The 42,387-nt window shown below is 72.3% G+C and carries 31 protein-coding genes and 1 tRNA gene; 16 read left to right on the top strand and 16 right to left on the bottom strand.

Going from position 1 to position 42,387, the window contains the following annotated elements:
* Positions 1–35: 35 nt before the first annotated feature.
* The 8 genes from ACFVXE_RS31085 to ACFVXE_RS31050 all read left to right on the top strand — a co-directional run bounded on the left by ACFVXE_RS31085 (position 36) and on the right by ACFVXE_RS31050 (position 11,998).
* Positions 36–1,019, top strand: a complete 984-nt coding sequence (locus tag ACFVXE_RS31085) for an N-acetylglucosamine kinase (RefSeq protein WP_389676192.1) — start codon at positions 36–38, stop codon at positions 1,017–1,019.
* A 309-nt stretch (positions 1,020–1,328) separates the two neighbouring features.
* Positions 1,329–2,711, top strand: coding sequence for a hypothetical protein (locus tag ACFVXE_RS31080; protein WP_389676191.1), 1,383 nt, complete (start codon positions 1,329–1,331; stop codon positions 2,709–2,711).
* Between the two features lie 11 nt (positions 2,712–2,722).
* Positions 2,723–3,748 carry a glutamate ABC transporter substrate-binding protein gene (locus tag ACFVXE_RS31075; RefSeq protein WP_389676189.1) on the top strand — a complete coding sequence of 342 codons (1,026 nt, stop codon included), beginning with the start codon at positions 2,723–2,725 and terminating at the stop codon, positions 3,746–3,748.
* Positions 3,749–3,796: 48 nt separating this feature from the next.
* Positions 3,797–5,122 carry a hypothetical protein gene (locus ACFVXE_RS31070; protein WP_389676187.1) on the top strand — a complete coding sequence of 442 codons (1,326 nt, stop codon included), beginning with the start codon at positions 3,797–3,799 and terminating at the stop codon, positions 5,120–5,122.
* 61 nt (positions 5,123–5,183) lie between these two features.
* Entirely contained in the window at positions 5,184–7,928 is a 2,745-nt protein-coding gene (locus ACFVXE_RS31065; protein WP_389676186.1) for a tetratricopeptide repeat protein, read from the top strand.
* Positions 7,925–9,271 (top strand): protein phosphatase 2C domain-containing protein, encoded by a 1,347-nt coding sequence (locus ACFVXE_RS31060; RefSeq protein ID WP_389676184.1) that lies wholly within the window; start codon positions 7,925–7,927, stop codon positions 9,269–9,271. Before ACFVXE_RS31065 ends, ACFVXE_RS31060 begins: the two co-directional genes overlap by 4 nt.
* A gap of 78 nt (positions 9,272–9,349) precedes the next feature.
* Positions 9,350–10,711, top strand: a complete 1,362-nt coding sequence (locus ACFVXE_RS31055) for a VWA domain-containing protein (RefSeq protein ID WP_389676183.1) — start codon at positions 9,350–9,352, stop codon at positions 10,709–10,711.
* Positions 10,712–10,798: 87 nt separating this feature from the next.
* Positions 10,799–11,998, top strand: a complete 1,200-nt coding sequence (locus ACFVXE_RS31050) for an FHA domain-containing protein (RefSeq protein WP_389676181.1) — start codon at positions 10,799–10,801, stop codon at positions 11,996–11,998.
* A 9-nt stretch (positions 11,999–12,007) separates the two neighbouring features.
* On the opposite strand, the gene ACFVXE_RS31045 is transcribed toward ACFVXE_RS31050, so the two are convergent.
* Entirely contained in the window at positions 12,008–12,994 is a 987-nt protein-coding gene (locus ACFVXE_RS31045) for a methyltransferase domain-containing protein (RefSeq protein WP_389676179.1), read from the bottom strand.
* Positions 12,995–13,103: 109 nt separating this feature from the next.
* Here ACFVXE_RS31045 and ACFVXE_RS31040 point away from each other — a divergent pair, with 109 nt between their 5' ends.
* The 4 genes from ACFVXE_RS31040 to ACFVXE_RS31025 all read left to right on the top strand — a co-directional run bounded on the left by ACFVXE_RS31040 (position 13,104) and on the right by ACFVXE_RS31025 (position 20,896).
* A complete protein-coding gene (locus ACFVXE_RS31040) occupies positions 13,104–13,508 on the top strand; it encodes a globin (RefSeq protein ID WP_389676177.1) in 405 nt (134 codons plus the stop codon).
* A gap of 203 nt (positions 13,509–13,711) precedes the next feature.
* Complete coding sequence (locus ACFVXE_RS31035; protein WP_389676175.1) at positions 13,712–17,065, top strand: FtsX-like permease family protein; 3,354 nt, start codon at positions 13,712–13,714, stop codon at positions 17,063–17,065.
* Between the two features lies 1 nt (position 17,066).
* Positions 17,067–19,940 (top strand): ABC transporter permease, encoded by a 2,874-nt coding sequence (locus ACFVXE_RS31030; protein WP_389676173.1) that lies wholly within the window; start codon positions 17,067–17,069, stop codon positions 19,938–19,940.
* Complete coding sequence (locus ACFVXE_RS31025) at positions 19,937–20,896, top strand: ABC transporter ATP-binding protein (RefSeq protein WP_389676171.1); 960 nt, start codon at positions 19,937–19,939, stop codon at positions 20,894–20,896. Before ACFVXE_RS31030 ends, ACFVXE_RS31025 begins: the two co-directional genes overlap by 4 nt.
* Positions 20,897–20,969: 73 nt before the next feature.
* Here ACFVXE_RS31025 and ACFVXE_RS31020 read toward each other — a convergent pair whose 3' ends face one another.
* The 4 genes from ACFVXE_RS31020 to ACFVXE_RS31005 all read right to left on the bottom strand — a co-directional run bounded on the left by ACFVXE_RS31020 (position 20,970) and on the right by ACFVXE_RS31005 (position 24,821).
* A complete protein-coding gene (locus ACFVXE_RS31020; RefSeq protein ID WP_389676170.1) occupies positions 20,970–21,656 on the bottom strand; it encodes a hypothetical protein in 687 nt (228 codons plus the stop codon).
* The gene (locus ACFVXE_RS31015) at positions 21,653–22,075 is read right to left on the bottom strand and encodes an acyl-CoA thioesterase (protein WP_389676168.1); all 423 of its coding nucleotides are present in this window, start codon (positions 22,073–22,075) and stop codon (positions 21,653–21,655) included. Before ACFVXE_RS31015 ends, ACFVXE_RS31020 begins: the two co-directional genes overlap by 4 nt.
* 5 nt (positions 22,076–22,080) lie before the next feature.
* On the bottom strand, positions 22,081–23,745 hold the full coding sequence (ettA, locus tag ACFVXE_RS31010) for an energy-dependent translational throttle protein EttA (protein WP_389676167.1): 1,665 nt from the start codon (positions 23,743–23,745) through the stop codon (positions 22,081–22,083).
* A gap of 437 nt (positions 23,746–24,182) precedes the next feature.
* Complete coding sequence (locus tag ACFVXE_RS31005; protein WP_389676165.1) at positions 24,183–24,821, bottom strand: HD domain-containing protein; 639 nt, start codon at positions 24,819–24,821, stop codon at positions 24,183–24,185.
* A 137-nt stretch (positions 24,822–24,958) separates the two neighbouring features.
* Here ACFVXE_RS31005 and ACFVXE_RS31000 point away from each other — a divergent pair, with 137 nt between their 5' ends.
* Positions 24,959–25,936 carry a GlxA family transcriptional regulator gene (locus tag ACFVXE_RS31000; protein WP_389676164.1) on the top strand — a complete coding sequence of 326 codons (978 nt, stop codon included), beginning with the start codon at positions 24,959–24,961 and terminating at the stop codon, positions 25,934–25,936.
* A gap of 533 nt (positions 25,937–26,469) precedes the next feature.
* On the opposite strand, the gene ACFVXE_RS30995 is transcribed toward ACFVXE_RS31000, so the two are convergent.
* The 5 genes from ACFVXE_RS30995 to ACFVXE_RS30975 all read right to left on the bottom strand — a co-directional run bounded on the left by ACFVXE_RS30995 (position 26,470) and on the right by ACFVXE_RS30975 (position 32,695).
* Complete coding sequence (locus ACFVXE_RS30995) at positions 26,470–26,607, bottom strand: hypothetical protein (protein WP_389676163.1); 138 nt, start codon at positions 26,605–26,607, stop codon at positions 26,470–26,472.
* 202 nt (positions 26,608–26,809) lie between these two features.
* The gene (locus ACFVXE_RS30990; RefSeq protein WP_389676161.1) at positions 26,810–28,261 is read right to left on the bottom strand and encodes an LAETG motif-containing sortase-dependent surface protein; all 1,452 of its coding nucleotides are present in this window, start codon (positions 28,259–28,261) and stop codon (positions 26,810–26,812) included.
* 215 nt (positions 28,262–28,476) lie between these two features.
* Positions 28,477–28,998, bottom strand: coding sequence for a single-stranded DNA-binding protein (locus ACFVXE_RS30985; RefSeq protein WP_389676160.1), 522 nt, complete (start codon positions 28,996–28,998; stop codon positions 28,477–28,479).
* A gap of 92 nt (positions 28,999–29,090) precedes the next feature.
* Positions 29,091–31,046, bottom strand: a complete 1,956-nt coding sequence (locus ACFVXE_RS30980; RefSeq protein WP_389676158.1) for a YfjP family GTPase — start codon at positions 31,044–31,046, stop codon at positions 29,091–29,093.
* A complete protein-coding gene (locus ACFVXE_RS30975; RefSeq protein WP_389676156.1) occupies positions 31,043–32,695 on the bottom strand; it encodes a dynamin family protein in 1,653 nt (550 codons plus the stop codon). Before ACFVXE_RS30975 ends, ACFVXE_RS30980 begins: the two co-directional genes overlap by 4 nt.
* Before the next feature lie 319 nt (positions 32,696–33,014).
* Here ACFVXE_RS30975 and ACFVXE_RS30970 point away from each other — a divergent pair.
* Together ACFVXE_RS30970 and ACFVXE_RS30965 are read left to right on the top strand one after the other, a co-directional pair.
* A tRNA-Arg gene (locus ACFVXE_RS30970) sits at positions 33,015–33,087 on the top strand.
* Between the two features lie 360 nt (positions 33,088–33,447).
* On the top strand, positions 33,448–33,723 hold the full coding sequence (locus ACFVXE_RS30965; RefSeq protein WP_389676155.1) for a hypothetical protein: 276 nt from the start codon (positions 33,448–33,450) through the stop codon (positions 33,721–33,723).
* A gap of 100 nt (positions 33,724–33,823) precedes the next feature.
* On the opposite strand, the gene ACFVXE_RS30960 is transcribed toward ACFVXE_RS30965, so the two are convergent.
* The 5 genes from ACFVXE_RS30960 to ACFVXE_RS30940 all read right to left on the bottom strand — a co-directional run bounded on the left by ACFVXE_RS30960 (position 33,824) and on the right by ACFVXE_RS30940 (position 41,546).
* A complete protein-coding gene (locus tag ACFVXE_RS30960) occupies positions 33,824–34,570 on the bottom strand; it encodes a DUF4118 domain-containing protein (RefSeq protein WP_389676154.1) in 747 nt (248 codons plus the stop codon).
* Positions 34,571–34,715: 145 nt separating this feature from the next.
* The gene (locus ACFVXE_RS30955; protein ID WP_389676153.1) at positions 34,716–37,787 is read right to left on the bottom strand and encodes a SpoIIE family protein phosphatase; all 3,072 of its coding nucleotides are present in this window, start codon (positions 37,785–37,787) and stop codon (positions 34,716–34,718) included.
* A gap of 234 nt (positions 37,788–38,021) precedes the next feature.
* On the bottom strand, positions 38,022–38,681 hold the full coding sequence (locus ACFVXE_RS30950; protein ID WP_389676151.1) for a response regulator: 660 nt from the start codon (positions 38,679–38,681) through the stop codon (positions 38,022–38,024).
* A complete protein-coding gene (locus ACFVXE_RS30945) occupies positions 38,654–39,943 on the bottom strand; it encodes a sensor histidine kinase (RefSeq protein ID WP_389676149.1) in 1,290 nt (429 codons plus the stop codon). The genes ACFVXE_RS30950 and ACFVXE_RS30945 overlap by 28 nt, the downstream gene beginning before the upstream one ends.
* A gap of 94 nt (positions 39,944–40,037) precedes the next feature.
* Positions 40,038–41,546: an FG-GAP-like repeat-containing protein gene (locus tag ACFVXE_RS30940; RefSeq protein ID WP_389676148.1), complete on the bottom strand. Its 1,509-nt coding sequence runs from the start codon at positions 41,544–41,546 to the stop codon at positions 40,038–40,040.
* Between the two features lie 269 nt (positions 41,547–41,815).
* Between ACFVXE_RS30940 and ACFVXE_RS30935 the strand changes: the two genes are divergently transcribed.
* Complete coding sequence (locus ACFVXE_RS30935) at positions 41,816–42,130, top strand: L-rhamnose mutarotase (protein ID WP_389676147.1); 315 nt, start codon at positions 41,816–41,818, stop codon at positions 42,128–42,130.
* 3 nt (positions 42,131–42,133) lie between these two features.
* Here ACFVXE_RS30935 and ACFVXE_RS30930 read toward each other — a convergent pair.
* Positions 42,134–42,387 (bottom strand): anthrone oxygenase family protein (locus tag ACFVXE_RS30930; RefSeq protein ID WP_389676145.1); only part of this gene is annotated, 254 nt, incomplete at its 5' end.

Below are 42,387 nucleotides of genomic sequence, written 5' to 3'. Positions count from 1 at the left end.
GACAAACTGATCGCACACAACCGGGAGCACCTCGCGTGGGCGTGAACGCCACCGTCCTCGCCATCGACGCCGGCAACAGCAAAACCGACGTCGCCCTGATCGGACCGGACGGGACACTGCTCAGCTCGGTCCGCGGCGGCGGCTTCCAGCCGGCGACGGCCGGCATCGGAACGGCGGTGGGCGTCCTCGCCTCCGCCGTCGGCGCGGCACTGTCGCAAGCACGAGCGTCCGGGCAGCCGGTGGACTCCGTCGAGCACGTGTCGGCGTGTCTGGCCAACGCGGATCTCCCGGTCGAGGAGCGGGCGCTGGCCGAGGCGTTGCGGGACCGGGCCTGGGGCCGGACGGTGGAGGTGCGCAACGACACCTTCGCGCTGCTGCGCGCCGGGGTCGACGAGCCCCGGGGGGTGGCCGTCGTGTGCGGCGCCGGCATCAACTGTGTCGGCATGGTGCCGGACGGGCGGACCGCGCGCTTCCCGGCCATCGGGCGCATCTCCGGTGACTGGGGTGGCGGTTCGGGGCTCGCGGAGGAGGCCATGTGGTTCGCCTCGCGGGCCGAGGACGGGCGTGGCGAGCCGACCGAGCTGGCCCGCACGCTGCCCGCGCACTTCGGGCTCGATTCGATGTACGCACTGATCGAGGCGGTGCATCTGGGGCACATCGACTTCGAGCGGCGGCACGAGCTGACCCCGGTGCTGTTCGCGACCGGCGCCGCCGGGGACCCGGTGGCACGCGGCCTGGTGCACCGGCTGGCGGACGAGGTCGTCGCGATGGCATCGGTCGCGCTGACCCGGCTCGGGCTGCTGGACGAGGCTGCACCGGTGGTGCTGGGTGGCAGTGTGCTGGCCGCGCGTCACCCGGAGTTGGACGGCCGGATAGCCGAACTCCTCGCCGAACGCGCCCCGGAGGCGGTGATCAGCGTGGTGCGGGAACCACCGGTGCTGGGCGCCGGGCTGCTGGGCCTGGACCGCACGGGCGCCGCCCCGGAGGTGCACGACAGGCTGCGCGCACAGTACGGCTGACGTGTCGACAGGGGTGGAACGGCCGGGGGCGCCCCATGGCCGCCGGAACGCCCCATGCGCACGGGAACCGATCAGTTGTCCCGAACGTGTTCATGGATGGGGGGATCGGTCCGCTTCGGGGATTGCTCCGCCGATCGTCTTGATCGGCGGAGCCGCTCTTGATCGAATGCATGGTGCATCCGTGGACCGGTGCGCCATCCAGACGTTCCTGGTGTGGATGCCGGTCCCTGCGGCCATACTTCTGGCCGGGTGCCCGTCCCCCGATCGGCCGGGGGGAGGGCGAACGTCAGCGACCGAGGGGGAGGTCACGTGACATACCCGCCGAATGTGCGCACGGCACCGCAACACGTGCCGGCCCAGCCGCCTGCCCCCGTACCCGCGCCGCGGCGCAGCCCCTGGTCCGGGTCGGCGGCGCGGCTGCGCGCCGCGGCGACGACCGAACCGGGCAGGCTCCAGATCCTCGGGGCCCTGCTGGCGTTGCTCGTCCTCGCGTTCGGGGCCGTGACGTCGGTCGAGATCTCCGACCGGACGGCCGCCGCCGACGACGTGGTGAGCCGCAGCCAGCCGCTGAGCGCCGAGGCGGCGAACATCTACCGCTCCCTCGCCGATGCCGACACCGCCGCGGCCAGCGGGTTCCTGGCGGGCGCCGAGGAACCGGATGATGTCCGCGCGCGGTACGAGAAGGACATCAAGGACGCGTCACGGCTGCTGGTGAAGGCGGCGTCCACCACCGACGCCTCGTCACCGTCCGGCCAGGAGATCGCCACGCTCAACCAGGGTCTCCCCCGGTACACCGGCCTGATCGAACGGGCCCGCGCCAACAACCGGCAGGGGCTGCCGCTGGGCGGGGCCTATCTCCGGTACGCCAACCAGGAGATGTCCGGGGAGCTGCTGCCGGCCGCCGAGCGGCTCTACACGGCGGAGACCGGCCGGCTCGACCGGGACTACGACTCCGCGAGAGCGTGGCCGTTCTTCTCGCTGGGGCTCGGTGCCGTCGCACTGGGCGGGCTGTTCTGGGCGCAGCGGCGCAACTACCGCAGGACGAACCGGGTCTTCAACCATGGGCTGCTCGTCGCGACCGCGGCGTCCACCGTGCTGCTGCTGTGGCTCGCGGTGGGGCACACCGTGGCACGGGCCGAGCTGCAGGACGCCGATGTGCGCGGGCAGCAGTCACTCGATGTGCTCAATCAGGCGCGGATCAACTCGCTGAAGGCGCGGGCCAATGAGCTCCTGACCGTGGTCGCCCGCGGCGCGGTGCTCACCGCGGACGGCAGGAACGACAAGTACGAGACCGACTACAGCACTGGTATGAAGGCGCTCGGCGAGGAACTGGGGACCGCCAGGAGACTCGCCGACGACTCGCAGGGGGGCGCTCCGGTGACGAGCGCCATCAACGGTGTATCCGAGTGGCAGGGCCGCCACCGGACCGCCCGCAAGACCGACGACAACGGCGACTACGAGGGCACACTGAAGCAGATCATCGGGGCGAAGGACTCCACGGGGGAGTCCTTCAACCGGGTGGACGGGGCGCTGGAGAAGGCGCTCGCCCATGAACAGGGCGAGTTCACCCGGGCCGCGGAGGACGGGCGCGGGGCGCTGGGCGGGCTGCCGGTCGGGGCGGCCGCTCTCGCCGTCCTGGCCGCGGTCGCCGCGATCGTCGGCGTCAACCGAAGGCTGTCGGAGTACCGGTGAGAGGGGGAACGATGACCAGGACCAGTTCCGCCCGGACCGGGCTGCGCGGCTGGGGCGGGGTGACGGGGATGGCCGTGGCCTGCGCGGTGACGGCCTCGCTCACCCTGCTGCCGCTCTCGCACGGCGGCGCCCGTACGCTCGGGCTCACCGGTCCGGGCACGACCGCGGCGGTGCCCGCCAGGGCCGACGACTGCACGGACCCGGAGGCGAGCCTGCAGCCTTCGGCGGCCGACGGGCCGAGCATCGAGAAGATCAAGGAACGCGGGAAGCTGATCGCCGGTGTCGACCAGAACAGCTTCCGCTGGGGCTACCGCAATCCGGATACCGGAAAGCTCGAAGGGTTCGACATCGACCTGGTGCACGCCATCGCTCGGGACATCCTCGGCGACCCCGACAAGGTGATCTTCCGGGCGATCCCCACCAACCAGCGCATCGCCGCCCTGGAGAACGACAAGGTCGACGTCGTCGTGCGGACGATGACGATCAACTGCAGTCGGCTCGACCAGGTCTCGTTCTCCACCGCCTACTTCCAGGCCGGGCAGCAGGTACTCGCGCCGAAGACCTCACCGATCACGGGGTACGACAAGTCGCTGGCCGGCAAGCGGGTGTGCACCGCGGAGGGCTCCACGGCGTACGAGGCGCTGGAGAAGCAGTCGTTCGGCGCGTCCTTCAGGGACCCGCACGACGGCACCGAGGCGGACGAGGACCAGCTCACCGTGCCCAACCAGCTGGACTGCCTGGTCCGGCTGCAACTGGGCGAGGTCGACGCGGTGGTGACGGACAACGCGCTCGCGGCGGGGCAGGCCGCCCAGGACCCGGCCGTCGTGCTCAAGGGCGACAAGCCGTTCACCACCGAGTATTACGGCGTGGCCGCGAAACACGGCGCGGACGACCTGGTGGCCCGGGTCAACCACGTACTGGTCGACTACCGCAAGGGCGGCGCGGACAGCCCCTGGATGGTGTCGTACCGCAAGTGGCTGGCGACCGGACTGCCCGGGATATCAGGGCCGCCCGCACCCAAGTACCGGAGCAACTAGTCCTGACCCTGCCGGGCCCGCCCGGCAGGAGGAGCGGAGAGGTGATCGATGGGCGTCGCGGGCCCTTTCCCCGGCTACGCGGGGAGGCCCCCCGGCCCGGTCATGGACCGGGACGAGGCGGACCGTGCACTGACCCGGCTCGGTGCGGAGCACGAGGCGATCGAGACCTCGCTCCTCGCCCTGCAGGACCATGCCGGCCGCCGGCTCCTGGAGGGCGCCGATCTGACCGGTGTCACCAAGGAGCGCTGGGCCGTCACCGAGCAGCGGATCACACTGCTCTGGGGGTATTTCGACGCCTATGCGGGAGCGATCGACCGGGCACGTGAGATACGGGCCAGAAGGCGCTACCCCAACCGTGACGACCTGCTCGCCCTGACCGACCTGCTGCGCGGCCAGGGCGTCACGGTGGCGTCCGGCGCCGGCCCGTCGGTCACGGGTCCGGCCAGACTCGCCGAGCGGTTCACGCTGGAGGAGCTGGTCGCCCGGATGAACGAGCTGTACGCGCGTTCGCTGGACATGGTCGTCGCCTCCGACTCCGTATGGTCCGCGCTGCCCGCCCGGATAGATCTGCTCGCCGCCGAGCTGCGCCGCACCCGTTCGCTGGCGCACTCCGTCGGCGTACGGCCCGGGGAGCACCCGGCGGGTGACGACCTGGAGTCGATCACCCATGAGCTGACCACTCTGCGGGCTCAGGTGATCTCCGATCCGCTGGCGTTCTGGCTGCCGGGTCCGGGCAGCGCGGCACCCGGCGGCGGGCGTCCCGACACGGCGCGCTACGACCGGGCGGCCCGCGCCCTGGACGACGTACGACGGGAGATCGAGGCGGTGCTGGCGGTCCGTCAGGACGCCGAACAGCGCCTGGTCCACCTACGGGACGTGCTCTCCCGCGCGGACCGCACGCTGGCCGAGGCCCGGTCGGCGCGCGGCGAGGTGCTGGCGAAGATCGCCGCGTCCGAGGTGCCCGCGGTCAGCGGCCCGCCGACCGTGCTCCAGGAGCGGCTGGCCGCCGCGTCGGAGTACCGCAGGCACGCCCAGTGGCACCGGCTCTCGCCGCTCCTGGAGTCGCTGGAGCGGGAGGCGGAGGACGAACTGCTGCGGGCCCGCGAGTCGTTGACGGCGGTCACCGCGCCGCTGGCGGTCCGTGCGGAGCTGCGCGGCCGGCTCGACGCGTACAAGGCGAAGGTCGCCCGGCACGGCCTGGCGGAGGACCCGGTGCTGATCGAGCGGTACGACGCGGCGCGGCGCATGCTGTGGAGCGCGCCGTGCGATCTGCGGGTCGCCGCGCAGGCGGTGCTGCGCTACCAGGAGGCGGTGGCGGAACTGCTGCACGCCCATCGGCCGTCCCCGCCCGAGGACCGGCAGGGACGGCCATGAGTGTGCGCAGACGCAAGGTGAACGGGCCGCAGCGGCGGCGGGGCGGAGAGGGGGACCGACCATGAATACGCAGTGCCAGCGTCCCGCGTGCGAGGGCAATTACGAGGACATGGGCGGCGGTGAGCTGTACTGCGACACCTGCGGTCTGGCACCGGTCGTCTCACCGAACGGAATGGTGAGCTCGCCCCCCACCGGTATCGCGGGCGGCAAGGGCGGCGGCAGCAGTTCGTCGCGGAGCAGCTCACGGGCGTCGTCCCGGGCGTCCTCGCGCGCCTCGTCCCGGTCGTCGACGTCGCGGCGCTCGGTCTCGGGACGGCTCTCCCGCTCGCTGTCGGGGACCGCCACGTCCCGCTCGGTGTCGGTGCGTTCGTCCGGTGCGTCGACGGGCGCGTCCGGGCGGGGCCGGCTGGGCGCGGGCCTGGTGCAGGTACCGGACGTGCCACGCCCCGACCCGCGCTCCGCCGTGATGGAGAATCCGGAGGTGCCGGAGCGGAAGCGTTTCTGTTCGCGCTCGGACTGCGGCGCCCCGGTGGGCCGCTCCCGCGGCGAACGGCCGGGCCGTACCGAGGGGTTCTGCACCAAGTGCGGTCACCCGTACTCCTTCGTTCCGAAGCTGCACAGCGGCGACATCGTGCACGGCCAGTACGAGGTGGCGGGCTGTCTGGCGCACGGCGGGCTCGGCTGGGTCTATCTCGCGGTCGACCGGGCGGTCTCGGACCGATGGGTGGTCCTCAAGGGCCTGCTGGACACCGGTGACCAGGACGCGATGGCGGCGGCGATCTCCGAGCGCCGGTTCCTCGCCGAGATCGAGCATTCCAACATCGTCCGGATCTACAACTTCGTCGAGCACCTCGACCAGCGGACCGGCTCGCTCGACGGCTACATCGTGATGGAGTACGTCGGCGGCAAGGCGCTCAAGGAGATCGCGAACGAGCGGCGCACCCCGGCCGGGAAGCGGGATCCGCTGCCGGTCGAGCAGGCGTGCGCGTACGGCATCGAGGCGTTGGAGGCGCTCGGCCATCTGCACAGCCGCAACCTGCTGTACTGCGACTTCAAGGTCGACAACGCGATCCAGACCGAGGACCAGCTCAAGCTGATCGACATGGGCGCGGTGCGCAGGATGGACGACGAGGAGTCGGCCATCTACGGCACGGTGGGCTACCAGGCGCCGGAGGTCGCGGAGGTCGGCCCGTCGGTCGCCTCCGACCTGTACACGGTGGCGCGGACGCTCGCGGTGCTCACCTTCGACTTCCAGGGGTACACCAACGTCTTCGTGGACTCGCTGCCGGACCCGGACAACATCGAGGTGTTCCGGACGTACGAGTCCTTCTACCGGCTGCTGGTGCGGGCCACGGACCCGGACCCGGCACGGCGGTTCGCCTCGGCCCCGGAGATGGCGGAGCAGCTGACCGGGGTGTTGCGGGAGGTCGTGGCGCTGCAGACGGGGCGTCCCCGGCCGGCGCTGTCGACGCTGTTCGGCACGGAACTGCGGGTCACCGACACCCAGCTGTTCGCCGAGCTGACGGGCGATGTGTCGCGGCTCGGAGCACGGGCGGAGCCGGCCGGGCGGCGAAGGGCGAAGGGCGCGGGGGCAGGCGCCTCCCGGGCCTCGGTCGCCGGCCCCGCCGCGGCCCCGACCGCACCGGGCGTGACGGGCGGCGCGGCACCGGGGCAGCGGAGCGCGGGGGCCGCCCCGCTGTCGGCGCCCGCCACGCATGTCCGGGGCGGCGGTGGGGGCGCCGCCCTCGCGTACGCACAGACCCCGGCGGCCGTGCCGGCGCCCCGCGCCGCTCCCGCCGGCCCGGGCGCACCCCGGGTGGCGTTCGCGCCGGCGGTGCCCGGGCTGGCCGGGCTCGACGCGCGGGCCACCTCGCTCGCGCTGCCCGTCCCCCGGGTCGACGCGGACGACCCCAACGCGGGCTTCCTCACCGGAGTGATGACGTCGGCACCCTCCGAACTGATCGCCGCATTGCAGGCGGTACCCGCCCCCTCGCTGGAGACCCGGCTGCGCGAACTGCGCGCCCGCCTGGAGCTGAACGAACCCGCCGCCGCCGGACAGACGCTGGCGGCTCTGGAGGCGCAGTACGCGGACGACTGGCGGGTGGTCTGGTACCGCGGGATCACCTCGCTGGTGACCGGGGACGACGAGAGCGCCGCCCTGTCGTTCGACGCGGTCTACGACGCGTTCCCCGGCGAACCCGCGCCCAAGCTCGCCCTGGGCGTCTGCGCGGAGGTCCTGGGCCAGCTGGACAACGCCGCCGAGTACTACCGCCTGGTGTGGGCGACCGATCCGAGCTTCGTCAGCGCCGCGTTCGGCCTGGCCCGGGTACAGATCGCCGCCGGTGACCGGGCCGGAGCCGTCCGGACGCTGGAGTCCGTGCCCGAGGCGTCGATCCACTACACGGCGGCCAGGGTCGCCGCCGTGCGGGCCCGGCTGCGCGAACGCGCCCCGCACGAGCCGCTGATCGCCGACCTGACGGCCGCCGCCGACCAGGTGTCCGGGCTGCGGAGCTTCGGACTCGACGCGGTGCGACGCGAGCAGTTGTCGACGGAAGTACTGGGGACGGCGCTGGACTGGGTACTCTCCGGGAGTCCCACGGCCCAGCCGCACTCCCCGCAGTCGCCGTCGCAGCAGCACGGACCTGCCGGACCGAGAACGCTGCTCGGCAGTGAGTTGGACGAACGCGGCCTGCGTTTCGGACTTGAGCGTTCGTACCGGATGCTCGCCCGGCTCGCGCAGCGCGGCGACGAGAGGATCGAACTGGTGGAGCGGGCCAACCGCTTCCGCCCCCGGACGTGGGTGTGAAGATGTCGCAGAAGCACCAGGAACCCACCTTGCCGAGGTGTCCCGACTGCGAGGAGCCGCTGGAGTCGGGCGACCTGTTCTGCGGTGCGTGCGGATACGACCTGTCGGTCGTACCGCCGCCGCAGGACCGCCCGACCATGGCCATCACCGTGCCGACGGGAACCGGTGCGCCCGGTGCCGGTGCGCCGGTGGCCGGTCCGGGCGGGCCGGCCCCGGATGCTTCCGGTCCGGTGGAACGGCCGGCCGCGGCCGACGGGGCGGTGACGGCCGGCGCACCCGCCGGTACCCGTTTCGACGCGCCGGGCGGGTCGGGCGACTTCGAGCTGGCCGCGCCCGCGGCACCGACCGCTCCCGACCCCCGTACCGCCGCCGCTGCCGTCCCGGAGCGGCCCCTCGCACCGCCGGCGGGCACCGGACTGTGCGTCGCCTGCCGCGCCGGCCATGTCGACCCCGACGGGTACTGCGAGAACTGCGGGCACGCCCAGCCCCGCGAGCGCGACCACATGGAGCAGGAGCTCGGTTCGGTGGCCGCGGTCAGCGACCGGGGACTGCGGCATCACCGCAACGAGGACTCGTTCGCGGTGTCGACGACCGCCCTGCCGGACGGCTCGCCGGCCGTCGTCGCGATCGTCTGCGACGGCGTCTCCTCCGCGAGCCGGCCCGACGAGGCCTCGGCGGCCGCCGCGACCGCGGCCAATGAGTCGCTGCTGGAGTCGCTGCCGCGCGGTACCCACCCGCAGCAGGCGATGCACGACGCGATCGTGGCGGCCTCCGAGTCGGTCAACTCGCTGGCCGGCGACGCCGGGCGGACCAAGGAGCAGGAACCGCACCACCACACGAACGCACCGGCGTGCACCCTGGTGGGCACGGTCGTGGCGGGCGGACTGCTGGTGGTCGGCTGGGTCGGCGACAGCCGCGTCTACTGGGTGCCGGACGACCGCGCCCAGCCGCCCGCCCGGCTCACCGAGGACGACTCCTGGGCCGCGCAGATGGTGGCGGCAGGGCTGATGAACGAGGCGGAGGCGTACGCGGACGAGCGCGCCCACGCCATCACGGGCTGGCTCGGCGCGGACGCGTACGAACTGGAGCCGCACACCGCGTCGTTCAAACCGGACCGGCCGGGTCTGGTGGTGGTGTGCACGGACGGACTGTGGAACTACGCGGAGTCGGCGGCCGACATGGCCGCCGCGGTACCCGCCGACGCCCATGAACGGCCGCTGCACGGCGCCCAGGTGCTGGTGGGCCACGCGCTCGACGGCGGGGGCCACGACAACGTAACAGTGGCTCTGCTGCCGTTCGGCGTGGAGTCACCAGGGGCAGGATCGCCGTACAGCACCGCTTGAGCGCCGTCCCGTCCGCACGTCCGTCCGTCTGCCGCTGCGTCCTTTCCAGCTCTGCCACCTTCGCCAGGAGCCGATCAGATGGCCAACTTCTCCAAGTCCCACGTGCCGCAGTTCTCCGTCGAGGTGTACCAGAACGCATACCTGCCTGAGGGCGGCCGCGAGGTCAACGCCATAGTCACGGTCACCTCGACAGGTGGCGGCACCACCGGGGGCGTCCCGCTGACCGGGGCGGCTCGTCCGAGCACGCCGACGCCGGGCCGGGGGCCGGCCGCCGCCGTGGTGATCATGGTGGACTGTTCCGGCTCGATGGACTACCCGCCGACGAAGATGCGCAATGCCCGTGACGCGACGGCCGCGGCCATCGACACCCTGCGCGACGGAACCTCGTTCGCCGTGGTCGGCGGTACGCACATCGCCAAGGAGGTCTACCCGGGCAACGGCCGCCTCGCCGTCGCGGACCCGCAGACCAGGGCCCAGGCGAAGGAGGCGCTGCGCCGGCTCGGCGCGGGCGGCGGTACGGCGATCGGCACCTGGTTGCGGCTGGCCGACCGGCTGCTCGGCGCGGCCGATGTGGAGATCCGGCACGGCATCCTCCTCACCGACGGCCGCAACGAGCACGAGTCGCCGGACGACCTGCGGGCCGCGCTCGACGCGTGTGCGGGCCGTTTCACCTGCGACGCCCGCGGTGTCGGCACCGACTGGGAGGTGAAGGAGGTCACGGCCATCTCCTCCGCGCTGCTCGGCACGGCCGACATAGTCGCCGACCCGGCGGGGCTCGCGGCGGACTTCACGCGGATGATGGAGGACGCGATGGGCAAGGAGGTCGCGGACGTGGCGCTGCGCCTGTGGACGCCCGTCGGGGTCGAGATCAAGTTCGTCAAGCAGGTCGCGCCGACGGTCGCCGAGCTGACCGACCGCCGCACCGGGGCGGGCCCGCGCGCCGGGGACTACCCGACCGGTTCCTGGGGTGACGAGTCCCGGGACTACCACGTGTGCGTACAGGTGCCGGAGGCCGGGATCGGGCAGGAGATGCTCGCCGCCCGTGTCTCGCTGATCCTCCCCGACCCGTCGGGAGCGGCGGCGCCGCAGACTCTTTCGCAGGGGCTGGTACGGGCGGTGTGGACGGACGACATGGCGGCCTCCACCTCGATCAATCCGCAGGTCGCGCACTACACGGGCCAGGCGGAACTGGCACAGGTCATCCAGCAGGGACTCGATGCGCGCAAATCGGGAGACTTCGACGGAGCGACGGCGAAACTCGGCCGCGCGGTGCAGCTCGCGTCGGCCTCGGGGAACGAGGACACTGCGAAACTGCTTTCGAAGGTGGTAGATGTCGTCGATGCGGCGACGGGTACTGTGCGACTGAAGGCGAAGGTCGCGGAAGCCGACGAGATGACCCTCGAAACGCGTTCCACCAAGACCGTGCGCGTCAAGAAATAGTCCGACGGCCACGCCGCTCGGCGACCTGGCGAAGTGACAGGAAACGACGGCCCCCGCGGCCGGACGAGGAGAGGGGGAAGCGCCGACATGCCGACCTGCCCGAACGGACACCAGTCGGGTTCCGAGGACTGGTGCGAGGTCTGCGGCCATCGCATGGCCGGGGCCGGCGCGCCTGCGGGTGCGGTCCCCCCGCCGCCTCCCCCGCCCCCCGCGCCCGGTTACGGATACCCGCAGGGCCCCGGTCCCGACGCCACCCAGCAGGCGGAGCTCTGTCCGCAGTGCCGCACCCCGCGTGAGTCGATGGCGCCGTTCTGCGAGGAGTGCCGCTGGAACTTCCTCACGAACACGGCGACGTCGTACACGCCGTTGGCCCCGCAGCACAGCGGCCCGGTGCCCGGCCTGAACCTCCCGCCCGGCTTCCAGGCGCAGCAGGGCCCGCCTCCGCAGCAGCGCGATCCGTACGAGTACCAGAGCTCGCGGCCCTCGCAGGTGAACCGGCCGGCCGAGCCGCTCACCCCCGGCCCCCCGGCGCCCGGTCCGCAGCAGCCGCCGCGTCCGTTCCAGCAGCAGGGCCCGCCGCCTCCGCCTTCCTTCCAGCAGCAGAGCCCGCCACCTCCGCCTTCCTTCCAGCAGCAGGGGCCGCCGCCCTTCCAGCAGCAGTCCGCGGCGCCCGCCTTCCCGCAGCCGGGCCCGCCCGCGCCGCCGCAGCCGCAGGCTCCGCAGCCCGCCGGGGACGACTGGATGCTGCCGCCGCCCTCGCAGGCGCAGGGGCCGGTCCAGCAGCAGGCCCCGCACACGCCGATGCAGCAGCCGCCGTTCCAGAACCAGGGCCCGCACCCGGGCCAGGGCCCGAATCAGGGGCCGGCTCAGGGCCGGGCACCCATGGGCTGGACTGCGGTCATCGCTCCGGACCGCGAGTACTTCCTGGCGATGATGCAGCGCAGCGGCCCCGAGGCGACCGGGCTCAACCTGCCCGCCTACTCCCCGGAGCAGCGCCTTCCGCTCATCGGCAGTCAGGTCACCATCGGCCGTCGTCGGCACAGCACCGGGGAGTCGCCCGATGTCGACCTGTCGGTGCCGCCGGAGGACCCGGGTGTATCGCACCAGCACGCGGTGCTGGTGCAGCAGCCCGACGGCAGCTGGGCGGTGGTCGACCAGAACTCCACCAACGGCACCACGCTGAACGGCGCCGAGGACCCGATCCAGCCCTACGTCCCGGTACCGCTCCAGGACGGCGACCAGGTGCACGTCGGGGCGTGGACGACGATCACCATCCGCCGCGACTGACCGGATCCCTCAGTCGGCGAGCAGTGGCCAGGCGTACGGCCCCTCCGGGTCGTCCAGCCAGGCCCACTGCCGCCCTTCCCGGACCGTGATGCCGAATCTCTCCCGCTCGGGGCGCTTCTCGCGCTGCCAGAGCGAGAGGGCTTCGCGCGGGTCGAGGGTGGCCTCGGTCAGCGTCAGCAGGAAACGGAACAGCTCGTTCTCGGCCACCCGTCGTGGCACTCCGCCGGTGTGCGGGTGGCGCACCGGCGGCGGCACCGTGCCGCGCAGCGGCACGAAGTACGCGGGCGTGTGCAGGAACCGGCCCTCGGCGTAAGGACCCTGCGGTGAGCTGTGCACCCGCAGCAGGATCAGGCCGGTGGCGAACGGCGCGAGGATCAGCGCCCCGGGCCTGCACTGCGTCAGCCAGGCCTGCGGTACGGCGGGCAGGGTGCAGGTCACGATGATCCGGTCGTACGGGCCCCGCGCGGGGCAGCCCCGCGCCCCGTCCCCGGTGATCACCGAGGGGTGGTGACCGGCCGCCGTCAGATGTCTGCGGGCCGACTCCGTGATCTCCGGGTCGAGGTCCATGGTGGTCACCGCCTCGTCGCCGAGCCGATGGGCGAGCAGCGCGGCGTTGTAGCCGGTCCCCGCGCCGATCTCCAGGACGCTCTGCCCGTCCCGCACATCCAGCTCCTGGAGCATCCGGGCCATCAGCGACGGCTGGCTGCTCGACGAGACGAGCTCGCCGTCCCGGATCCTGGTGGCGAGCGCCCCGTCCTCGTACGCCCCGTACAGCCACTGGGCCCGGCGGAACGGGTCGGTATCGCCGCACCACAGCCGTTCGTTCCCACCGCCACCGGGCACGAAGTAGTACGGAACGAACAGGTGGCGGGGCACCTCCTCGAACGCGGCCCGCCAGGCGGGGTCCCGCAGCGCCCCGCCCGCGACGATTCCCCGCACCATCGTCCGCCGGGCCTCGGCGCCGGCCTCCGCGAACTCGTCCAGGTGTGGGCCCATGCCTCCACTGTCCCGCTCGCGCTCCCCGGAAGCGACGAGGCACGGCGGCCGTCCGGAACGAGGTCCTAGGACCCGGGACCTCGGCCGGTGCGTCTGCGACCATGGACGGGTGACAGAGAATCCGCACGACACGCTTCAGGAGCAGACCTTCTACGAGCAGGTCGGCGGCGAGGAGACCTTCCGGCGCCTGGTCCACCGCTTCTACCAGGGTGTGGCCGAGGACCCGCTGCTGCGGCCGATGTACCCCGAGGAGGATCTGGGGCCGGCCGAGGAGCGGTTCACGCTGTTCCTGATCCAGTACTGGGGTGGTCCGCGCACATACAGCGAGGAGCGCGGTCACCCCCGGCTGCGGATGCGGCACGTCCCGTTCCGGGTGGACCGGGCGGCGCACGATGCCTGGCTGCACCGGATGCGGGTGGCTCTCGACGAGCTCGGGCTGTCCCCGGAACATGAGCGACAGCTGTGGGACTACCTCACGTACGCCGCCGCCTCAATGGTGAACACCGAGGGCTGACAGCACAGCCCGTCCCCTTACTCCTGCTTTCCTCGCCCTCACCCTCGCATGCCCGCGCCGTGCGGAATTCGGTGCTGCGCGACCGCATAACGGTCACGATCCCATCAAGGTGTACGTGGAAGCGGTTTCCAGCACCAGGTGCGCTCTGAAAGCATCCAGGGAGCGTCGGGGGGCGTGCGCAGCAACAGTACCGAGGGGGCCAGGTGACGGGGTTCGTCTTTCTGCGGGTGAGGGCGCATCGGCTCCTTCTCGCCGCGGCCGTCCTGGCCGTCCTGCTCACCACCTCGGTCCTGGCGGCGCTCACCGCCTTCTCCGGTTCCGTCGGCGACGCGGCGCTGCGCCACACCCTCAGCCACCGCTCCGCCGCGTCCGCGTCGCTCGTCGTCTCCGCGCAGGTGGAGCGCGGGCAGCGGGCGACGGCCGACGCGGCCGTGCGCAAGGCGGCGCATGAGACGTTCGGCGGCCTGCCGGTCACCGTGCGGAGGCTGGAGGCCTCGGGGCCGTACGCGCTGCCGCGCAGCCTGCAGACTCCGGCGGCCCGGCGCGGCTACCCCGACCTCACCCGGTTCGCCTCGCTCGACCGCAGCCGCGTCCGTGTCACCGCGGGCCGCGTGCCCGACAAGGGGAGCGGGAGGAAGGGCGGTCCCGTCGAGGTGGCCCTGCCCACCACCGCCGCCGGCGCCCTGAAGGTGAAGCCGGGGACGCGGCTCACGCTCACCAGCCGGCTCGCCGACGGCGCCAGGCTGCCCGTCCTGGTCACCGGCCTCTACGAGACGGTCGACCAGGCCGACCCCTACTGGCAGTTGGACGAGCTCGGCGGGCGCGGGATCCGCACGGTCGACTTCACCACGTACGGTCCGCTGCTCACCGACCCCGCCGTGTTCGGCTCCGGACGGACCAGTCCCGGCAAGGTGTCATGGCTGGCCGCCGCAGACTTCCGCACCGTCACCACGGACCGCATCGACGCGCTGCGCACCTCCGCGACGAAGGGCCCCAAGGCACTCCTCGCCGTTCCTGGGTTCAAGGACGCCGGCGCGCGGACCTCGCTGCCCACCGTCCTCGCCCAGATCGACCGGGCGCTGCTGGTCTCCCGCTCGACCCTGATGATCGTCGCCGTGCAGCTGGTGCTGCTCGCCGGTTACGCGCTGCTGCTGGTGGCCAGGCTGCTGAGCAGCGAGCGCGGCGGGGAGACGGAACTGCTGCGGGCCCGCGGTGGTTCACGCGGCCGGATCACCTCGCTCGCCGCGATCGAGGCGCTCCTGCTGGCGCTGCCCGCCGCCGTCATCGCCCCGCTGCTGGCCGGGCCGCTGACCCGGCTGCTCGCGGACCGCGGTGAGCTGAGCCGGATCGGGCTGCGGCTCGACGCGGGCACGACCGGCACCGTGTGGCTGGGGGCCGCCGCCGTGGCGCTGGCCTGCGCGCTGGCCGTCGTCGCGCCCGCGCTGGCCGCCAGCGCGGGCGTGCGCGGCCGCGGCCGGACCGCGGCGCTGCCCGGGCCGGTACGCGCGGGCGCCGACGTCGGACTGCTGCTGATCGCGGCGGTGGCGTACTGGCAGCTCGACCGGCAGACCGGCGGGTCCGGCACCGGTGCGCTCAGCGGTGACCGGGAGGGTGAGCTCGGCATCGATCCGCTGCTGGTCGCCGCGCCCGCGCTGGCCCTGCTCGCGGGCACCGTACTCACGTTGCGGCTGCTGCCGCCGGCCGCCCGGCTCGCGGAACGCCGTGCGGCCGGCGGCAACGGGCTGCCCACCGCGCTGGCGGGCTGGCAGTTCAGCCGCCGCCCGCTGCGTGCTGCGGGACCTGTGCTGCTCCTGGTGCTGGCGGTGGCGATGGGGATGCTGGCGATCGGGCAGAGCGCTTCCTGGAACCGTTCACAGCGCGACCAGGCCGACTTCAGGTCCGGTGCAGCCGTGCGCATGCTCGGTGGGATCAGCGGTGATCCGGCGAGGGCCGGTGTGTACGCCGAGCTGCCGGGCGTGCGGAACGCGGCGCCCGCGTACCGCGCGACGGCGGGACTCTCCGATGAACGCACCGCCGATGTGCTCGCCCTCGACACCGCGCACGCCGACGAACACATGCTGCTCCGCACCGACCTGGCCGACGAGTCGCCGCAGCGGCTGCTCGGATCGCTCGCCCCGCCCACGACGCCGCGGACCGGGCTGCCGCTGCCGAAGAACAGCACGCGGTTCACGGCCGATGTGCGGATCACCGGCACCGGGGCCGCCGAGGGCGGCTCGCCGTCCGGCAAGGCGCCTCTTCTGACGCTGCTGATGGAGGACCGTTACGCCATGCCGTACCGCGTTCTCGCCGGCTCCGTGCCCGCCGACGGCAGGAAGCACACCGTCTCCGCCGCAGTGTCCGCAGCGGGCGAGCTGGCCGTGACCGGCTTCGAGCTGGACGGCGAGCAGCCGGTCGGCCGGGCCACGCCGCTCGCCGTCTCCGTGACCGGGCTGCGGGCCGTCTCGGGCAGCGGGCACGGCGCCGAGCGGCCCGTGCCCGTCCCGGACGGATTCCGCTGGCAGGCCGACATGACCATCAGCGGCGCCGGCGAGGAGTGGCCGGGCCCCACGCTGCGGCCGGCCACCTCCGCCGGCGCCGCGCTGTCCGTCGCGTACGACCCCGGTGTCGCCGACGAGAGCGACATGCGCTTCGGCGGTCCGCCCCCGGCGACCACGGTCCGTATCGCCGCACCCCGTGCCAAGGCCCCGGCGCTGAAGGCGGTGGCCACGGACGCGTACCTGAAGGCCGCCGGTGCGAAGAAGGGCCAGAGCGTCGACGTGCGACTGGCCGGCCAGCCGGTCCGGTTGAAGATCGTGGACACCGTCCGGCAGCTGCCGACCACGGGGCCGGGTGCGGTCGACACGGCCGGCGGCTCCGGCACCGCGGGCACCGCGTCCGGCACCTCGCGCGACCGCGACGGCGGGGCGCTGCTGCTGGACCTCCGCGCACTCGCCGAGGTCCTCGCGGGACAGCCCGGCACCTCACTCGCCCCCACCGAATGGTGGCTGAGCACCGCACCGGGCAGAGCGGATCAGGTCGCCGCCGCACTGCGCGCGCAGCCCGCCACCGACCCGGCGCAGGTGCAGGTCCGCGAGGAGACCGCGCAGGAGCTGATCAGCGATCCGCTGGGCGCGGGACCGCAGTCCGCCCTGCCGGCCGTGGCCGTGGTCGCCGCCGCGCTGGCCGCCGTCGGCTTCGCGGTGAGCACCGTCGGCTCCCGGCGCGAACGCTCCACCGAGTTCGCCGTCCTGCGGGCCCTGGGGGCGCCGCGCCGCCAGCTGGCCCGGATGATCGCCGCCGAACAGGGTGTGCTGATCACCATCGCGCTCCTGGTCGGGGCCGCGCTCGGAACCGTACTGACCAGGGCCGTCGTGCCACTCATCGTGCTGACCGGGCAGGCCGCGCAGCCGGTGCCCTCCGTGTCGGTGCAACTGCCGGCCGGCCAGGTCGCGTTGCTGCTGGCCGGAGTCGCCGCACTGCCGCTGCTGATCGTCGCGGCCCTGACGCTGCGTCGCGCCGACCCGGCGATCTCGCTGCGCCACCAGGGGGACAACTGACATGACGACCGACCAGCGGCGTCCGGCCGACGACACGGGGGCGGGACCCGCGGCCGACGCCGGAACGGGCTCCCGCACCGTCCGTGTCGGCTCCGCATGTGCCCCCTGGGTGCGTACGCGACTGCGTACCGCCCCCGGGTCCGCCACCGCGCTCGCCGTACTCGTGCTGCTCACCGCGTTCCTGGCCGCGGTGTTCCCCCGCGCCGTGGACGCGTACGAGACAGAGGGACTGCATCACGACATCTCCGCCACCGCGCCGCAGCACAGCCTCCTCGAGGTGACGAGTCTGCCGCTCGGCCTGGAGTATCCCCCCGCATTGCGGGAGGAGCCGCTGCGCAAGGCCACCACGGGCCGCATCCACCGCGAACTCCTGAGCCGGCTCTCCGATCCCTTCCACCCCGACGCCGCCCGGTCCTCCTACGGCGTCCACACCACGAAGGCGCTGCCTGCCGCCGAGCCCTGGCTGCCCCGCCCGAACACCCTGCCGCCCCGCTTCACCTACAGCGCACCCTCCGCGCTCCCCGCGCACAGCACGCTGCGGTCCGGTCACTGGCCGGCCGTTCGGGGCGACGTCCACACCGACACCCGTCAGGTGGAGGCCGTGGTCACCGCCGAGACGGCGGCCACGCTGCATTTCAAGGTCGGGTCGACCGTCGAGGTGCCCACGCAGGGCGGGAATCCGCTGACCGTGCGCATCAGCGGCATCATCACGCCCCTGCACCCCGAGAACGCCTACTGGGCCGCCGAACCGCTCATGCGGGCGGCGTCGCTCGTCCCCGATCCCGGGGCCCCCACCCCCACGTACTTCTGGACCGCCACCCTGCTGCTCGCCCCCGACGCGGCGCCCGCGCTCCTCGGCACCATCGGCGAGCCGGAGTTGTTCTGGCGGATCGCCCCCGACGCCTCACCGCTCACCGCCCTCGACGTGCCCCGGCTGCGCTCCGCCGTCGCGTCGAGGGAGAACGGCCCCGGACTCCTCGAACTGCGCAAGATCGCCGGGCCGACCGCCACGCTCACCACCGACCTGGACCAGGTCCTTCTCTCGTACGAGGCGATGCGCTCCGCGATCGGCCCGGTGGTCGCCGTCGCCGCCGTCGGGATCGGCGCCGTGGCCGCCGTCGTCCTGCTGATGACGGGCGGCCTGATCGCCACCCGCAGGCACAGCGAGCTCGCCCTGCTGCGTTCCCGCGGCGGCTCGTTGCGCGGGATCGGCGGCCGGCTCCTCGCCGAGATCTCGGTGTGCACGCTGCCCCCGGCGGCACTCGGACTGCTGCTCGCCGTCCTGGCCGTCGGCCAGGCCCGGCTGTGGCCGGCGGTGTACGGCGCCACGGCCGTCGCCACGCTCGTCTGCGTCGTGCTCCCGCTCCGTACGACGCTGCTGCACCGCAGACCTCAACTGCACGGCGCCCGCGACGACATGATGCACGCCCGCCCGTCCCGGCGGCGCACCGTCACCGAACTCACCCTGCTGGTCCTGGCGATCGGTGCGGTGATCGCGCTGCGCCGCCGCGGCACGACGGGCTCCTCCGGCGGCGTCGACCTGCTCGTCAGCTCCGCGCCCGTCCTGGTCGGGCTGATAGCCGCGCTGGTCCTCGTGCGGCTCTATCCGCTGCCGCTACGGCTGGCGGCCCGTCCCGTCGCACGGATGCGCGGCGCGATCGGCTTCCTGTCCCTGGCCCGCGCCGGTCGTTCCTCCACGAGCGGCGCCCTGCCCCTGCTGGCGCTCCTGATCGCACTGACCACGGCCGCGTTCGGCGGCTCGGTGCTCGCGGGGGTCGCGGACGCCCGGGACGATGCCGCGTTCACGGCCATCGGTGCGGACGCGCGGATCAGCACACGAGGCGACGCGACCGCGCTGACGGACCGGTTCATCCGGAAGGTACGGGGAACGCGGGGCGTCGACGAGGTGTCCCCCGTCCAGGTCGAGTACGGCATTCCGCTCCCCGCGGCCGGAGGCGGCTCCGACACCGCCGCCGACTCCGTGGCCACCGACTCCAAGGGCGTGGCCCTCATCGGCGTGGAGCCCCGGTCGTACGCCCACCTGGCCGCTGCCGGCGGCCTCGACCCCATCCCGGCCGACCGGTTGAGTGCCACCGGTCCCCCGGACGACCGGGTGCTGCCCGCCATCGCCTCCCCGTCCATCGCCGAACGGCTCGGTGACCGGCCGTACGAGATCCAGTCGATGGCCGGAGACTTCAAGGTGCGGGTCGTGGGCACGCAGTCCCGCACGTCCGTGATGGACGACACGACCTTCCTGATCGTCGACGCCGCCGCTCTCCCCCACCGGCAGCCCACCACGCTGCTGGTCACCGGCGACACCCTGGACGCCAAGGCCCTCCGGGCGGCGGCGCGGGACGCGGGCCGGTCCATCTCCGTGCGGACACGGTCCGAGGAGCGCGCGGCGTTCGCCGACACCCCCATGCAGTCGGGAGCCGAACGGATCTATGCCGCGGCCGTCGCGGCGGGTGCCGGTTACGCGCTCCTCGCCGTGCTCCTGTCGCTGCTCCAGACCGCGCCTGAGCGCGCCACGCTGCTGGCCCGGCTGCGCACCATGGGCCTCACCACCCGGCAGGGCGGCCGCCTCCTCGGCTTCGAGGCGCTGCCCCAGGCGCTGCTGGCCGCCGTCGGGGGCCTCCTCGTCGGCTGGGCGACGATCGCCCTGCTGGCACCCGGCGTCGACCTGGCCCGGCTGGCGCTCTTCACCGGACCCGGTTCCGGTGTGCCGTACACCGCTCCGCTGCGGGCCGACCTCCGGTCGCTGGCGCTCCCGGCCATCGGCGTGGTGGCGCTCACCGCCGCCATTGCCGCGGTACAGGCCTGGTGGGCGAGCCGACGCGGATCGATCACCGAACTCAGGGCAGGAGACACCCGATGACGTCGACGACCGAGACCACGCTTGCCGAACTCGAACAGCGCGCCACCGCACACCGGGACCGGCCGTCGTACGGACATGACGCGCTGATCGCCTGCGACCGTCTCGTCCGTATCTTCACCACGGACGGGGTGGAGGTGCAGGCACTTCAGGGTCTTGACCTGCTGGTCGCGAAGGGTGAGCTGATGGCCCTGGTCGGGGCGTCCGGCAGCGGCAAGTCGACGTTGATGAACATCCTGGCGGGGCTGGACGTGCCCACCGCCGGCTCGGCGAAGGTCGCGGGGTGCGATCTGCTGTCGATGGGGCAGAAGGAGCGGCTGCGCTACCGCCGGGACATCGTCGGGTTCGTCTGGCAGCAGACCGGCCGCAATCTGCTGCCGTACCTGACCGGCATCCAGAACATCACGCTCCCGATGCAGCTGCGCGGCCGGGGCAAGGGCCGTGAACGGGCGGCGCGCGCCGAGTCGTTGCTCCGGATGCTCGATGTGGCGGACTGCCGCGACCGGCGGCCCCAGCAGATGTCCGGCGGCCAGCAGCAGCGGCTGGCGATCGCGGTCGCGCTCGCCAACAACCCCTCGGTGCTGCTCGCCGACGAACCGACCGGCGAGCTGGACTCGGCGACGGGCGAGCAGATCTTCGCCGCGTTCCGCCGGGCCAACGAGGAGCTGGGGACGACCATCGTGATCGTCACCCACGACCAGGCGGTGGCGAGCGAGGTCCGCCGTACGGTCGCCATCCGCGACGGCCGCACGTCGTCCGAGGTGCTGCGCCGTACGGAGGTGGACGCGGCGACGGGCCAGGAGTCCCAGGTGGCCCGCGAGTACGCGATGCTCGACCGGGCGGGGCGGCTGCAACTGCCCGCCGAGTACACGGAGTCGCTCGGGATGGAGCACCGCGTGATGCTGGAGCTGGAGCAGGACCACATCGGGGTGTGGCCCGACGACCAGCGGCGCGGGTAGCGGGGGCCCCTTCCGGCGGGCACGCCCCGGTGCCGGCGGGCGCCGTTCCGGCGGGTCCGCACGGGCCTCGCCGTCAGCGGGCGCCGACCGTCACCGCGAGGTTGCCGAGTCCGCCGCCCCCGCCGCGTACGGCGATCGAGCCGAACGGGGTGCGCAGCCGCAGCCACGGACCGGAGATGAGCAGGGCGACCGGGAAGTCCGGGGCCGGCCGGAGGAAGCCGAGGGACTGGGCGGCGTGCACGGCGCGCAGCGGGAGCGCCGTGTCGCCCACCGTGCGCGACCAGATCTCGCGGCCGATCAGGTCCCGTTCCGCCCTGGTGCGGCGGTCCGCCGGCAGCGCGTGGTCACGGGAGCGGAACTCGGCCACCGCGGCGGTCAGAGCGGCGCGCAGGGAGACCGGGCCGGGCAGTCCCGGCCGTTCCTGCCAGCCGCCGCGCGGCGGGAGGATGCCCGTCCACGGCGGCCCGGTGACAGACGCGGGCCGGGGGCCGGGGGCGTCCCCGGTACCGACGTCGAGTGATTCGAGGAACTCACCGGCGGAGACGGTGACGTCGAAGTCGGCGGGTTCGGCCAGCCGGGCCGTCCGGATCGCGAGGACCTCGAACGACGGCGGCCTGCCGAACACGGCCAGGGTGCCGCCGCCGGCCTGCAGCCGAACGGCGGCCGCCCGGTCGTAGTGGAGCAGCCGACCGAGGAAGGCGGCGAGATCCGCCGCCTCCCTCGCGTCGGCGAACTGCAGCGACTGCACGGTCACCGTCATGCCGCGGCGGGCTCCTCGGCCATGAACTCCTGGAGGAAGAGCTTCTCCTCCGCGGAGATGCGCCGGGGCCGCTCCTCGGCCAGGTCGTAGGGCACGACGACGGTCGAAGCCCGTACGTACACCTGGTCCGGGTCCTTGATCTCGTACGAGATCGTCAGCGACGCGGCACCTATCTTCGTGACCCACGACTCGACGGTCACCGGTGCGTGCCGGTGGACCAGCGGGCGCACGTAGTCGATCTCGTGCCGGGCCACCACGGACCCGCCCGAGAAGGACGGCGAGCCGTCCCCCGGCGCCAGCCGGAACATGAAGTCGATGCGCGCCTCCTCCAGGTAGCGGAGGAAGACCACGTTGTTGACGTGGCCGAAGGCATCCATGTCCGACCAGCGCAGGGGGCAGCTGTAGATGTGACGAGCCAAGACGATCAGCCTCGCGTGAGCTTCTTGTACGTGGCGCGGTGCGGGCGGGCCGCATCGGCACCGAGGCGCTCGACCTTGTTCTTCTCGTACGACTCGAAGTTGCCCTCGAACCAGTACCACTTGGAGTCGCCCTCGTACGCCAGGATGTGCGTGGCGACCCGGTCCAGGAACCAGCGGTCGTGGGAGATGACCACTGCGGCGCCCGGGAACTCCAGGAGGGCGTTCTCCAGCGAGGACAGGGTCTCGACGTCGAGGTCGTTGGTGGGCTCGTCGAGGAGCAGCAGGTTGCCGCCCTCCTTGAGCGTCAGCGCCAGGTTGAGGCGGTTGCGCTCACCACCGGAGAGCACACCGGCCGGCTTCTGCTGGTCCGGGCCCTTGAAGCCGAACGCGGACACGTACGCCCGGGACGGCATCTCGACCTGGCCGACGTTGATGTAGTCGAGCTCGTCCGACACGACCGCCCAGAGGGTCTTCTTGGGGTCGATGTTGGCGCGGCTCTGGTCGACGTAGGAGATCTTGACCGTGTCACCGATCTTGACCGAACCGGAGTCCGGCGTCTCCAGGCCCTGGATCATCTTGAACAGCGTGGTCTTGCCCGCACCGTTCGGACCGATGACGCCGACGATGCCGTTGCGCGGCAGCGTGAACGACAGGTCGTCGATGAGGACCTTGTCGCCGAAGGCCTTCGAGAGGTTCTCGACCTCGACGACGATGGAACCGAGTCGCGGGCCCGGCGGGATCTGGATCTCCTCGAAGTCCAGCTTCCGCATCTTGTCCGCCTCGGCCGCCATCTCCTCGTACCGGGCGAGACGCGCCTTGGACTTGGTCTGCCGGCCCTTGGCGTTGGAGCGGACCCACTCCAGCTCTTCCTTGAGCCGCTTGGCGCGCTTCTCGTCCTTGCGGCCCTCGACCTTGAGGCGGGAGGCCTTCTTGTCGAGGTACGTGGAGTAGTTGCCCTCGTACGGGATCGCGCGGCCGCGGTCCAGCTCGAGGATCCACTCGGCGACGTTGTTGAGGAAGTACCGGTCGTGCGTGACGGCGACGACGGCGCCCGCGTACTTCGAGAGGTGCTGCTCCAGCCAGTTCACCGACTCGGCGTCGAGGTGGTTGGTGGGCTCGTCGAGGAGGAGCAGGTCCGGGGCCTCGATCAGCAGCTTGCAGAGCGCGACACGGCGCTTCTCGCCACCGGAGAGGTTGACGACCGGCCAGTCGCCGGGCGGGCAGCCCAGCGCGTCCATGGCCTGCTCCAACTGGGCGTCCAGGTCCCAGGCGTTGGCGTGGTCCAGGTCCTCCTGGAGCTTGCCCATCTCGTCCATCAGCGCGTCCGAGTAGTCGGTCGCCATGAGCTCGGCGACCTCGTTGAAGCGCTTGAGCTTGCCCATGATCTCGGCGGCGCCGTCCTGGACGTTCTCCAGCACGGTCTTCGACTCGTCGAGCAGCGGCTCCTGCATGAGGATGCCGACGCTGAACCCGGGCGACAGGAACGCGTCACCGTTGGACGGCTGCTCCAGACCGGCCATGATCTTCAGCACCGTGGACTTACCGGCACCGTTGGGGCCCACCACACCGATCTTGGCGCCGGGCAGGAAGCTCAGCGTGACGTCGTCAAGGATCACCTTGTCGCCGTGCGCCTTGCGCGTCTTGCGCATCGTGTAGATGTACTCAGCCAAGAGAAACCGTCCGGCAATCGATGTGTGGGCAGATACACCCCATCTTGCCTGACGTCCACCCCCGGATGGAAACCCGTCTCATCAGTCCCCTGTGACCTGCCCTTTCTTCATTCGCGCGCGTAGCCGACCTGTCACTGGTTGTCGCCACCGATCACTGCCGAGCACCCTCGCACGGCCCAGGGACGTCCCAGGGACGGCCCAGGGACGATCACTGACGGTCGGTGTTGACCCTCTTTGACGGCCCACGGACGGCCCGGCCACACACAGGGGCGGATCCCTGCGCATCGCGCGCGAGTGGCAGGCGATCCGGCCTGGCCGGACCGATCGGACCACCGCTGAGCTGGAAGAACGCGAGGCCGCAGCCGCCCCGGGCGGCACGGCGACGCCGCCGCTCGGCGCCCGACGGGGAGCTCTCCCCGTTCCTCATGGCTCTCCGATCAGCTCGGCCAGGGCGCACCGACGATGCGCTCGACCGTGGTCGTGCGACGGAAGCCGGGAACAAAGTGCTCCAGCACGTCCGCGTTCACGGTTCCGTTCGTGGTCTCCGGGCGGTACTTGAGTCCGTCCACGAAGGCCTGCAGGAACTCGTTCTTGAAGTCGCCCCGCGGATGGACGGCGATGATCTCTTCCACCTGGGCGCGATCCAGCTCGTCCAGACCCAAGCCGATCACGTCGGTCAGGACGCCGAAATTCGTGATGGCGATCTCCGGGCCCATCCGGCCAGGGACTCCCGGCGTCGTGTGCAGCGCGACAGCCGTCCAGACCACGTCCGCGGCGGTGGTCGGGAAACCGCGGTCGAGCATGAACTTGCGTGCATGGTCAGCTCCATCGACCTCGAAGCGCTGCTCCACATCGGAAAAGGGCGTCAAGAGGCCGGTGTCATGAAACATGGCGGACAGGTAGAGCAGCTCCGGGTCGGGCTGCAGACCGAGCCTGCGGGCATGAATGACGCCGAAGACGAAAACGCGCCGGGAATGATGGTAGATGAGGGGGCTGGTCATCTTCTGAATGAGGCGGGTGGATTCGACGACCGCCTCTGTTTCGGGAATCTCCACCCCTGCGATGGTCTCAGTCATGACCTCTGCGCTTTCCGTCGTCGGCGTGCTACGAATGGACGGTGAGTCCGTCTTCCACATTGCCGACCACCGGGCCGTCGGCGCCACCTCGGTCCCGCCATGAGTCACCTGAATCCGGACGGGCGGGGAGCGGGGGCATGGACACCGCCACGCATCGGGTCGTGATCCTCGTCCATGACGGGGTCACGCTGCTGGACGTCGCCGGCCCCGCGGAGGTGTTCGCGGAAGCGAACCGATGCGGTGCGGACTACCAGATCGTGCTGGCGTCACCGACCGGCGCCGACGTCACCTCGTCCATCGGGATCCGGGTCGCCGTCGACGCCGCCGCCTCGCAGTCCGCTCCCGACACCTTCCTGGTGGCCGGCGCAGACCTCTATCCGCGGAGTCCTGTCCCCCGCGATCTGGTCGAGGCCACGCGGACCCTGGCGCTCCGGGCCGACCGGGTCGCGTCCATCTGCACCGGAGCATTCGTCCTCGGCGCCGCCGGTCTCCTGGAAGGCAAGCATGCGACCACGCACTGGAAGGTCGCGCACGAGCTCGCCGCCCGGTGCCGGACCAGCCGGATCGAACCTGATGCGATATACGTTCGCGACGGCACCACGTACACCTCGGCGGGCGTGACCGCCGGCATCGACCTGGCACTGGCACTCGTCGAGGAGGATCACGGCCCTGATCTGACCCGCGATGTCGCCCGCGCCCTGGTGGTCTATGTGCAGCGTTCAGGCGGCCAGTCACAGTTCTCCGCCCCACTGCAAGGACCGCCACCCCGGTCTCCGGTCATCCGTAGGATCACCGACTTGGTGACGGCTGATCCCGCTGGAAATCACTCACCCGGCGAGCTCGCCAAGTACATGAACTTGAGTTCTCGGCATCTCACGCGGCTCTTTCACGACGAACTGTCCACCACGCCGGCCCGGTACGTGGAGATGATCCGGTTCGACATGGCAAAAGCTCTGCTCGACCAAGGGCACACCGCAACGCGGGCGGCATCCCTTGTCGGATTCCCGAGTTACGAGAGCATGCGGAGAGTTTTCGCGAGAGAAATGTCGATCAGCCCAGCGGCCTATCAGCGCCGTTTCAGCACGACGCACCGCGCCGATCCGGGGTGTCGGTAAGGCGAAGATATCGCTCCACGGACACCGAGGCGTTGCCCCGGACGGGCCGGTTCGGCGCGACGGACCGACGGCAGCACGAGGTGACACGGATCCATTTCCGCCAGCCCGGAGGTCAGATTCCTCCGCTTGCGTGTCGTACGGGATGCGAACAGCATGTTCTCGGGGGCGAGACATCCGGTTGGTTCCATTCTCGGCGACAGTGGCTACGCTCCGTGACGCCCGATGTGCCGGCAGAAGCCGGATGACGCCCCTGTACTCGACCATCCCGACCAACGGAGTCCCGATGGTCGCCCAGGGCAATGGGAGCGACGAGGCATGACGGCAGAGGAAGGCCCGCGGAGCGTTTCCGAAGGTTCCCGCACGAACTCTTCGCCCAGCTCCACGAAGGTGTCCTCGCACAGCCCGCACTCGCCGATCACTCACAGACTCGCCGATCACTCGCAGAAAGGGATCGGCACCGACTCCGCCGGCCAGATCAACGCCCGGGACCCACCAGGGCCCGTACGGGGATCCGGCGCGAGACGGGACAGCGCTCAGGGGGTCGGCAGTCCGAAGAACATGACCGTGACGAACAGCGTCACAGGAATGACGAGGGCGACGGCCAGCCCCGCGAGGCAGCCGAACGTCGTCAGCCTGCTACCGGTTCTCGTATGGTCGTCGCTCTTCTGCACGTGCTCATCCAACCCGCGCGGGCAGCGCCTCCACAACCCGTTCCGCCGCACCGGACAGGGCCGACGGCGTAATCATCCGGCTGAAGGCACCGAGGCCGCCCGGACATGCGGCAGCCCCGGTACGCGGATGCGTACCGGGGCTGCCGTCAGGGCGTCGTGACGGTCTGATCCGGACGTGTCACATGCCGCTCAGGCGCGTCCGTCAGCCGGCGGACGGGCCCGAGGACTGCGTCTTGCGCTTGCGGAGGAAGAAGACCGCGCCGCCGCCGATGACGACCAGGGCGATGGCGACACCGGCGATGACCGGGGTGGCACTGGAGCTGCCGGTCTCGGCGAGGTCGCCACCGGTCCCGGCCGAGCTGCCGCCGGCCGTGGCCGGTGCGGGCTGGTCGACGGTCTGGGTGTCGGTTCCGCCGGTGGTGGTGCCACTGGTCTTGCAGTCCAGGACGCCCTTGAACGTCTTGGTGAACCCGCCGGGACCGGTGATCGTGAAGTTGTACGCCTGGTCCTCGCCGACCGGGACGGTGACCGTCTCGGTGGCGCCGGCCTCGACGGTGTGCTTCACGCCGGCCAGCTCGAAGGTGAACGCCTCGTCGCCCTCGTTGCCGGCGGTGACGTCGACGCCGCCCTTGGCGCAGTCCTTCTTCGCGGTGATCGCGGGGATGGCGCCCTTCTTGGCCCAGGTGGCGGTGGCGGCCGCGGAGACCGTGGTCTCGCTGGAGCCGGCCAGGATCTGCGTCTGGCTCTTGGTCACTCCGGCGAAGGCCCGGCCGACCGGCACGGAGGTGGTGGCCTGGACGGTCAGCGCGGCGCTGCCGTCGGCGGCGCCCGCCGGAATGTCGAAGTAGAGCTCGCTGCCGTCGGCGGCGGTGGTGACGGGCTTGCCGCTCTTGTCGGTGACCTTGACGCCACTGGCGGAGTCGGCGGGCGGGGCCACGGAGACCTGGCCGGCGTTGGTACGGACGGTGACCGGTCCGAGCCGCTCACCGGACCGGCCGGAGACCGCGGCCGGGTCCAGGGCGAGGGAGGCCTTGGGCTCGGCGACGTCCTGGGCGTTGTCCTTCAGCCAGTCGGCGAGCTTCTCGGCCTGCGGGTCGTTGGCCTTGACATCGGCGTTGTCCGAGTAGCGCCAGATGGCGACCTGGGTGCCTGCCGCCGCGGTCCGCTCGGTGAGCGGGCCGGTGCCGGCCTGGTCGGCGAGCGCCGCGAGGTCGTCGACCTGCGGGTAGGAGTGCTCCAGGATCCAGCGGATCTTGCCCGCGTCCTTGTTCGTGCCGAGCGAGGTCTGGTTCCAGGGGGTCTCCAGGTACTTCGCCTGGTCCTGGGTGGGGTTGTGGATGTCGATGCAGTACGTCTTGAGCTTGCCGCCGCCTTCGACGGTCATCTCGAAGAGCCCGGCGGCCAGATTCTGCTTCTTGCCGTCCGTGGTGAGCACGGCGCCGTCGTAGGTCTTCAACCCGTCCAGAACGGCGGACGCGCCGCCCTGGTGCTGGGGCGCCTCGTCGGCAACCGCCGTGCCGGTGCCGACGAGGGCGCCCGCTATGACCAGTCCGGATGCCGCCACCGATGCGGCCAGCCGGGCAAAGCCCCGGCTACGCGGGCGAACGGTCCCCGCAGTGGACGATGAAGCAATCGCTGAAGAAGCAGAAAACACAGATGTCCCCTCCGGGCGGGATCCTCGCGCCTGATGCGCGTGTGGGGCTTGTCCCGCCAGTCGACTCAAGTGCCCTGTGAGTACTGGGGAATCCTAAGGAAACGGCGAAGCACAATCCCCCGTCATACCCTCGTACAACCATTCCGACTCATAATCGTTATCGCCGGTGGGTCATCGGCCTCCGCGCCGCGTCCGGCCCGTTCGCTCATTTCCGGTCACGGCGCCGATGCCATTTCCGGAAGCTGCTCCTGACACCCCGTCGCATCCGCTGCGGCAGTCACCTTCCCTGCCTCCCGACGCCTGCCCCGCCCGGCGGGCGGCGGCTTTTCCGCCTCCGGAGCGTTCCTCCTGCTCACGCGGGCCGTGAGCATCGGCTCCCCCTTCAGCACCCGCCGGAAGGCCGCCGTTCCCCGCGTCAGGTCGTGCCCGACCGCCACCGCCTCGATGTCCACGAACGTGCGGTGCTGTCCGTCCCGTTGCTCCTCGCGCACCTTCAACCGGCCGTGCACCACGAGTGGTTCGCCGACGGCGACGGATCCCGCGAGATTGGCCGCCAGCGTGCGCCACGCCCACACGGTGTAGAAGCTGGTGTGCCCGTCCGTCCACAACTGCTGCTCCCGGTCCCAGCGGCGCGCTGTGACGGCGAACCTGAATCGCGCCATTCCGCCGGTCGCCGTCTCCCGGAATTCCACCCCGGTCGCCGCATTGCCCACCAGTGTCACCACGGTCTCGTTCATACTTCCGCCTCCCCTTCGGCTCGGTGCCCGCTGCCACGCGGTCACTGATCCCATGCTGAAGGGGAGGCGGAAATCCTGCTGAGAGCTGTGGACTACCGGACAGTTGTGGAAAACTCCGTCACCGCCACGTACCGCTCGCGCACTTCCCGGTACCGCACCAGTTCGGCCGCCACCGGATCGAGCACCCTCGCCCGGCCGCAGGCCGCCGCCGCCTCGCGCAGGCGCCGCTCGGCCTCCTGCCCGTACCGCCGCGCGGGGCCCCGGGCGGCGGCCGCACACGACCATTCGACCAGCGGGCCACCGATGACCCCGGTCAGCATCACCAGTGCGGGTGTGAGCAGGCCCGGCTCGAGCACGCCGACGATCTGGCCCAACAGCCAGAGACCGCCGAAGATCTGCAGCAGGGTCATCGATGCCTGTGCCAGCACGGCGGCGGGCCACCATGCGGGCCGCGGCGGCTTTCCGCCCGTCCGTCCGCCCTGCGCCGCGGCCGGTCCACCGGCCACGCCGGTGGCCATGGGAGCCCCGCCGTCGGCGCCGTCGGCCGCCGCCACCGGTTCGGCTCCCGTGTCCCCGGCCGCTGCTCCGACCCTCCCCCCGCCCGCGGCCCGCTCCGCGAGCTCGTCCAGGGCTTCCGGCAGTCCGTCCGCCCCGTGCACCGCGGCCTCACGGACCGCTTGCGCCCAGGGGCCGGGCAGCCCGTCCGCGGCGGCATCGGCCACCGTCCGTACCGCCTGCTCGACACACTGCCGCGCGGTGAGCTGCTCCTCCGGCGGTGCGGGCAGCGCTGCCGCCCGGTCCAGGCTTCCGGGGCGCCGGGTGGACTCGTACCAGCGCCACAGCCGCAGCCACGGCGTGCCGCAGGCCCGCCCGGCGTTCCTGCGCCACTCGCGTTCCGCGGCCTGGCCGGCGGCTGCCGCCCCGACCGCCTCGCCCAGCCGTTCGGCGAACTCCTCGCGGGCCTGCTCGCCGAGTCCCGGCCGCCCCTCGGCGACGTAGACGTGTCGCAGTTTCGCCGCCGCGACGTCCACGTCTGCGGAGAGCCGGCGCGCGGCCGCCGTGCGTTCCTGGACGAACCGGCCCAGCAGTTCGCGCAGTTCGCCGACGCCCTCGCCGGTGAGGGCGGACAGGGACAGGACGGTGGCGCCCGGTTCGCCGTGTTCACCGAGTGCCATGCCGTCGTCGTCGAGGAGCCTTCGCAGATCGTCGAGGACCTGGTCGGCGGCGTCGCCGGGCAGCCGGTCCACCTGGTTGAGGACCACGAACGTCACCTCCGCGTGGCCGGCCAGCGGCCGCAGGTAGCGCTCGTGCAGGGCCGCGTCCGCGTACTTCTCCGGATCGACGACCCAGATCACCGCGTCGACCAGCGCCAGCACCCGGTCCACCTGCTCGCGGTGCCCGGTGGCCGCCGAGTCGTGGTCGGGCAGGTCGACGAGTACGAGGCCCTGGAGCGCCTCGTCCGCCTCCGTACCGGCCTGCTGCGGCCTGCGCCTGAGCCGGCCGGGAATGGCGAGCCGGTCCAGCAGTCCGGCGGCGCCGTCGGTCCAGGAGCAGGCGAGGGGCGCCGCGGTGGTCGGCCGGCGCAGCCCGGCGTCGGAGATCTGCGCGCCCGCCAAGGCGTTGAAGAGGGTCGACTTGCCGCTGCCGGACGCCCCGGCGATCGCGACGACGGTGTGCCGCGAGGAGAGCCGCTGCCGGGTGGCGGCTTCGTCGAGCACGCGCCCCGCCTCGGCGAGCGTGGTCCGGTCGAGCCGGGCCCTGGACAGCCCGACGAGTTCGCGCAGCGCGTCGAGCCGTGGCCGGAGCGGGGTGTCGGAGGGGACGTATGCCTCGACCCGCCGACGTACGTCGTCGTCGGGGGCGGTCTCGGGACCGGGTTCCTCGGGGGCGGCCACGGCCCGCCGGGCGATGAGCCCGTCGTCCCAGCGGCCGGCGGGCCCGGGGATGCTCCGGGGACCGTCGAGGGGCATCCGGCCGTGGGGCCCTTCGGTCCGGTTCCTGTCCTGGTCCTGGTCCTGGCCGTGATCCTGGTCAGTGACGGCAGTCAACGCTGCCACCTCTCCTTCTGCAGTACGGACAGCGCGGCGATCAGTTCGGCCTGCGACTCCGGGGCCACGTCCAGTGCGTCGAGCGGCGCCAGCCGCCGGTCACGTTCACTGCCCAGCACCCGGTCGAGACAGGTGGTCAGCAGCGCCCCGCCGCTGTCGCACAGCCGCAGCGCGCCCTGGGCACTGATGCGTTCGGCGAGCTGCTCCCCGGCGCTGCGGGCGCGGCGGCCGCCGAGCAGCGCGGCGGCCAGCAGCGCGGCCACCGTCTCGGCGTCGGGTGCGGCGTTTCGTTCCAGCCGGCGCACCTCCTCCTCGGCCAGCTCCTCCAGGACCCGCCGCCACCGCCGTACGGCCATGGCGATCCGGCCCCGGATGTCCTCGGCGGGACCCCACCCGCCGGCTTCCCGGCCGGTGTTCTCGAACCCGAACACGGCGGCTGCGGGCTCGCGCCGCCACGTCGTGCGGATCTGTTCGTCGGCCGCGGCCACGGCGCACTGCAGCAACACGGCGAGGCTCTCCACCAGTGCGTCGAGCAGTTCCTCGGACGAGCTGTAGAGCGGGTATCCGCGCCACAGCGTGCGGGCGTCCCCGGAGAGCACGCCGCCCTTCTGCAGCCGCCGCCGGACCCGGGCGCCCTCCCTCCGGTAGGCGTCCTCGACCACGCCGGTGAGGCGCACCGCTGCCGCGTACTGGGCGGCGACGGCCCCGGCCAGCTCCGGCATCCGTACGTCCAGCGAGTCGATGACCCCGGCCGCCGTACGCCCCACCGCCTGCTGACGGGCGGCCGGATCCTGCGCGCGGTGGCTGAGCCAGGCCCGCAACGGCGCGACCGCGGTGGTGGGCAGCAGTCCACTGCCGCCGCCCGCCGATTCGGGCAGCTCCGGAATGGTGAAGCGGGGCACCTCCCCGAGGCCTGCCTTGGTCAGCAGCGCCCCGTACTGCCGCGACACCTCGGAGATCACCTGGTGCGGTACCCGGTCGAGGACGGTGACGAGGGAGGCGTCGTACTCCTTGGCCGTACGCAGCAGATGCCACGGCACCGCGTCGGCGTACCGGGAGGCGGTGGTCACCATGACCCAGACGTCGGCGGCGGAGATGAGTTGAGCGGCCAGCACCCGGTTGCGTACGACGAGGGAGTCGATGTCGGGGGCGTCGAGCAGCGCGAGCCCGCGCGGCAGGCTCGCAGCGGTCTCGATCCGCAGCGCGGTCGTGTCCTCCCCCGCGTGCTCGTCGAGTCCGTCGAGCTCGTCGCGGAGGCCGGGATCCGCGGACTCCCCCGGCGGCAGCCAGACCCGGGTCAGCTGCGGCAGTACCCGGGAACCGGCAAACCAGTGATGATCATCCGGATGGCAGACAAGGACGGGCGTCCGGGTGGTCGGCCGCAGCACTCCGGCCTCGCTGACCCGCCGTCCGACGAGCGAATTGACGAGTGTCGACTTCCCGGCGCCGGTGGATCCGCCGATGACCGCGAGCAGCGGTGATTCGGGATCCTTGAGCCGGGGAAGCAGGTAGTCGTCGAGCTGGGCGAGCAGCTCGACCCTGGTCTGCCGGGCGCGCGTCGCCCCGGGGAGCGGCAGTGGGAGACGCACGGCAGCGACACGGTCGCGCAGGGCGGAAAGTGCGTCGATGAGCTGAGGCCGTACGTCCATGGTCACCACATGCGAAGAATGCCCAATTTTGGAGCCTTTTTGAAGCGTATAGCCCCCTCTGCGCGCCGGTTAGGCCGTCGGGACAGAGGGGGCGAGTGGGACTCAGGCATAACGAGTGCACAACACCCGGGGCGTGGGACGTCAAAAGCGATGCGCAGTCCGCACCTACCTGCGATTATCGGTTCGCTTCACCGAACCTACACATCGTGCCACGCAGGTGAAGCAACCGGGTCGAGGCGATCGGAGCCCTATCCTTGTCCCGGCAGGGTCACGGACCCGCCCGGTCCCAGGGGCTCCAGGCCGCCGAGGCCACCATCCGGCCCCCGTAGCTCAGTGGATAGAGCAGGCGCCTTCTAAGCGCTTGGCCGCAGGTTCGAGTCCTGCCGGGGGCGCATTGCCGCGCAACCATGGGCCCTCCCTCGGGAGGGCCTTTTTTCAGGTCACCGCACGGTAGCGAGGGCGGCGTAGCGAACGCATAAGCGCCGGACCGGCCCCAGGTCACGGTGGGGGCGGTCCGGTGCCGCGCGGCTGCCACCGGGTTGATGCGGGGCGCTCCGGCCGTGTCTGCCGTGCCGCCGTCGGGCCGGAGTGCGCGCGGCGGCGGACTGTTCTAGCGTCGGACGGAGAAGGGGCGGTCCTGCGGAGCCGACGGATGCGGGGACCCGGGATCACAGTTGTCCACCGGCCGCTTCCACTGCTCGGCGCCTTGAGTCCGCGAGCCCCCGACCAACCCCTGAGAGCAGGTGGCTCCCATGCGCACGTCGGCCCGTACAGCCGGAATCCTCACCGGTCTGACCCTCGCACTCGGCGGCGTTGCCTACGCCGCCCCCGCCGCCCACGCGGACATCCCGGCCTGCACGAACATGGTCCAGCGGTCGGGCATCGACGTCTCGGACGCCGTCGGAGCGGCGTGCACCCAGGGCGTCCACGGCGACCTGCAGGGCTGTGTGAGTGCCCTGACCGGGGCGGGCGTGGCGGGCGGCGCCGCGAACGGTGCCTGCCGGATGGCGGCCGACCCGCCGCGATGAGCGAACCCCCGCTTCTCCCCTACGACTCCTGCCACAGGTGAGGATCCTGTAGATCCTCACCTGTGGATCCGGGTGTGCGACGGGCTGACCGCGCGTCACCTCAGGCCCGTGCGGGGACGGAAGGGGCGAGTGCGGCTGCCGCCTGGGCCGCCAGATCGGTGGCGACCAGCCGGGCCTCCAGCGGCGGCGGTGCGGCGCCCGGCTCGGGCGTCATCATGAACCGTCCCTGGTAGCGGCCGTTGGCGGTGGCCCGCAGTTCCACCTCGCCGTCCGGCCAGCCCTGCTTGTCCACGTCCCAGATCCAGCCCGCCACCTGCACCGTCCCGTCGGGGGCGAGCCGCGGCGGGCGGCCGACCAGCACCCCGTACTCGAAGCGGCACCGGCGCAGCTCCAGCACGTCCATGAGCTCCTGCCGCACCCGCTGGACGACGGCGTCGGAGGAGGTGCTGAACCGGGCCAGCCGGGTCGTGCCGTGGAGGCGCTCCAGGTGCGAGGCGTCCGTGACGGCGACCTTCTTGAGGGTCCTGGCCCGTGCGGCCAGTTGGGAAACCGCCAGGCCGACGGCGAGAAGCAGCACGGCGGTCTCGAGGTCGGCCCGGCCCTGGACCTGGAAGCTCTGGTACGGCGCGGTGCCGAAGAAGTCGAACCAGGCGGCGGCCGACAGGGCGGCGACGGCGCCGGCGAGACGGTTGCCGAGCGCCGAGACCGCGACGACCACGACCACGAGCACCAGCGCGAGGTTGGTGTGCGTGACGTCCGTACGCAGGGGCACCAGCGCCAGCGCCACCAGGAACGGGGCCACGACCCCGGCGGTGACCGCGGCCGCGTCGGGAAGCGGGAACCTCATGACTCCACCTCACAGGCTCGAAGTGACCTCCCCCGCATCCAGCCTCCGCCCGGCGCGGCGACGGCGACACCGGGCGGTGGGGACCCTGACGGCTCCCTGACGCCGGACACGGCGGTGCAGGTGCACTGAGCGGCGGAGGGCCCGCTCAGGGCACCTGCTGTTCGGTCCAGATGCACTTGCCGGTGGCGGTGTACCGGGCTCCCCAGCGCTGTGCGAGGGTCGCGACCAGTTGCAGTCCGCGGCCGCCCTCGTCGGTCTCCGCGGCGTTGCGGATGCGCGGCGTGGACAGGCTGCCGTCGGAGACCTCGCAGATCAGCCCCTCGGCGCGCAGCAGCCGGAGCGCGATGGGGCTTCTGCCGTACCGGACGGCGTTTCCGACCAGTTCACTGACCAGCAGTTCGGCGGTCATGGCGAGATCGTCGAGTTGCCAGCCCGCCAGCTGGTTCCGGACATGGTTACGGGCCTCGCTGGCGGCGATCGGACCGTCGGAGAGTGTCCAGGTGGCGATGGAGTCGGCCGGAATCGCATGGGTGCGGGCGACAAGCAGCGCGGCGTCGTCCATGAGCTGCGTGCCCGGCAGCAGCTCCGCCACGACGTCGTCGCAGAGCCGCTCCAGCGAGAGCGACGCCTCCTCGCCCCGGTCCTGGCCCTCACCCCGGTCCAGCAGAGCCGCCGCGCCGACCAGCGCCTTCGTCAGGTGGTGCATGCCCTGGTCGATGTCCCTGGTGGCGGATTCGATCAGCCCGTCCGTGTAGAGCACCAGCAGGCTGTCCCGGTCCAGGACGACCTGAGTGGTCTCGAAGGGCGGGCGGGCGGCCCCCAGCGGAGGATCCGGCACGTGGGTGAGGAATTCGGCGGTGCCGTCCGGGCGCACGACGGCCGGCGGGGGATGCCCGGCGGAGCCGAACGTGCACGTACAGGTGGCGGGGTCGTACACGGCGTACAGACAGGTGGCGAAGAAGTCGTCGCCGAGGTCGCTCACCAGGTCGTTGAGGCGGGTGAGGAGTTCGGCGGGCGAGAACTCGAGGTCGGCGAGCGTGTGCACGGCGGTACGCAGCCGGCCCATGGTGGCCGCCTCGGAGAGTCCGTGCCCCATCACGTCGCCGATGACCAGTGCCACCCGGGCGCCGGACAGCGGGATCACGTCGTACCAGTCGCCGCCGACCTCGATGCCCTCGTTCGCGGCGATGTAGCGGGCGGCTGTGGTGACCGCGCACATCTCCGGCAGGGCGGTCGGCAGCAGTCCGCGCTGGAGCGCCTTGGCCCTCATGTGCTCGGCGTCGAACAGCCGGGCGCGCTCGATGGCCTGCGCCATCAGGCCACTGAGCGTGATGAGCAGGGTCCGCTCCTCCCCACCGAGGTGCCGCGGTTCGCTGAAGGAGACCGCGCAGCAGCCGATGGAACGGCCGGAGACGATCAGCGGCAGGAACGCCCAGGAGGCCTTCATGGACTCGGCCGGCCGGCCGGCCATCGTGGGGTACCGCTCGATGTATTCGTCCACCGAGTCGATGAAGGCCGGCATCCTGGTGCGGTGCACCTCGTCGACCGGGGACACCTCACCGACGGGCACTCCGTCGATGTCGTCGAAGAAGGACGTCGGGTATCCGACCGAACCGGCGATCCGCACCGAGTCCCCTTCGATGAGATGCACGACGAGGCCGGTGGCGCCGAACGGCGCCATGACCCGTGTCGCGGCGGCGTTCAGTACGTCCTGCATCGTCAGCGCCTCGGCGAGGGCGCCGGCCAGCTCGGTGATGCGGGCGTTGCGGTCGGCCCTGACACGTTCCGCGGCGGCGGTCTCGGCCTCCCGCGAACGGATGTCGGTGACGTCCGCGGCGTACACCGTCAGCCCGTCCGGTACCGGGACCACCCGCATGTTGTACCTGCGCCGGTTGGTCGGCCACCGCACCTCGAAGCCGAGCGGTGCGCCGTTGTCGACCGCCCGCCGGTAGCACGACTCCAGGCCGAGCTCCGCGGCGTCGATGCCGATCTCGGTGAGGGCGTCCCACAGATTCCGCCCGAGCAGTTCGTGCGAGACCCCCAGCAGCCGCTCCGCCTCCACGTTGACGAAGGTGATCCGCCACTCTCTGTCGACCGCGAAGAACGCGTCACTCATGTGGAGCAGCGCGCGGCTGACCGAGTCCCGGGCGATCCGGCTCTCGGTGGTGTCCCACACCGTGCCGACCATGCGGGCGGAGCCGCCGTTCTCCCCCGCCAGGACCCGGCCGCGCGAGCTGACCCAGCCGGTGGTCCCGTCCGGGCGGCGGATCCGGTACTCCACCGCGGAGACCCCGCGGTTACGGACCGCCTGCTCGAACTCGACCAGCAGCCACGGCAGGTCGTCGGGGTGGACCAGCCCCGTCCACGTCTCGAAGGACTGATTCGGTGACTGCCCCTCCATACCGAGGATGGCGAGGGTCGGCTCGTCCCACAGCTGGTCGCCGGTGGCCAGGTCCCATTCCCAGGACCCCACCTTGATGGCTTCCAGCGCCTGCCGGAGCCGGGTGACGGGCGGCTCCTTCCCCAGCCGCCCGGTGTCGGCCCCGTCCCGGCCGACCGAGCGATCCCGCAATCGCAGGGCGGCCCACGCCGCAAGCATCTCGACAGCCGACTGCTGCCGTGGCGTCGGCTGTCCCTCGCCGACGGTCAGAACGGAGAGTGCCCCCACCGCTCCGTCCGGGGTGAGCAGCGGGACGGCCAGCAGCCCGCTGCCCCTGGGCAGGGCGGAGTTCGGCGACCAGGGCGCGGCCGAGCGCGGGTGGCGGCCGAGGCCGGCGGCGGATCCCGTGCCGTCATCCTCCGCGGCGCGCGCAGTGCTGCCTTCCGCGCCGTTCGCGGTGCCGTGCTCGGCCCCGGGGGCCTCCCTGCGGCGCCCGCGCGACGCGCCCGCCTCCTCGTCGCGGTCCTCGCCGTCCCCGGCGGGCGTCCACACCGGGACGCCGTCGGCCACCGCGCGGGCCGGCGCCGTCCCGCCGCGCTCCTCGATCTCCTCCCAGTCCTCGGCCACGGTGCGGACGATCCCGCTGGTCGCCATCAGCAGCAGCCCCCGGCCGCCCGGGCCCCGCAGGTGGACCATCCCGCCCAGCCCGCCGGCCTCGGTCACCGCGTGTTCCAGCGCGAAGCCCAGCAGATCGGCGCCATGCAGTTCGACACCCGCTTCGATGATCATTCGAAGCCGTGCCGCGCCGATCTCATCCATGACGAGCCGCTCAGCCATCGCTCACATCCCTCCGCGGACCCGCGTAGGACAGGGCACCCGGAATGAGTGATTTTGCCCCTACAAGTGTACGTACGGGTACCCGCCCGTCGCGCCCGCGCAAGGGCGGCTGCACCGGGCAGCGGGGCGCGATGCCCGCGCAGGCCGGGTTCCGGCTGCCGAGGGCCGGACGGTGGGGCCCGCGGTGACGTCGGCGGCGGAAGCGCGACCGGAGGAGCCGGGCGGGCGGGAGGGCTACGCGCGCAGGAAGGCGAGCACCGCCAGTACCCTCCGGTGCGTCTCGTCGGCCGGCGGAAGGTCCAGCTTGGCGAGGATGTTGCCGATGTGCTTGCCCACCGCGGCCTCGGAGACCACCAGGGTGCGTGCGATCGCCCCGTTCGACCTGCCCTGGGCGACCAGGGCGAGCACCTCCCTCTCGCGGGCGGTGAGCCGCTCCAGCGGGTCGCGGCGGCGGCGCAGGAGCTGGCGTACGACCTCCGGGTCCACGACGGTGCCCCCGTCCGCGACCTCCCGCAGGGCGTCGATGAATTCCTCGACCTGGCCGACCCGGTCCTTGAGCAGATAGCCGACACCGGAGCCGTCCCCGGAGTCGAGAAGATCGGCTGCGTACGTACGCTGCACGTACTGGCTGAGCACCAGCACCGGCAGAGCGGGCTGCTTCCCGCGTAGCTCCACGGCCGCCCGCAGCCCCTCGTCCTGGAGACCGGGCGGCATCCTTACGTCGGTGACCACGATGTCCGGGGCGTGTTCGGCGACCGCGTCGAGGAGCGACTCGGCGTCACCGACGGCGGCGAGCACCTGGTGACCGCAGCGGGTGAGCAGCCCGATGAGACCTTCGCGGAGCAGCACGCTGTCCTCGGCCAGCACTACGCGGAGCGATCGGTCCACTCGCAAGGGATCTCCACACGCAGCAGGGTCGGCCCACCGGTCGGGCTGGACAGCGCAAGTCTGCCATCCAGTACGGACACCCGGTCGGCGAGTCCGGTCAGACCGGTACCACCGCCGGTTCGCGCACCGCCGCGCCCGTCGTCCCGGATCTCCAGGAACAGCCGGCCCGCAGCGTGACCACCGGACACCTCGGCGCGGCTGGCGCCGCTGTGCTTGGCGATGTTGGCCAGCGCCTCGCGGACCACGAAGTACGCGGCCGCCTCGACGGCCTCCGGGAAGCGCCCGGGCAGGGCCAGGTCCAGGTCGACAGGGGTCGCGGAGCGGTCGGCCGCGTCGCAGACGGCTGCCTCCAGGCCGTAGTCGGCAAGGACCTTGGGGTGGATGCCGTGGATGAGTTCGCGCAGCTCCGCCAGGGCTTGGCCGGCCTCCTGGTGGGCCTTGGTCAGCTGGTCGGCGAGCGGGCCGGGCGGGGCGTCGAGGCGGGCGAGTCCCAGCGTCATGGTGAGGGCGACGATGCGCTGCTGGGCCCCGTCGTGGAGATCGCGCTCGATACGGCGGCGTTCCGCCTCGAAGGCGTCGACCAGCCGCATCCTGGAGCGCGTGAGTTCGGTGACCCTGTCCCCTGGTCCGTCGTCCCTGTCGAGGATCAGGAGGCGGGTCAGCGCCGCTCTCGCTCCGGCCAGCGGACCGAGGAAGTAGCCGCCGAGCGCGAGGAGTACGAGGCCGACGGCGGCGACGGCGACGGCCTCGGGCCGGCCGGTGACCGTCCACTCCTTGACCACCCGGGCCTCTTCGCCGTTCCCGTACACGTGCATCACCGCGGGGGTGGACATCAGCGACAGCGGGACGGCGACGCACGCGGCCAGCGCCAGGGCGTCGAGCGGCCACAACACGGTGGCCAGCAGCAGCGCGTACGCGAACTCCCGCCAGGTGGCCGGTTCCCGGTAACGGAACGTCAGCCAGCTCCACAGTCCGGGCTCGGCCGGACGACGGTGCGGGCCGGGCAGCGCCGCCCGGCCCATCAGCCGGAGCCTGGCCCGTTCCATGGCTCCCACCGGGAGCCCGGTCAGAGCCGTCAGGGCGAGCAGCGGCAGCCCGACCGCCACGAGGGACAGCGCGCTGCCGAGCACCACGGCGAGCGTGACCGGTACCAGCACGACGACGCCTGCCGCCGCCCCGCTCAGCAGGTATCCGGCCGAACGCCAGGGCCACGACGACAGCAGGTAGCGGGGTCCGGACAGGGCCTGCCACACGTTCTGTGGGTGCATCGCATCACCGTAGAAGACGTGTTCCGCCGGGACCATCGGTGCTGCCGGGGTCCCGGGGGTGGAGCCTGCCCCACCCCGGGACTCCGGCAACGGCTCAGCGGTTGAAGGTGGATCCCAGCCCCGCACCCTTGGCGACCGTGCCCAGGGTGCCGTGGCCGAAGGTGAACGACCCGGTGGCCGTCAGACCGGAGGCGGTGGCCGGGAAGACCCAGAGCGAGCCTTCGCCGGTGTTCTCGCCCGGGGCTCCGACGGCCAGTTCGGCGCGGCCGTCGGAGTTGAAGTCGGCCAGCCGTGCGGCGCCGCCGAACTTGTCGTCCTTCTCGGCCACCCCGGCCACGCCCGCGGTGTCCTGGTTGAAGCCCAGCGTGCCGGTGCCGGTGGGGCCCGAGGCGGTGCCGGGGAGGATCAGGACGGAGCCGGCGTTGCTCGTCGTGCCGAGGTCCTCGCCCGGGGTGCCGACGGCGACGTCGCCGTAGCCGTCCCCGTTCATGTCGCCGATCGACAGGTCGGAACCGAAGGCGTCGCCCGCCTCGGCGGCGCCCGGGACGCCGGAGCTGTCCTGGTTGAAGGACTTGGCCTTGGCGCCCTGCGGGCCGGTGGCGCCGCCCGGGATGTAGGTGATCATGCCGCCCTTGGCGAGCGGGGTGTCGAGGTCGCTGTCGTAGCCGTCGATCGACCGGCCGACGACGAGATCTGCGTACCGGTCGCCGTTCACATTGCCCGCGGTGATGTGCTCGCCGCCCTGGAGCCGGCTGCCGCCTGCACCCAGGACGATGCCGTACTCCGCGGCGAGCCCGTCGGCGCCGCCGTTGCGTACGAGGATGCGGCGGGCGTCGTACTCGTCGCCGTCGTGGACGACGCCGGCGAGGTCGTCACGGCCGTCACCGTTGAAGTCGCCCGCGGCCACGTCCATGTAGCGCAGGTCGTCGAGGTCCGGGATCGCGGCGACGGGCTCGGACGTGCTGCCGTCGCGCCCGAACGGGCCGGAGAGCACCTCGATGTCGTTCCGCTTGACCGTGGCTATGTCCACCGAGCCGTCGCCGTCGAAGTCGCCGACGGCCGTGTGTGTGCCGAGCCCGTCGTACTGCTCTCCGCCGCTCATCAGGGTCGCGCCCCCCGAGAGCCCCTTCGGGCCGCCCCAGACGACGGTGAGCGAACCGGCGAGTTCGGCCGTACCGGCGCGCTCGCCGCCCGCACCGACCACCAGGTCGCTGTACCCGTCCTTGTCGAGGTCGGCGGAGACCACCGAGCTGCCGAACGCGTCATCGGCCTCGGGGGTGTCGGGGATCCCCGCCGAACCCTGGGTCAGGACCTGCTTGGTCGCGGTCTGCAGGCCCTTCGCGGAGCCGTACACCACACCCACGTAACCCGCCCCGGCCTTGCCGTCGATGGTGGCGCCGGGCGCGGCGAACGCCAGGTCCGGGTACCCGTCGCCGTTGAAGTCGTCGCGGCGGGAGGCCGGGGCGGCCGCGGGCGCCGCTGCGGCGGTCGGGGTCGCCCCGGCGGCCGCGGGCGTCGTCGCCTGGGCGGCGGGCAGGGTGATCACGGCGGTCGCCACGGTGATGGCGAGGACCACGGTGGTTCCGAGGGCTCGGGATGCCACGTGGGCTCCTTCGTTGAGAGTCGGGGTGGTTCGCGATGTCCGGGAGGGATTCACGGGCTCGTCGTCGTGCGGCCGTACGGCGTACGCACAATCGCTGTACTGCACACGCTTAGACGGCCGGTGGCGGCCGAGGGTTGCACGTCGCGGCCGCGCAATTCCCGTCGGGTACCGCGCCGGGTCCTCGGGGCTTGACTCCCGCGCCCCGGGGTTGAAACCTTTCAACCCGGTGGGCGCCCCGCCTTCCGTGATCGCGGCAAAGGACTTGGCCCATGCAGCGCGTCTGTTTTCTGCTCCAGGTACGCAAGGACCGCGTCGACGAGTACCGCCGACGGCACACCGCCGTCTGGCCGGAGATGCTCGCCGCACTCTCCGCGGCCGGCTGGCACAACTACTCGCTCTTCCTGCGCGAGGACGGACTGCTCGTCGGCTACCTGGAGACCGAGGACTTCGAGGCGGCGCGCACCGCGATGGCCCGGACCGGGGTCAACACCCGCTGGCAGCAGGAGATGGCGGACTTCTTCGAGCAGCCGGAGGCGGCCGACGAGGCGATGGTCCCGCTGGCCGAGGTCTTCCACCTGGCGTGAGCCCTACACCGCGGCGGCCACCAGCAGCGCGAAGGCCCCGGTCGAGAGCGCGGTGCGGATCCGGTGGAGGTTGTTCCAGCGGGTCTCGAACGCCCGCCGGGCGGCGCTGTCGTCGGCGCCCTCGGACTGCGCGAGCGCCGAGTTGAGCGCGTAGAGGCCGGTGACGAGAACAGCGAGTGCGAGCAGCAGGGAGACCATGGCGCCCATCATGGCGCGGCGGGGCGGGCCGTGCGGCGCCCTTTCGCAAGGCGCCGCAC

The organism is Streptomyces sp. NPDC058231 (assembly GCF_042882275.1).
Classification (GTDB): Bacteria; Actinomycetota; Actinomycetes; order Streptomycetales; family Streptomycetaceae; genus Streptomyces.
The sequence above is the reverse complement of the archived record's forward strand: the minus strand, read 5'-3'. Positions and strand labels throughout refer to the sequence as shown.

Coding starts and splice junctions, on each gene's coding strand:
- ACFVXE_RS31075 (WP_389676189.1), top strand. CDS start 2,723: ATGACCAGGACCAGTTCCGCCCGGACCGGGCTGCGCGGCTGGGGCGGG.
- ACFVXE_RS31070 (WP_389676187.1), top strand. CDS start 3,797: ATGGGCGTCGCGGGCCCTTTCCCCGGCTACGCGGGGAGGCCCCCCGGC.
- ACFVXE_RS31065 (WP_389676186.1), top strand. CDS start 5,184: ATGAATACGCAGTGCCAGCGTCCCGCGTGCGAGGGCAATTACGAGGAC.
- ACFVXE_RS31055 (WP_389676183.1), top strand. CDS start 9,350: ATGGCCAACTTCTCCAAGTCCCACGTGCCGCAGTTCTCCGTCGAGGTG.
- ACFVXE_RS31050 (WP_389676181.1), top strand. CDS start 10,799: ATGCCGACCTGCCCGAACGGACACCAGTCGGGTTCCGAGGACTGGTGC.
- ACFVXE_RS31045 (WP_389676179.1), bottom strand. CDS start 12,994: ATGGGCCCACACCTGGACGAGTTCGCGGAGGCCGGCGCCGAGGCCCGG.
- ACFVXE_RS31030 (WP_389676173.1), top strand. CDS start 17,067: ATGACGACCGACCAGCGGCGTCCGGCCGACGACACGGGGGCGGGACCC.
- ACFVXE_RS31025 (WP_389676171.1), top strand. CDS start 19,937: ATGACGTCGACGACCGAGACCACGCTTGCCGAACTCGAACAGCGCGCC.
- ACFVXE_RS31020 (WP_389676170.1), bottom strand. CDS start 21,656: ATGACGGTGACCGTGCAGTCGCTGCAGTTCGCCGACGCGAGGGAGGCG.
- ACFVXE_RS31005 (WP_389676165.1), bottom strand. CDS start 24,821: ATGACTGAGACCATCGCAGGGGTGGAGATTCCCGAAACAGAGGCGGTC.
- ACFVXE_RS31000 (WP_389676164.1), top strand. CDS start 24,959: ATGGACACCGCCACGCATCGGGTCGTGATCCTCGTCCATGACGGGGTC.
- ACFVXE_RS30985 (WP_389676160.1), bottom strand. CDS start 28,998: ATGAACGAGACCGTGGTGACACTGGTGGGCAATGCGGCGACCGGGGTG.
- ACFVXE_RS30975 (WP_389676156.1), bottom strand. CDS start 32,695: ATGGACGTACGGCCTCAGCTCATCGACGCACTTTCCGCCCTGCGCGAC.
- ACFVXE_RS30965 (WP_389676155.1), top strand. CDS start 33,448: ATGCGCACGTCGGCCCGTACAGCCGGAATCCTCACCGGTCTGACCCTC.
- ACFVXE_RS30960 (WP_389676154.1), bottom strand. CDS start 34,570: ATGAGGTTCCCGCTTCCCGACGCGGCCGCGGTCACCGCCGGGGTCGTG.
- ACFVXE_RS30955 (WP_389676153.1), bottom strand. CDS start 37,787: ATGGCTGAGCGGCTCGTCATGGATGAGATCGGCGCGGCACGGCTTCGA.
- ACFVXE_RS30945 (WP_389676149.1), bottom strand. CDS start 39,943: ATGCACCCACAGAACGTGTGGCAGGCCCTGTCCGGACCCCGCTACCTG.
- ACFVXE_RS30935 (WP_389676147.1), top strand. CDS start 41,816: ATGCAGCGCGTCTGTTTTCTGCTCCAGGTACGCAAGGACCGCGTCGAC.